This is a genomic window from Anoxybacillus sp. ST4, from assembly GCF_019448545.1.
GTDB lineage: Bacteria > Bacillota > Bacilli > Bacillales > Anoxybacillaceae > Anoxybacillus > Anoxybacillus pushchinoensis.
Genome location: NZ_JAHZOE010000009.1, coordinates 1 through 57,671, shown reverse-complemented (window position 1 = coordinate 57,671; position 57,671 = coordinate 1). Strand labels below are relative to the sequence as shown.

Annotated in this window: 60 protein-coding genes, 2 pseudogenes and 1 riboswitch (1 of these 63 running past the window's edge); of the genes and pseudogenes, 14 read left to right on the top strand and 48 right to left on the bottom strand. The window is 43.5% G+C overall.

Annotated features, from left to right (window positions below; all coding sequences use genetic code 11):
• On the bottom strand, positions 1–847 hold the 5' portion of the coding sequence (locus tag K1I44_RS07970; protein WP_219985831.1) for a Ppx/GppA family phosphatase. 665 nt of this gene lie to the left of the window's left edge; the window shows 847 of its 1,512 coding nt (coding positions 1–847); the start codon lies at positions 845–847; its stop codon lies beyond the left edge, outside the window.
• A gap of 105 nt (positions 848–952) precedes the next feature.
• Here K1I44_RS07970 and K1I44_RS07965 point away from each other — a divergent pair, with 105 nt between their 5' ends.
• Positions 953–1,393 (top strand): YkyB family protein, encoded by a 441-nt coding sequence (locus tag K1I44_RS07965; RefSeq protein WP_003396650.1) that lies wholly within the window; start codon positions 953–955, stop codon positions 1,391–1,393.
• 56 nt (positions 1,394–1,449) lie between these two features.
• Here the strand turns inward: K1I44_RS07965 and K1I44_RS07960 are convergent, their stop codons facing one another.
• The 12 genes from K1I44_RS07960 to K1I44_RS07905 all read right to left on the bottom strand — a co-directional run bounded on the left by K1I44_RS07960 (position 1,450) and on the right by K1I44_RS07905 (position 19,005).
• On the bottom strand, positions 1,450–3,051 hold the full coding sequence (locus tag K1I44_RS07960; RefSeq protein WP_219985830.1) for a putative bifunctional diguanylate cyclase/phosphodiesterase: 1,602 nt from the start codon (positions 3,049–3,051) through the stop codon (positions 1,450–1,452).
• Between the two features lie 92 nt (positions 3,052–3,143).
• A complete protein-coding gene (locus K1I44_RS07955) occupies positions 3,144–4,256 on the bottom strand; it encodes a Ger(x)C family spore germination protein (protein ID WP_219985829.1) in 1,113 nt (370 codons plus the stop codon).
• Positions 4,253–5,353 carry a GerAB/ArcD/ProY family transporter gene (locus tag K1I44_RS07950; protein ID WP_219985828.1) on the bottom strand — a complete coding sequence of 367 codons (1,101 nt, stop codon included), beginning with the start codon at positions 5,351–5,353 and terminating at the stop codon, positions 4,253–4,255. Before K1I44_RS07950 ends, K1I44_RS07955 begins: the two co-directional genes overlap by 4 nt.
• Positions 5,350–6,813 carry a spore germination protein gene (locus tag K1I44_RS07945; protein WP_219985827.1) on the bottom strand — a complete coding sequence of 488 codons (1,464 nt, stop codon included), beginning with the start codon at positions 6,811–6,813 and terminating at the stop codon, positions 5,350–5,352. The genes K1I44_RS07950 and K1I44_RS07945 overlap by 4 nt, the downstream gene beginning before the upstream one ends.
• 81 nt (positions 6,814–6,894) lie before the next feature.
• Positions 6,895–9,786, bottom strand: a complete 2,892-nt coding sequence (locus K1I44_RS07940; RefSeq protein ID WP_219985826.1) for an ATP-binding protein — start codon at positions 9,784–9,786, stop codon at positions 6,895–6,897.
• Complete coding sequence (locus K1I44_RS07935; protein WP_003396658.1) at positions 9,770–10,144, bottom strand: response regulator transcription factor; 375 nt, start codon at positions 10,142–10,144, stop codon at positions 9,770–9,772. The genes K1I44_RS07940 and K1I44_RS07935 overlap by 17 nt, the downstream gene beginning before the upstream one ends.
• Positions 10,144–13,350, bottom strand: a complete 3,207-nt coding sequence (locus K1I44_RS07930) for a hypothetical protein (RefSeq protein WP_219985825.1) — start codon at positions 13,348–13,350, stop codon at positions 10,144–10,146. Before K1I44_RS07930 ends, K1I44_RS07935 begins: the two co-directional genes overlap by 1 nt.
• Positions 13,347–14,732: a glycosyltransferase family 2 protein gene (locus K1I44_RS07925; protein WP_219985824.1), complete on the bottom strand. Its 1,386-nt coding sequence runs from the start codon at positions 14,730–14,732 to the stop codon at positions 13,347–13,349. Before K1I44_RS07925 ends, K1I44_RS07930 begins: the two co-directional genes overlap by 4 nt.
• Positions 14,725–15,762: a HEAT repeat domain-containing protein gene (locus K1I44_RS07920; protein ID WP_075039406.1), complete on the bottom strand. Its 1,038-nt coding sequence runs from the start codon at positions 15,760–15,762 to the stop codon at positions 14,725–14,727. The genes K1I44_RS07925 and K1I44_RS07920 overlap by 8 nt, the downstream gene beginning before the upstream one ends.
• 2 nt (positions 15,763–15,764) lie before the next feature.
• Positions 15,765–17,375, bottom strand: a complete 1,611-nt coding sequence (locus K1I44_RS07915; protein WP_219985823.1) for a diguanylate cyclase — start codon at positions 17,373–17,375, stop codon at positions 15,765–15,767.
• Positions 17,376–17,392: 17 nt separating this feature from the next.
• Positions 17,393–18,298 (bottom strand): chemotaxis protein, encoded by a 906-nt coding sequence (locus K1I44_RS07910; RefSeq protein ID WP_219985822.1) that lies wholly within the window; start codon positions 18,296–18,298, stop codon positions 17,393–17,395.
• Between the two features lie 68 nt (positions 18,299–18,366).
• On the bottom strand, positions 18,367–19,005 hold the full coding sequence (locus K1I44_RS07905; protein WP_219985821.1) for a glycoside hydrolase domain-containing protein: 639 nt from the start codon (positions 19,003–19,005) through the stop codon (positions 18,367–18,369).
• A gap of 146 nt (positions 19,006–19,151) precedes the next feature.
• Here K1I44_RS07905 and K1I44_RS07900 point away from each other — a divergent pair, with 146 nt between their 5' ends.
• Positions 19,152–19,730 carry a TetR/AcrR family transcriptional regulator gene (locus K1I44_RS07900; protein WP_003396666.1) on the top strand — a complete coding sequence of 193 codons (579 nt, stop codon included), beginning with the start codon at positions 19,152–19,154 and terminating at the stop codon, positions 19,728–19,730.
• Here K1I44_RS07900 and K1I44_RS07895 read toward each other — a convergent pair.
• The gene (locus K1I44_RS07895) at positions 19,727–20,983 is read right to left on the bottom strand and encodes an ATP-binding protein (protein WP_219985820.1); all 1,257 of its coding nucleotides are present in this window, start codon (positions 20,981–20,983) and stop codon (positions 19,727–19,729) included. The genes K1I44_RS07900 and K1I44_RS07895 overlap by 4 nt on opposite strands.
• Before the next feature lie 179 nt (positions 20,984–21,162).
• Between K1I44_RS07895 and K1I44_RS07890 the strand changes: the two genes are divergently transcribed.
• The 3 genes from K1I44_RS07890 (at position 21,163) to K1I44_RS07880 (ending at position 22,943) form a co-directional block, all read left to right on the top strand.
• Positions 21,163–21,312: a hypothetical protein gene (locus K1I44_RS07890; protein WP_241762315.1), complete on the top strand. Its 150-nt coding sequence runs from the start codon at positions 21,163–21,165 to the stop codon at positions 21,310–21,312.
• Between the two features lie 132 nt (positions 21,313–21,444).
• A complete protein-coding gene (locus K1I44_RS07885; RefSeq protein WP_219985819.1) occupies positions 21,445–21,678 on the top strand; it encodes an IDEAL domain-containing protein in 234 nt (77 codons plus the stop codon).
• A gap of 116 nt (positions 21,679–21,794) precedes the next feature.
• Entirely contained in the window at positions 21,795–22,943 is a 1,149-nt protein-coding gene (locus K1I44_RS07880; protein WP_255573317.1) for an aminotransferase A, read from the top strand.
• Between the two features lie 10 nt (positions 22,944–22,953).
• Here K1I44_RS07880 and K1I44_RS07875 read toward each other — a convergent pair whose 3' ends face one another.
• The 13 genes and pseudogenes from K1I44_RS07875 to K1I44_RS07820 all read right to left on the bottom strand — a co-directional run bounded on the left by K1I44_RS07875 (position 22,954) and on the right by K1I44_RS07820 (position 37,888).
• Entirely contained in the window at positions 22,954–23,820 is an 867-nt protein-coding gene (locus K1I44_RS07875; protein ID WP_219985818.1) for an NAD(P)-dependent oxidoreductase, read from the bottom strand.
• A gap of 15 nt (positions 23,821–23,835) precedes the next feature.
• Complete coding sequence (locus K1I44_RS07870) at positions 23,836–24,603, bottom strand: SDR family oxidoreductase (protein WP_003396674.1); 768 nt, start codon at positions 24,601–24,603, stop codon at positions 23,836–23,838.
• A gap of 184 nt (positions 24,604–24,787) precedes the next feature.
• A complete protein-coding gene (locus tag K1I44_RS15610; protein ID WP_483297871.1) occupies positions 24,788–25,501 on the bottom strand; it encodes an RNA-guided endonuclease InsQ/TnpB family protein in 714 nt (237 codons plus the stop codon).
• A gap of 32 nt (positions 25,502–25,533) precedes the next feature.
• Positions 25,534–25,971: a helix-turn-helix domain-containing protein gene (locus K1I44_RS15605; protein ID WP_255573316.1), complete on the bottom strand. Its 438-nt coding sequence runs from the start codon at positions 25,969–25,971 to the stop codon at positions 25,534–25,536.
• A gap of 68 nt (positions 25,972–26,039) precedes the next feature.
• Complete coding sequence (locus K1I44_RS07860; RefSeq protein WP_219985817.1) at positions 26,040–27,326, bottom strand: GGDEF domain-containing response regulator; 1,287 nt, start codon at positions 27,324–27,326, stop codon at positions 26,040–26,042.
• Positions 27,323–28,567 (bottom strand): sensor histidine kinase, encoded by a 1,245-nt coding sequence (locus tag K1I44_RS07855; RefSeq protein ID WP_219985816.1) that lies wholly within the window; start codon positions 28,565–28,567, stop codon positions 27,323–27,325. The genes K1I44_RS07860 and K1I44_RS07855 overlap by 4 nt, the downstream gene beginning before the upstream one ends.
• Positions 28,568–28,698: 131 nt before the next feature.
• Positions 28,699–30,678: a methyl-accepting chemotaxis protein gene (locus K1I44_RS07850; RefSeq protein WP_219985815.1), complete on the bottom strand. Its 1,980-nt coding sequence runs from the start codon at positions 30,676–30,678 to the stop codon at positions 28,699–28,701.
• A 141-nt stretch (positions 30,679–30,819) separates the two neighbouring features.
• The gene (gene ptsP / locus K1I44_RS07845) at positions 30,820–32,535 is read right to left on the bottom strand and encodes a phosphoenolpyruvate--protein phosphotransferase (protein ID WP_219985814.1); all 1,716 of its coding nucleotides are present in this window, start codon (positions 32,533–32,535) and stop codon (positions 30,820–30,822) included.
• A complete protein-coding gene (locus K1I44_RS07840; RefSeq protein WP_304511212.1) occupies positions 32,535–32,807 on the bottom strand; it encodes a phosphocarrier protein HPr in 273 nt (90 codons plus the stop codon). Before K1I44_RS07840 ends, ptsP begins: the two co-directional genes overlap by 1 nt.
• Before the next feature lie 83 nt (positions 32,808–32,890).
• Positions 32,891–34,903, bottom strand: coding sequence for a glucose-specific PTS transporter subunit IIBC (gene ptsG, locus K1I44_RS07835; protein ID WP_219985812.1), 2,013 nt, complete (start codon positions 34,901–34,903; stop codon positions 32,891–32,893).
• A 244-nt stretch (positions 34,904–35,147) separates the two neighbouring features.
• On the bottom strand, positions 35,148–35,993 hold the full coding sequence (gene glcT, locus K1I44_RS07830; protein ID WP_003396686.1) for a glucose PTS transporter transcription antiterminator GlcT: 846 nt from the start codon (positions 35,991–35,993) through the stop codon (positions 35,148–35,150).
• A gap of 174 nt (positions 35,994–36,167) precedes the next feature.
• A complete protein-coding gene (locus K1I44_RS07825) occupies positions 36,168–37,343 on the bottom strand; it encodes an RNA-guided endonuclease InsQ/TnpB family protein (RefSeq protein WP_055440275.1) in 1,176 nt (391 codons plus the stop codon).
• Positions 37,336–37,888: pseudogene (locus K1I44_RS07820) on the bottom strand (IS607 family transposase). The gene K1I44_RS07825 and the pseudogene K1I44_RS07820 overlap by 8 nt, the downstream one beginning before the upstream one ends.
• Before the next feature lie 337 nt (positions 37,889–38,225).
• Between K1I44_RS07820 and K1I44_RS07815 the strand changes: the two are divergent.
• On the top strand, positions 38,226–39,029 hold the full coding sequence (locus tag K1I44_RS07815) for an HAD family hydrolase (RefSeq protein WP_003396687.1): 804 nt from the start codon (positions 38,226–38,228) through the stop codon (positions 39,027–39,029).
• Positions 39,030–39,057: 28 nt separating this feature from the next.
• On the opposite strand, the gene K1I44_RS07810 is transcribed toward K1I44_RS07815, so the two are convergent.
• Positions 39,058–40,065, bottom strand: a complete 1,008-nt coding sequence (locus K1I44_RS07810) for a C40 family peptidase (protein ID WP_219985811.1) — start codon at positions 40,063–40,065, stop codon at positions 39,058–39,060.
• 175 nt (positions 40,066–40,240) lie between these two features.
• Between K1I44_RS07810 and K1I44_RS07805 the strand changes: the two genes are divergently transcribed.
• On the top strand, positions 40,241–41,002 hold the full coding sequence (locus K1I44_RS07805) for an alpha/beta fold hydrolase (RefSeq protein ID WP_219985810.1): 762 nt from the start codon (positions 40,241–40,243) through the stop codon (positions 41,000–41,002).
• A gap of 12 nt (positions 41,003–41,014) precedes the next feature.
• On the opposite strand, the gene mnhG is transcribed toward K1I44_RS07805, so the two are convergent.
• Genes mnhG through K1I44_RS07770 form a run of 7 tightly spaced genes read right to left on the bottom strand, consistent with a single transcriptional unit; the run spans position 41,015 to position 46,704 of the window.
• Positions 41,015–41,365 (bottom strand): monovalent cation/H(+) antiporter subunit G, encoded by a 351-nt coding sequence (mnhG, locus tag K1I44_RS07800; RefSeq protein WP_219985809.1) that lies wholly within the window; start codon positions 41,363–41,365, stop codon positions 41,015–41,017.
• Positions 41,346–41,624: a Na(+)/H(+) antiporter subunit F1 gene (locus tag K1I44_RS07795; protein ID WP_003396696.1), complete on the bottom strand. Its 279-nt coding sequence runs from the start codon at positions 41,622–41,624 to the stop codon at positions 41,346–41,348. The genes mnhG and K1I44_RS07795 overlap by 20 nt, the downstream gene beginning before the upstream one ends.
• Positions 41,621–42,097: a Na+/H+ antiporter subunit E gene (locus K1I44_RS07790; RefSeq protein ID WP_003396698.1), complete on the bottom strand. Its 477-nt coding sequence runs from the start codon at positions 42,095–42,097 to the stop codon at positions 41,621–41,623. Before K1I44_RS07790 ends, K1I44_RS07795 begins: the two co-directional genes overlap by 4 nt.
• Positions 42,098–42,103: 6 nt before the next feature.
• Positions 42,104–43,576 carry a Na+/H+ antiporter subunit D gene (locus K1I44_RS07785; protein ID WP_219985808.1) on the bottom strand — a complete coding sequence of 491 codons (1,473 nt, stop codon included), beginning with the start codon at positions 43,574–43,576 and terminating at the stop codon, positions 42,104–42,106.
• Entirely contained in the window at positions 43,569–43,901 is a 333-nt protein-coding gene (locus tag K1I44_RS07780; protein ID WP_219985807.1) for a Na(+)/H(+) antiporter subunit C, read from the bottom strand. The genes K1I44_RS07785 and K1I44_RS07780 overlap by 8 nt, the downstream gene beginning before the upstream one ends.
• Complete coding sequence (locus tag K1I44_RS07775; protein WP_219985806.1) at positions 43,901–44,323, bottom strand: Na(+)/H(+) antiporter subunit B; 423 nt, start codon at positions 44,321–44,323, stop codon at positions 43,901–43,903. Before K1I44_RS07775 ends, K1I44_RS07780 begins: the two co-directional genes overlap by 1 nt.
• Complete coding sequence (locus tag K1I44_RS07770; protein ID WP_219985805.1) at positions 44,320–46,704, bottom strand: Na+/H+ antiporter subunit A; 2,385 nt, start codon at positions 46,702–46,704, stop codon at positions 44,320–44,322. The genes K1I44_RS07775 and K1I44_RS07770 overlap by 4 nt, the downstream gene beginning before the upstream one ends.
• A 112-nt stretch (positions 46,705–46,816) precedes the next feature.
• Here K1I44_RS07770 and K1I44_RS07765 point away from each other — a divergent pair, with 112 nt between their 5' ends.
• Positions 46,817–46,984, top strand: a complete 168-nt coding sequence (locus K1I44_RS07765; protein ID WP_219985804.1) for a hypothetical protein — start codon at positions 46,817–46,819, stop codon at positions 46,982–46,984.
• A gap of 1 nt (position 46,985) precedes the next feature.
• On the opposite strand, the gene K1I44_RS07760 is transcribed toward K1I44_RS07765, so the two are convergent.
• From K1I44_RS07760 to K1I44_RS07740, 5 genes are all read right to left on the bottom strand, one after another.
• Positions 46,986–48,275, bottom strand: coding sequence for a globin-coupled sensor protein (locus tag K1I44_RS07760; RefSeq protein ID WP_219985803.1), 1,290 nt, complete (start codon positions 48,273–48,275; stop codon positions 46,986–46,988).
• 81 nt (positions 48,276–48,356) lie between these two features.
• Positions 48,357–48,500, bottom strand: coding sequence for a YvrJ family protein (locus K1I44_RS07755; RefSeq protein WP_219985802.1), 144 nt, complete (start codon positions 48,498–48,500; stop codon positions 48,357–48,359).
• Positions 48,501–48,570: 70 nt separating this feature from the next.
• Positions 48,571–48,786, bottom strand: coding sequence for a DUF2922 domain-containing protein (locus tag K1I44_RS07750; RefSeq protein WP_219985801.1), 216 nt, complete (start codon positions 48,784–48,786; stop codon positions 48,571–48,573).
• A gap of 12 nt (positions 48,787–48,798) precedes the next feature.
• Positions 48,799–49,002: a DUF1659 domain-containing protein gene (locus K1I44_RS07745; RefSeq protein ID WP_003396714.1), complete on the bottom strand. Its 204-nt coding sequence runs from the start codon at positions 49,000–49,002 to the stop codon at positions 48,799–48,801.
• Positions 49,003–49,059: 57 nt separating this feature from the next.
• A complete protein-coding gene (locus tag K1I44_RS07740; protein WP_003396716.1) occupies positions 49,060–49,368 on the bottom strand; it encodes a winged helix-turn-helix transcriptional regulator in 309 nt (102 codons plus the stop codon).
• Positions 49,369–49,485: 117 nt separating this feature from the next.
• Between K1I44_RS07740 and K1I44_RS07735 the strand changes: the two genes are divergently transcribed.
• The gene (locus K1I44_RS07735) at positions 49,486–50,088 is read left to right on the top strand and encodes a nitroreductase family protein (protein WP_219985800.1); all 603 of its coding nucleotides are present in this window, start codon (positions 49,486–49,488) and stop codon (positions 50,086–50,088) included.
• 19 nt (positions 50,089–50,107) lie between these two features.
• Here the strand turns inward: K1I44_RS07735 and K1I44_RS07730 are convergent, their stop codons facing one another.
• Entirely contained in the window at positions 50,108–51,364 is a 1,257-nt protein-coding gene (locus K1I44_RS07730) for an ATP-binding protein (protein WP_219985799.1), read from the bottom strand.
• Positions 51,365–51,385: 21 nt separating this feature from the next.
• Positions 51,386–51,628, bottom strand: a complete 243-nt coding sequence (locus tag K1I44_RS07725; RefSeq protein ID WP_219985798.1) for a YueH family protein — start codon at positions 51,626–51,628, stop codon at positions 51,386–51,388.
• A gap of 256 nt (positions 51,629–51,884) precedes the next feature.
• Here K1I44_RS07725 and K1I44_RS07720 point away from each other — a divergent pair, with 256 nt between their 5' ends.
• On the top strand, positions 51,885–52,409 hold the full coding sequence (locus K1I44_RS07720; protein ID WP_219985797.1) for a sigma-70 family RNA polymerase sigma factor: 525 nt from the start codon (positions 51,885–51,887) through the stop codon (positions 52,407–52,409).
• Here the strand turns inward: K1I44_RS07720 and K1I44_RS07715 are convergent.
• Entirely contained in the window at positions 52,336–52,530 is a 195-nt protein-coding gene (locus K1I44_RS07715; RefSeq protein WP_235341054.1) for a hypothetical protein, read from the bottom strand. The two genes, K1I44_RS07720 and K1I44_RS07715, sit on opposite strands and share 74 nt — an antisense overlap.
• A gap of 147 nt (positions 52,531–52,677) precedes the next feature.
• Here K1I44_RS07715 and K1I44_RS07710 point away from each other — a divergent pair, with 147 nt between their 5' ends.
• Complete coding sequence (locus tag K1I44_RS07710; protein ID WP_219985796.1) at positions 52,678–53,019, top strand: hypothetical protein; 342 nt, start codon at positions 52,678–52,680, stop codon at positions 53,017–53,019.
• 88 nt (positions 53,020–53,107) lie between these two features.
• Positions 53,108–53,284: a YkvS family protein gene (locus tag K1I44_RS07705; protein WP_021095653.1), complete on the top strand. Its 177-nt coding sequence runs from the start codon at positions 53,108–53,110 to the stop codon at positions 53,282–53,284.
• Positions 53,285–53,299: 15 nt separating this feature from the next.
• On the opposite strand, the gene K1I44_RS07700 is transcribed toward K1I44_RS07705, so the two are convergent.
• The 5 genes from K1I44_RS07700 to queC form a co-directional block, all read right to left on the bottom strand.
• The gene (locus K1I44_RS07700) at positions 53,300–53,989 is read right to left on the bottom strand and encodes an oxidoreductase (protein ID WP_255573313.1); all 690 of its coding nucleotides are present in this window, start codon (positions 53,987–53,989) and stop codon (positions 53,300–53,302) included.
• A gap of 118 nt (positions 53,990–54,107) precedes the next feature.
• A complete protein-coding gene (gene queF, locus K1I44_RS07695; protein WP_075039389.1) occupies positions 54,108–54,599 on the bottom strand; it encodes a preQ(1) synthase in 492 nt (163 codons plus the stop codon).
• A gap of 18 nt (positions 54,600–54,617) precedes the next feature.
• Entirely contained in the window at positions 54,618–55,340 is a 723-nt protein-coding gene (gene queE, locus K1I44_RS07690; protein ID WP_219985794.1) for a 7-carboxy-7-deazaguanine synthase QueE, read from the bottom strand.
• Positions 55,340–55,777 (bottom strand): 6-carboxytetrahydropterin synthase QueD, encoded by a 438-nt coding sequence (queD, locus tag K1I44_RS07685; RefSeq protein ID WP_219985793.1) that lies wholly within the window; start codon positions 55,775–55,777, stop codon positions 55,340–55,342. Before queD ends, queE begins: the two co-directional genes overlap by 1 nt.
• On the bottom strand, positions 55,774–56,439 hold the full coding sequence (gene queC, locus K1I44_RS07680) for a 7-cyano-7-deazaguanine synthase QueC (protein ID WP_003396747.1): 666 nt from the start codon (positions 56,437–56,439) through the stop codon (positions 55,774–55,776). The genes queD and queC overlap by 4 nt, the downstream gene beginning before the upstream one ends.
• Positions 56,440–56,514: 75 nt before the next feature.
• Positions 56,515–56,559, bottom strand: a riboswitch (PreQ1 riboswitch).
• Positions 56,560–56,696: 137 nt separating this feature from the next.
• Here queC and phoU point away from each other — a divergent pair.
• A complete protein-coding gene (phoU, locus tag K1I44_RS07675) occupies positions 56,697–57,356 on the top strand; it encodes a phosphate signaling complex protein PhoU (RefSeq protein WP_043965109.1) in 660 nt (219 codons plus the stop codon).
• Positions 57,357–57,445: 89 nt separating this feature from the next.
• Positions 57,446–57,671, top strand: a pseudogene (locus K1I44_RS07670) (hypothetical protein); the annotation flags it as partial.

Sequence of the window (57,671 nt, the reverse complement as noted above, 5' to 3'; positions counted from 1 at the left end):
TCGTCGCATCGACCGTTTCATATAACGTTTGAAATACTTCAACGGCGGGAATAATTAAATCCGCTCGGTCTTTCGATAACGCCTCCACTTTTTGTAGCTGGTCGAACGTGAGCGAGCGCAAATATTTTTTCACTTGAACGATATGTTCCCGTTTCATTTCGTATTGATGAATGCCTGCAATCGGATAGTTTTGCAGCATTTGATGCACTTGCACGACGTTGCGGGCGCTTCCTCCGATGGCGATGATCGGCAATCGGCGTTGCTTCAACCAAGGCAACGATTGAAATTGCTTATCAATATATGCGCGCAACGTTTGTAGCTCTTCATCGGTCGGAACGTTTCCTGAGACGAAATCGCGCTTTAACGACAACGCTCCAAACGGAAAACTATAATAATCAACAAGTTCGCGGTTGTAAAAATACGTCACTTCCGTACTTCCTCCGCCTACATCGACGGTAATGCCTTCATAAAACGACGTCGATTGAACGACAGCTAAAAAACCGTAGTATGCTTCTTCATATTCGGATAAAATACGCATATGAAAATCCGTTCGTTCGGCGACGATGCGAACGATGTCATCGCGATTGCGCGCTTGACGAATCGTTGCCGTCGCCACACATTTGACATCATGGAGGCGATGAAAGCGCGTCACATCTTGAAACGTCAATAATCCTTCTAAAAGAATATGCAATCCTTCATCCGTAAATAATCCGTCTTCTGTCAAATAGTTGCGCAAGCGAGCCGCGATTTTTACGTTTTCTCGTTCGCGCAATCGTCCGCTTTTGCTTTGTTCGTAAATGACGAGACGCATCGTATTCGAGCCAATATCAATAATGCCGTATTTCAACGTTCGTCCTCCCTCATATAAAAAAATAAATTGAAAATTTTCCAAAAACATAAGTCATCGTGTATAATAAAAGTGTACCAAAATAAAAAAAGGAGTGAAATGCGAATGGAAACTGTTGAATGCACCGTTGAAAATTTATCGGTTGCGCTATTTACCGTCAACCGCCATGCGAAAGCCGCTTTAAATCCTTCGTACTTGTATTTGCTTAAGAAAAAAACGATTGAAAAAATGCTTGCAGAAGGAAAGGCGAAAAAAGTTGGGCTTCATTTTTCCCGAAACCCGAAGTACAGCCAGCAAAAATCAGATGTGCTTGTGGCGATCGGCGCGTATTACTTCCATATACCTCCAACAAAAGAAGACTTCAAGCAGTTGCCTCATCTCGGTGCGTTGGACGACTCTTATCGTAACCCTGTTGCAAAAATGCCGTTGTCTCAAGCAAAACGACTACTGCAAGCATATACGGGCATTTCGCCGGAAGATGTACAACCGAAGCCGAAACGTTACGACCCGTTTCGTACTCACCGGTTCGGGAAAACATTTCGCTAAGGACAAGCTCATCCCATTCTTTCTTACTTTATTATATTACACAAAAGGGCGGCCTCTTAATGAGATCGCCCTTTCTCACGTTGGACTAATTGTTCAAATTGTTCAGCGGAAAGCGGCTTGCTGAAGTAGTAGCCTTGGGCGCGGTCACAGCCTTCTTGCTGTAAAATTGCAAGCTGTTGTTCCGTTTCGACCCCTTCCGCAACAACTTTCATTTGCAAACTATGCGCCACTTGAATGACGGCGCGCACAATCGACAAATCGTACGAATGTTTGACCATATCTTGTATAAATGAACGATCAATTTTAATGATATCAACCGGCAACCTTTTTAAATAGTTCAACGATGAATAGCCTGTCCCAAAATCGTCGACGGCGAGCTGAAGCCCTAAATGTTTGAGCGATTGCAGCTGCGCAAGCACGTCATCCATATGATGCATCGCCATACTTTCAGTAATTTCTAACTTTAAACAAAACGGATCTAACTCGTACATTCGCAACACGTGTTCGATATGCTTGACGAAATCGGCCTGCAAAAATTGTTTAATCGAAATGTTCACACCCATTTGTACGTGCGGCATCCCTTTTTCTCTCCATATTTTGCTTTGTTCACACACTTGCCGCAACACCCAATCGCCAATCGGCTGAATGAGGTTCGTTTCTTCTGCAATCGGAATAAACGTCGCCGGTGAAATCCAGCCGCGCTTCGGATGAAACCAGCGCAACAACGCTTCGACAGCGACAATTTGCCCGGAAGCAATGTCTATAATCGGCTGATAGTGGATCGTAAATTCATCGTTTTTCAACGCTTTTCGAATGCTATGTTGAATGTACAATTTTTCTTCGTTCGTCTTTTTTAGCTCGTTCGTATAAAAACAATATGTATTTCCACCGTTTTCCTTCGCCGTTTCTAACGCTAAATCGGCGAGTGAAACGAGCGTCGGCCAGTCGGTTGCATCATCTGGAAATACGCTTACACCAATGCTTGGTGTCACCGTTAATTCATGTTCAGCTAAGTAAAAGGGTGTAGAGAAGGACTGAATGACGTCGTCTATCGCACGGCGTATGTCATGCCGTTTCGCCGTATAAAAAGCGAGAAAAAATTGGTCGCGATCTTGCCGCGAAATGACGAGATGTTGATGCCGTTGCAGCCGCTCTACCACTTGTTTTAACAATTCATTTCCGCACTCATAGCCAATTAAATCGTTAATAAATTTAAAACGATCTAAATTGAGTGACAATAATGCGAAAGGCTCACGCTCGTTCATTCGCTCCCGAAGCATATGTTGAAACGATTCGTACGACAATGCTCCTGTCAACGAATCGTTATAGTCGTCCGTCGCTAACAAAAAGAAACCGGTCCAAACGATATGCGATTGAAACAAATGAACGTGCACATACGCAGGACGATCGTCAACGACTGTTTTTCCGCGCCATACGTTCGCATCGCGCAATGAAGAGACGATGTCGTCGGTACGCTCAACGAACTGATGAACGTCATAGTAACGACCCGATAGTTGTCGTAACAATGAATCGTCCATGTAAACAATCGTTCCGTCCCGATCGGTAATAAAGAAAAGAGCGTATTGATGAAGATGTTGCCCAACGGTCTCCCATTTTATCAATGGAGGGTGTTGGGACATATACTGCTGTTCGTTCATGTTGTAATCCTCGCTTTTTGTTTTCTTCCTCCTTCTTTTATTAAACCATATGGCATGATGATTGAAAATAATTTTTCATAAAGAAACGGAAATTAGTCAATTGTTCCTGTACGTAAAATCGACACGTGCATATCGACATCTATTTTTGCGTTGTCATATAATTTTTGCCATTGTTTATCCGTCAACTGCAATGCGCGCACCGAGTGGTCGTATATTTGTCCGAAGCCGATCGGATCGGTGTTGTATGCTTTTAGCTTATTTAGTAAGTGCTCTATTTCTTTTTTCATTTGTTTTTCAATCGCCCGCTCAAGAATGTGGACATTCGCTTGCATAATCGGCTTCATTTTTTCGGACATCTCTAAAATTTCTGCTTGCAGCTTGACGGTGACGCGAAAATGCGGAGCTGGCTCTCGGCTAATAAGTTTGATTTTTCGTTTTGTTTTTATCTCATTGATAACGATATTGACTTTTTTTGTCTTTTTATTTATTAATAACGGAGCGACATCATCGCGCGACACTGTAATATTTTTCAACCCTGCGTTATACTGTGATGCTAATATTTTAATATAAAAACTTTCATCAAGCCGTACCGTCCCGACAAATTTGTCGCCGCGAAATAGCGCCACTTTTTCAATAATCGGTTTATCGTCACGCAACGATAAACAAGGTAAAATCGGGTCTTTTCCGACATCGTAATAACTATGAATAAACTCATGTAACGTTGCAGCTAAAAGCGATTCGCTGCGCAAGTTTTTTTCAATTAACCGATATAAATACGTCCCGATGTCTGGAGTATCTTCATGCTTTTTACTTTTCACGATTTGTTTTGCGCTCGGCTCCCCGACGGCTAAATAAACGAGCGAACCGATATTTGCATCACGCTGCAGCGTATCGGTTAACGTAAAAATCCCTTCTTTTTCGGCGAGCTCTTTTCCGTATACGATCACACGAATTTGCCCTGATCCTAAATCGTGGCTCGTTTGCGCTTCTAAATCTTGGCGAAGTCCTTTGCTCGTTTTATTTGCTGCTTCAATCACTTCAGACATAGACGACCCGCTCGTTTGAAACGAAAGCATCACGGACGCCCCTTCATATAACTTCCCTTTTTTATCAAATCCAGTAGCCGTAATGATTCCTTGTCTTTCAAGGACGCGTGGTTGCACACATCCGCTTAATAACATCATACAAACGATCAGCCACTTCATCTCGCGCTCCCCTTTGTCCATGTTTTTATGCGCACAAATACGTACAATATAAACGGATAAACAAAACTAAGCCAAAATCCGTACCACCCGACTTGATCAATAAATTCGTTAATGGTAGCGCGCTGTTGAAATAATATCGCAACGAGAAATGAAAGGAAACCGAACACGAATAACATATATTTTTGCTTTATATGAAAAAGCGCTTTTCCACCGCGCGTCATCGCCCACATAAACATAAGCAAGTTAGGCAAAATGACGAGCAGCCAAAGCGGAATAACGATGTATTCAAACCGTTCAATAAACGGAAATTTGACGATCGTAAACATCGACAACGACGCCCAAATGGTCACATCGAGCTGCTTCGGGCTAAAAAAAGCGATCGCAATGATTGTCACTACCGCTACGAGAAACGTCGTCAACATGACGCCAAGTTGAGCATAACGATGAACGCGCCCTTTTTCTTTCACAAACGGATAAATGACGTACAACACTTCAAATCCGAGCATCGTATACGCCGTTTTTAACACCCCTTTTGCCATTTGTGTCGGCGTCGCTTCAAAAACAGGCTGTAAATGAATCCATTCCGCATATTTAAGCGGCTGAAAGACGACGATGACAATCCAAATGGTCATAAAAAACGTTAAAAAACTAACGCCCGCAACGAGCCGAAATCCCCCACCATATAGGGCGTATACCGTTAAAATAACTAAAATAAGCAATCCACCCCAAAGCGGAAAATCGGGATACATCCACGTTAATGCCATTTCAACGTAACCAAGCAAAATGGACGTATACGCCATTAAAAAGTAGGCAACAACGAGCGCGTTGGCGATCCAGCCGAACACGCGCCCATACACGAACGTATGAAGCGAAAAAATGTTGTCATGTTCCGTTGATGTTAACGTTTTATATATGACGAAAACGACGAGATGAATCCATAATCCGCTCAGCAAAACAGCAATCCATGCATCTTGGCGCGCTTCAACAAAAATGACGCGCTGCACGCCGACGATGCCAAGACCGATTTGTGCAGTATGGATGAGAAAAAACACGAGGTAAGCGTTAATCGACAGCCGTTCGTTTGGCGTTTTCATCATTCATCCAAATCCTTTCGTTTCATCGCTTCACGCCATGAAAAGCGACGGGCGTTTTGCGGACGATTCGTTTTCGGACGCTCGCTATAAAACTTTTGTGGCAAACGAATGAGCGCATATTTCATATCGGCGAAACGAAACGGATAAATGGGCGATACGTACGGGCGCCCAAGCGATGTGAGTTTTAATAAATGAATAAGCAACAGGCTGACGCCGATCAATATACCGACAAGTCCCCAAAGCGCCGCTAATAAAATAATCGGAAAGCGTAAAATACGGATCGTTGCGCCCATCTCATAACTCGGCGCCGTAAATGAGCCGAGCGCACTTAACGCAACAATAATAATGAGCACGTTGCTCGTAAATCCCGCATCGACTGCCGCTTGTCCAAGGACGATACCGCCGACGATACCCATCGTTTGGCCGACTTTTGTCGGCAAGCGCGCTCCTGCTTCGCGCAACAGCTCAATCATAAATTCAAGAAACAACGCTTCAATGACGGGAGGAAATGGGACGCGCGAACGCGATTCGCCAATCGTCAAAAGCAAAGCGGACGGAATGACTTCGTAATGATACGTAATGACAGCAACATAAAGCGGCGATAAAAAAATGGAAGCAAAAATGCCGAGCATGCGAATCGCGCGCAATACAGTGCTCATCGTCCAACGTAAATAAATATCTTCTGTCGTTTCAAAAAAGCTAAAAAACGTCGTCGGACAAATAATGACGGTCGGACTTCGGTCAACGAAAATGCCGATGCGTCCTTTCATTAAACTGTACGCTAGTCGGTCAGGAAGCTCCGTTAATAAATATTGCGGAAAAATCGTGTATGCGTGATCGTCCAATAGTTGAGCTAATACGGAACTGTCGATCACTTCGTCAATGTGAAGCTCAGACAGCCGTTGCTTTACCGTTTGAACGTTTTCTTCATCGGCAATATCTTCGATGTACACGACGCGCACTTCAAGCGAGTTGCGCATCCCGATCGTCATTTTTTCCGTCACTAATTTCGCATCGGTCACATTTTGGCGCAAAATGCGAATGTTTGTATCAATCGACTCCGTAAACGACATTTTCGGCCCGAGGACGAGCGATTCCGTTTCTGCCTTTTCAAGCGAACGTTCTACTTTTTCAGCGATGTTAACGGCAAGTCCGCGCGCTTCTCCTTCGATATATATACATGCCCAACCGTCGCGTATGTAAGACGCCATCTCTTTTTCTGTTTCACATACGCGCACCGCACCGATTGGCAAACAGCGAGCGAGCTGTTTTAACGATACGTCTTCTTGGTCATGAATAAATGCCAACACGTTTTGTTGCAAGTGGTCATGATTAATTAAATTGCTTAAAAATAAGACGTCAACCGTTTTTCCTTTGCATTGGACGCGCCGGCACATCAAATCTGGCGAGTGGGCAAGCTGTTTGGCAACCTCATTAACTCGATTTTTTTTCAAAAACCACATCGTCTTGCCCCCTTTTTCTTCCGCTTCGTTTTTTCCTAGTTTGCAATACATCGCGTTTTTTATGCAAAAAAAGAGGAAACCTTATTTGGCTTCCTCTTGAGAGAGCGGAATAAAAATTTCTCCTTGCCGCTCTTTATTTAATAACATTTGTAAAATCGTTTTCGATAGTTGGCTCGGTTGATATGGCTTTACAAAATAACTATTCGCCCCGAGCGCCAATCCTTTCTCCCGCTCTTCTAATGCGGAAGAAATAATGATTGGGATGTGCGCAAGCTCGTCATTTTCTTTTAGTTGTTTTAACACATCCCATCCGGACGCGTTATGCTCCTCTAACATAATATCTAGCACGACCGCATCCGGCTTTTCTTTTTGAATGAGCTCGATCGCTTCTTTTCCCTCTTTCACATGTTTGACGCGAAATCCGCTATCTTTTAATTCCGCTTCTAATAGCGCCGCTAAATTTTCATCATCTTCAACAATCACGACATGCGCATGCGCTTGTTTGTCATCGTTGTCGCGCTCATCTTCCTCACCAGGCGCCAAAGCGACGAGCGGAAGAGAGACGGTAAACGTGCTTCCTTTTTTCAGCTCTGATGTGACGCTCACTTCCCCTTCGTGCGCTTTCACAATTTCTTTCACGATCGCAAGCCCAAGCCCTGTTCCACCGATGCGGCGGCGGTCGGAATTATCGACGCGATAAAATTTTGTAAATATGTTCGGCAACGCTTCTTCTGGAATGCCTAATCCTTCATCTTTTACGTCGATGCATAGGCGATTGTTTTGTTCATATATGCGCACAGTCACGTTGCCGCCATCTGGGGAATATTTGATGGCGTTGCTAATTAAATTCGTAAACACTTGCGCCAATTTATCGCGGTCGCCGAGCACGATCGTTTTGTCCGTCTCTTTTTGAATGTGAAACGTATGAACGGTCGTATTCACTTTTTGTGTATCAACGACATGTTCAATAATGGAGACGATATCTTCGTATTTTTTATCGTACGTTTGCTTTCCTGACTCCATGCGCTGCACATCTAAAAAGTCGTTAATGAGCGCCGTTAACCGTTTTGCTTCTTGATAAATGGTCGTTAAATATTTCTTTTGTCGCTCTGGCTTCAATTCCTTCGTTAACATCAGTTCCGTAAAGCCGAGCACGCTCGATAGCGGCGTGCGCAATTCGTGGCTGACGGTGCTGACAAATTCGGACTTCATTTGATCGACTTCAAACTGTTTCGTAATGTCGCGGTGGACAAATACCGTCCCTTGTCGTTCCCCATGGCGATATAACGGTTTCGCATATACTTGCATCACTTTCCGCTTTTGTGGCAAATGGTACACAAACGGTTCATGTTCTTCATCGCCGTTAAAAATAATGGCTCGCAAATAGTCACATAACTTTTCTCCTGCATCAGACTGTTCAACTAAGCCGCGCGCCCATTGTTCGTAGCTTGCCCCTTCCAGTTCAGCGATCGTTTCTTTTTGAAACAAGTCGGCCATTTGTTTATTGACGATGACGCTATGGCCGTCGCGGTCAACGAGGTGAATGCCTTCTTGCACCGTATTTAAAATATGTTGTACCATCTCACGCGCTTGCTCCGTCTGTTCGTATAGCTCTGTTTTTTGTAAAGAAATCGATATTTGTCTCGTTAAGCCGACATATTCTTGCACTTCTTCATCTGAAAACGGCCCGCCAAAGCGGCTGAACACTAAAATAGCTTGCACATCGTCTGTATTCGAAAGAACAGGTAAAAAAATGTCGTGCACGTACATCGTCTCTTCATGATATCCTTTTTCCGACGCTGCGACTTCGCGTTTTAACACGAACGGCTTTTTTTGTTCAAACAATCGTTGATGCAATCCGTTGTATACGTACGTTAAAAATTGTTCAACCCCGTATGGCGACAAACCGAACGACGCATACGTTTTTTCATCGTTCATTAACACGATCATGCCGCGGTCAGCTTCCATGATGCGCGCCATATGAAAAACGATGCTTTGTAATACGTCTTGCCGATCGAGCGAATTCGATAAGCTTTGAATAAAGTCGTTATACCGCTTTAATTCCCGTTCGCGCGCTTGCATCGCTTCAAGCGCTTGTTCGAGTTCTGTTTGTTGCAGCTCTAGCTCATCTTGTTGGGCAAGCAATTCTTCGTTATGCGCCATTAACGTTTCCTCTTTATCTTGAATGCTCGCTAACATTTTCCGAAACGCTTGAGCGAGCTTCCCAATTTCATCTTCGCGAGCGGTATGGACGACGTCGTCGTTATGCACTTGCTCATCTTTTGCGATTTTTTCTGCCATGTTGGCGAGAGCACGAAGCGGCGTCCCGATTTTTTTCGTCATGATGCGCGCGATAATGATGAGCAAAAATAACATGAAAAAGACGAATACGATAAACGCCGTTTGGGCCGTTTGCTGCTCGCTACTTAACTGCCGAAAAGCGCTATCTAACTGATCGTTTAAGCTTTGCTTATACGCTCTCATTTGAAATTGAAATTGTTGAATCGACGCGGTGCCACCATTTTCTGATAAGCTTAATACTTTTTGTATATTGCCGTTTTCAAACGCTTCAATCGCTTCAGGAACGAGACGTCCGAAATAATATTGCGCAAATTGGCGCGCCTTCACGATAAATTGCGTATCTTCTTTCGTTGTTGCTGCACTTTCTAACAGATCGAGCGCAGTTTGAGCGTTTTCTTGTTCGCGAAAAATGCTTAACTTAAACTCTTTTCGGCTGAATGCTAAATAGCCGCGCGCATCGGAAAACGCTTGGTTGAACGCCCGTTCAATTTCTTGTGCGTATTTCATTTTCTTTTCGATTTCGTTCTTTTTTTGTTCAAACGACGCCACTAACGAGGATTGATACGTCGAAAGGGCAGTCGCTCCGACAATAAAGACGACTAAAAATGATGAAACTAGTAAAACAAACTGTCTTGCTAAACTTTGCCGAAAATAGTTACGCATCTTCTCCATGTAAAATCGCCTCAATTCGTTCGACTAATTCAAGCGGGCTGTACGGCTTTGCCATAAAGTAGTCAGCGCCGGCCGCCAGCACGCGCTCTTTGTCCGCTTGTTGACTTTTTGCCGATAACATCATAATCTTTACATGTTTTTTATCGGGCATATTGCGCACATGTTGAATAACTTCTAAGCCGGTATATATTGGCATCATATAATCGAGCAAAATTAAGTCGTAATCGTTTTGTTTAATCATTTCAATTGCTTCTTCACCATCGCACGCTTCATCAATATCATGCCCTTCATCTTCGAGCGTATCGACGACAAGCATGCGCAACACTTCTTCATCTTCTGCTAATAAAATTTTCGCCATTATCGTTTCTCCCCTTCTATTCGTTTATATGTCTCTTTCACAATCGTGTACGATCGCTTAAGCCGCTCATGATATGTCGGCTCCTCCCACGCGTCCCACGTGTACGTGTAAAACTTTTTCGCATCTAGCATATGTCCTTCTTTTGCTGGATACGAAAATTCATCTTCATATACGCCGACGCGCATGCCGGCAATCGTTCGACTGCTCGCCAGTCCTTCTTTCCACATATCTCCCATCACTTCATGCATGCTCGGGTCTTTCACATTTAAGAGCGCCCACGGGATGCGAATTTCATATCCATCTTTTTGTTTGCTGACGCTCACGTCCGTTAACGAATTGTACGCTTCATCGTTCGGGTTCGCTGTGCCAAACGTCATAATGCCCGTTTCGTAAAAGTCAAACGGATACGTTTTTCCTTTAATTTGTAACTTTTTATTGAGCGTCAAACGAATCGGATGATATACGCCGTTATTTTTTTTGTTCGCATATGGGAGGCGATCAATCATTTGCAACATATGTCCATAATGATAATAAAATGAATCGTAATAACTATCAATCCATAGTCGTCCTTCTTTTTCACCGCGCAAATGAAGGGCGAAATCGACGCCTTCTGTTCGCACGTTCGGCACATCGAGAATGGTCGATTGTCCTTGATCTCGGATCGTGTCAAACAATATATAAACGTCTTTGTTTTGCTTAACGGTTGTGTCGTAACGAATGTAGACGTACCGCTCGTCGCTTGTCATATAGAGCGCGCGGCCATGTTGTTGAAACGCAGGACGGATGCGGAGAAACTCCCAATCTTCCTTTCTTCCATCTACTTTTATCATCGTCGTTTCATTTTCGGTCGGATCAAAGCTAAGCAAGCCGAATTGTTGCTCGTTCGTTTGGGCATTGGACCAAAACGGACGCCGATCAGGATTGTCGTAGTCCATCGTGTTCCACGTTCGTTTAAACCATTCGTCTTGCCATGTGAAAATAAAGCCCCCTGCCATGCGTTCATGAACGATGTCTTCAAATAGTTTTTTGTTTATGAGCCCTTGTTGTTGTTCGGAATGAAATCCTTGATTCATGCCGTATACGTTGCGATGCGTCATGCCGCGCGACGATGGCACGCCAAATTCGGCGACGACGATCGGCATACGATGCGCTCGTTTCATATCGTGCAAATAGCCGGCATAGTTGTTTTTCTCACCGCGATGATCGATATAATTGACATATTTCGGCTCATAGTTTAAAAAGTCTGGATAATACGGATAAATGTGATACGAAGCAAATAAGCCGCTATGCATCGCTTTTGTCGCATATATGACGTTCGGATTGACCGATACGAAATCTTCTTTTTCTAACGGTTCGCTCGGATGAGTTAACAAATCGGTTGTCACCCAGTTCGTAAAGCTGACTGGCCGTTGCCAGCCGTACGTTTTCGTTTCATAAGCAATCGCTTCATCCATCATGCGCGCCAGCCAAATTTCAAACGGCGACGCTCCTTTCGTGTACACATATTCCCCCTCGTAATCACGTAAACCGGCATGCTTCATATTCGTCGCATGAACGACGGTCGGCTCCCACTCGACACCGAAAATCCAGCCGAGCACATACGAGGAAATGTCGTATGCATATATGCCGCTTGCATGCCCCGGGCGCGGAGCAATCGCTGCTTTCCCATGAACGATATCGATCGTTCGCTTTATTTCTGCGACAAACTCATCTGTATTTTCTTTTGCAAACGCATCGTTTGTACGTAAAAACGTTTCTTCATTTACCCACACCCCGTGAAATAAATATAAAGGCTGATCTGCCATTTCGTTATATTCATAAAACGCTTCGTAAAACGCCGGTGGATGAATCGTGTACACACGAACGGCGTTGGCATGCATCGCGCCAATTTGTTTAAACCATCGGAAATATTGTTCTTTCGTAATCGCTGTTTCCCCCGGGAAATGACCCGGCTTTGCGATCCCCATATTCACTCCTTTTAACAACACATTTTCCCATTTTCCGTTTTTATACACTTGTACATATTGCTCTCCGACCCGACCAGCGAGTTGAATGCCATCGTCTGTTTTGGCGACCGTCCGCTCAACCGTTCGCTTTTCTTTGTCATGTGCATGTGTAAAAATCATTTTCATCATCGGGACGTACGCTTTCCAATAAAACGATGCGGTGCTGTTCGGATCGTGACGTACTGTCCATTTGCGCCATACGTCGATGCCGACCGTTTGATATATGCCCGGCACATCCGGTTGATCCGCATAATCGCCACAAAAGTAATACGCCTCATAGCGCGCATTGCGATGATGAACGATCGCTGGAAACGTCGTCGGCAAACCGATCGCTCGTAATTTGTCTTTTCCGCTTTTTGATAATGAAAGTGTATACGTCGCTAACACTTCGTCATCATATAGCGGCTTGACGATATCAAACCAATACGAATACGGAATCGAACCGCTCACGCCAAGCTCTTTTTCCCCTTTTTTTGTCGGAGTAAAAAGCACACCTCGTTTGCCAATTTCTTTTCCATGTAAAATGATGAGCCGGTCGTATTCATCGACGAGCACGTAGCCAGGTCCAGTAAACGCATATCGTTTATCGTATTGCTTTTCGTAGTTTTCTTTTACCCAAACAGGCACTTCGTCATCTTCAAGCTTCGGGAAATAACGGCCGATCCAGCCCGTCCATTCAACGTTTAATAAGGAGTAAAACGTTTCGCGAACAGATCGTTCCGTTGGGCTTGCGAACGAATTAAATTCGGCAATAAGCGTTTTGTTTCCTTCAAACATCGCATCGTGCAAGCGATTGACTTCTTGCTCTGTCAAACCGCCGTACACTTTTTCCGAGCGTTTCCCTTTCTTTTTTTCGGCCGTGAAATCATGTTCGTATACGCCGTACGTATCCGCCACGTAAATGACGTCGTACGATTGTAGCGATGTCGGCCATGGCCGTTCCTGTTTCGTTTTCGGCACAAAACCGACGTAATCTGTTTTTACATCGTAGCGCGATCCGTTTTGTTTCACATATTTTTGTTGATTTAATAGCCAAACGAGCCCTGCATGTTCGCGATACGTCTCATCGGGGACGGTTTTATTAATAATGAGCACGTCGAACGTTGTTTCTGGCTTCAGCTTCCATAACCAATACGGTGAAGAAATAGCGAGAAACATAAATAGTACGTATACAATGAGCCATCGTTGTCGTTTCATCATTTCGACACACCTTTTCTTTTCATTTCTCCCCAACCTTTTCTTTTTAAAAGCGCATCGACAATGCCTTCACAGCGCCATAATACCGTCAACGGACGATACCATAACGTCTCTGTAAAAGAGTAAAAAAAGAGGCGTACGACGTCTGAAACGCTCGAAAATTTCCGCACCGTCCATTCTTCTAACAATACAGCAGCCATTGAAAAAATCGAGCCGTACAACACGGAGACGAGAAATAGCAAAATGGCAAACTCGATATATACGTCGCCTAACATGAGTGAAATGACGATGAGTACATATCCGATCAGCTCGACGACAGGTCCGAAAAATTCAATGAGTAAAAAATAAGGCATCGAAATAAGCCCGATCGAGCCGTAGCGCGGGTTAAACCACATGCGGCGATGAAGCCAAAGGCTTTCAAGTAGCCCGCGATGCCAACGGCGGCGCTGTTTTCGTAAATCTGTCATCGACTCTGGTGCTTCCGTCCAACAAACCGGATCGGGTACGTACACAATTTTTTTATTCGCGTTCGTTTCTTTCACTAGTCGATGAAGACGGACGACAAGTTCCATATCTTCCCCAACTGTATGTGCATATCCGCCGGCGCGAATGACCCATTGTTTCGAAAACACGCCAAATGCGCCTGAAACGATAAGCAGTAAATTGTGGCGGCTTAGTCCGATGCGCCCCATTAAAAACGCGCGCAAATATTCAATGACTTGCATGACGACGAGCGGTTGACGGGATAGCGCGATGCGCACGACTTCTCCTTTTTCAATGTCGCAGCCGTTGGCGATGCGCACACTTCCACCTGATGCGATCACTTCTTCATCTGAGTCGATAATCGGCTTCATCACTTTTAAAAAGGCGCGCCGTTCAATAACGGAATCGCCATCAATCGAGCAAACGTACGGATAAGATGAAAAATTAATGCCTGCGTTTAACGCATCCGCCTTCCCACCATTTTCTTTATCGATGACGAATAAATGGGAAAACTTTCGCGAGCGATATACTGCTCGGACACGTGCCGTTGGTAGCTGTTGGCGAATGACGCGCTTCATTTCAACAAGGTCAAAATCCCGTTTCAATCGCTCAAGCGTATCGTCTGTTGATCCGTCGTTAATGACGACAATTTCATATTGCGGATACTCGATGCTCAAAAGCGACCGTACTGTTGCGAAAATGCCTACTTCTTCATTGTAGGCAGGCACTAAAATAGAAACCGGTTTCGTATAACTGACATCGAGCATTTCTTCATACGGTTCCCATTCGTCCAATTCGTACATGCGGCGCAATTGAACGAACGAAACAACGAGTAAAAACGTATAAAACAAAATGACCGCCAGCATAAAATAAAAGACGAACATCGCCGCCATTTCAATCATGTTCTCGACCTCTTTCTAACCATTCAAGCGCCATATCGCGCGCATAGCGATCGTCTGATGTTTGCGCAATATGTTCGAGTATGTCCAGTCCGTTCGGCATGCGCAACAACGCTTCTGCCGCTTGCGATCGAACGGAAAATACAGCATCTTTCATTAACAAAACAATATGATCGACCATTTCTTGCCGGCGCGTACGTGCGCACAGTCGTAATGCCATTAAACGCTCTTGCCAAACAGGAGATTGGAAATGAACGCGCAATTGTTCAACGTCGAGTGGATATGCCATTTGTGCTAACGCTTTTAATGCACGAACGCGATATTCGCTTTGTTCATGTCGAAGCAATGTACGTAAAAATGAGACGTGCGGAAATTTTTGCATAATGCCAATCATGTCAACGATCGCATATTGTATTTTTTCATGCCAATCGAAAAAATGATCGACCATTTTCGCAAACGTATCGTCGTCCATGCGCGATAAAATGAGGCGATAATCAAATTGCGTAAATGACTCGTCAACGTTTTTCATATATTCATATACGTGCGGATGTTGAAAAAGCGCAAACATGTTCAATAGTTGGCGCTTTTCCATCGTCGTTACACGTTTTTGTTCGTACATGTTTTCTAATTCGGGCAAAAGGGAGCGAAGCCTAAAATCTTCAATGTAAAAAAGGGCGTTCATTCGTCTGCCGAGCCGGCGATGATACAATTGCTTGCGCAAATAGTCGGCAAAATACGTTTCAGCTAACGATGTCACGCGCGCCTTCACACCGTTGGCGAGCACGCGGATAAAATGGTCGAGCAATTCGATCATCGCGACATATTGCGCAGACGAAGATGGAGCGGGCACTTGTTCATCTCCGTACGCTACATAACGAAGTAACATCGGTTCGTACAATCGTTTGTACGTCTCTACTTCTTTTTTCCAACGCGCGTCTTTTCTTTTTTGCACAATTAAATAAAGGAAGATCGCTAGCAAAATGATCCATAATGTCACGACGATCAAACTAAATAACATAAGTGGATTCGACATCGTTAATTCATCCTTTTTAACATATGACGTATTCTTGCTTCAAGCTCGAGCAGTTTAAACGGTTTCGTCATATAGTCATCCGCTCCAAGTTCAAGCGCGCGCGCAATATCGCTTTCGCTTTTTCGCGCGGTTAACATAATAATTTTGTAGCGCGACGCATCTTTTTTGTTGCGCAATTGCTGGAGCACTTCTAGCCCGTCTAATTTCGGCATGACGCCATCTAAAATGACGAGACACGGCTCTTTTCCTTCATGCCAATCGGATGATATAAATTGCTCTCCATCTTTAAACGTACGCAACTCGAGCGTCACTCGTTCTTTAGCGAACATTTTTTGTACGACATCTGTTACAATGGCACGCACGATCGCATCATCATCGACAATTGCCACTTTTACCGTGCGACGATACGACGTTTCTTGTTGTTTCGCTAAAACGACGCAGTTTCTTCCTGTATTTTTCGCCTCGTACAACGCAGAGTCTGCCAATTCGATCCAATATCCGATCGGTTTAGACGGGTCGTTCACTTCAGCAATGCCTGTCGAAAACGTGCATGAAAACGTCGTTTCACCGCTTTGAAACGGCATGCGTTCAAATTGTTCGCGCAATCGTTCGAACACAAGCAATGCTTCCCCTGCTTCTGTCGCCGGAAGCAACACGACAAATTCTTCTCCACCAAAACGAATCACGATGTCGCGCGCTCGTACGTTCGTTTGTAAAAACTGCGCGAATTGCTTGAGCACAACGTCGCCAATTAAATGGCCGTATTGGTCGTTAACCCGTTTAAAATAGTCAATATCGAGTACCGCCAAACAAAACGGCTCATGCGTGCGATGCCAGTCGCTTTTTAACTGTTCGTACGCTTGTTTTAAATATTTTCGATTATAGACGTGCGTCAATTCATCTAATAAAAGCAGTTCATCAATGAGCTTTTTCCGCTCGAGCTGACGGCGAATGCGCACGATAAATTCGTCGATAGCAAGCGGCTTCGGAATAAAATCGTCCGCGCCCATTTCGTAACTTTTCATGCGCGTCTCTTTTCGATCATCAACGCTCACTATAATCATCGGCACGAATTGTTGTTTTAGTTTTTCTTTTAAAAACGCTAATACTTCAAAGCCGTTTTTCGTTTGCATATGAATGTCGATGACGACGCAATCCGGGCGGACGTCATAAAAAGAAGCGACCGCTTTGATCGGATCAGCGATGGCGACGACATACCATCCGCTTTGTTCGAGCTGTTCTTTGACATACATTAAAAACGACGGGTCATCATCAATGAGTAAAACGGTCGGTTCGTCCCCTTTTTTCGCCCCTTGTTCATTTGATGCCACGTCTCCAATTTGATGTTCGTAACAAAGTTGAAAAAGCGGGGCGAGCCGCTCTTTCACTTCTTTTGCCCCCCATTTTTTTTGTTCATCTTCACCCCATTGTTCCATCAGCTTCCGAGCATAGTCGCCGATATCGTTCATGCCGATCATCGCCGCTGTACCGGCAATGGAATGAAGAAGACGATAGACGTCTTGATGGGCGATTTCTTCAACCATTTCCCATTCTTCTAACCGTTTGCGAATATTTTTCAAAAAGTGTTGGCGATATTTGTTGTAACGATCCATAACAATCCCCTACTGTTTTATAAAATGTATTGATCGATCACTTGAACGAGCTCCGCAATTTCTGGTTTACTCACTTGCGCTGTCGCACCGACACGCTCTCCTTTATGACGAAGGTCATCTGTAATGAGCGAAGAGAAAATGACGACAGGTAAATGTTTTAGTTTGTCATGTTCGCGAATGCGTTTCGTTAAATGATGACCGTCCATTTGCGGCATCTCAATATCGGTAATAACGAGCTGCACTTCGCTTTCAACTGGCTTTCCTTTTTCAACGATCGATTGTAAATAGTGAAGCGCATCTTCCCCATTTTCAAAAAACTCAACGTACACATAGCCCGCTTCAGCAAGCGTATCGTGAAGCAGTTTGCGCAAAAGCGGAGAATCTTCAGCGACGATTAACTTTTTATTCGAGCGGTCGCGTTGACCTAGTTTTTTCACGCGGTCGACGTGAATGCCTGATTGCGGATTAATGTCTACGACGATTTTTTCAAAATCAAGCAATAAAATCATGTTTCCGTTTAATTTCACAACGCCGATAATTTGGCTTTCTAATCCTTGATACATTTGCGACGGTTTTTCGATTTGCTTCCATGATATGCGGTGAATTTGTGTGACGTTATGGACGTGAAACACAACTTTTTGTTGATTAAACTGTGCCACAATATATTTATCTTGCGCTGGGTTTTGCGATGGTCCGAATCCGAGCGCTTTCGCTAAATCGATGAGCGGAAGCACCTCCCCGCGCAATTCGATAATGCCTTCAATGTACGGGTGCGCATGCGGCACTTTCGTCGGCGCGATCGGATGAATAATTTCTTTCACTTTAATGACGTTAATCGCAAAACGATTGTCACCAATTAAAAATTCGACAATTTCTAGTTCATTCGTTCCACTTTCTAACAAAATCCCATTTTTATTTTCCATAAAACAGCCCCCATTACGACATCATTTATTGCTATTTTATCATATTTCTTATGTGCAACGAACAAAATTTAATATAAGTACTCACTCACTTTTCGATTCGCGACGTTCGTGTCGATCGGGCAAAGGTCGGCATCGCGCCCGTATTGCCATATCCAGACGTTTGCGCGGCAGCTCGGGACGTTCGGGCGAAATGTTGGCGCTTTTGCCGCAGATGTCGTTCCTGGACGAGGATAAGAGCTCCATATGATCGTCTGTTGGGCGACGCGCTCATCGTTTTTTATCGCTTCACAATAAGCCTCACTAAACGCACCAATCGTTGGATTGGCATAAATCCCCGGACGATAGCCGCTCGGATAAAACGTATCGACCCATGCGCGAATCCATCCTTCATCGACTCGAAATTCATCTTCAATATTAGCAAAGATAGCGGTATTGTTCGGAATACCTAATCTACGCGCATGGAAAATGGCGTTTCGCGCCGCTATTTTTCCCTTTTCATATTGCGTCGCCTCGCGAAATGCATTGTAAATCGGAGCGATTTTTACCCCTCGCTCACGAATAAAGGCAATTTCTTCTTTCGTCAACCCGTCTGATACGTTCGGAACGGTCGTTACATATCTTCCCCAAAATTGCGGAAAGCCGTATTGTTGCCGCACGCATGTAAATAACGTCTCCGTCACTTTCGCTGCTGAATCGACACCCCACATGCATCATTCCTCCTTTTTTATACTTCCTTCCATATATATGCGAATGATACATGTCTAAACAAAACTTTCAATCTATATAAATATTACTTTATTCCTAGGTAAAAATCACTATAATAAAAATATATAGAGATAATGGGGGATTTTCCATGAAAAGAGAGAGACAAAAAAAGCAAACGAGAATATTGTTGCAACAAACAGCACTTCATCTTTTTCAAAAACAAGGATATGAACAGACGACCGTCTTGCAAATTACAAATGAAGCCGGGGTAGCGAAAGGAACGTTTTTTAATTATTTTCGAACGAAAGAAGAAGTGTTACAAAGCGTATTTTTTTCACATATGGAGCGAATGTGCGAAAAAATAATGAACGACGACAACGATTGGCGCAAAAACATGGATCGCGTATTTAATGAGTTAGCGACGATGCACGAACAGCTCGGACGGGAAGTAGCAAAAGCGGTGCTCCACATTCATACCGGAAAAACGAAAGAGGCGCGTTGGCTCGCTCCGTTGCACGACGTGTTGACGCGCTTATTCGAGGAAGGAAAACGGTGCGGGCATGTGCGGGCGAAACAGTCCGCTTCGACGCTTGCACATATCGCGATGCAATTGTACGTCGGTGCGCTACATTTATGGATGTTTTCATATGTGACTGAGCCGCTCGCTACGTTTATGACGAATGCGTGGAACATGTTTGCCCATTACATAGAAAAAGAAGGGGACTAATCCCCTTCATACAACGGCAATGTAATGGTTACTGTCGTCCCGGCGTGCAATTGACTGTCGTACGTAATCGTCCCACCCATTTGGCGAATGAGCCGCGCTGTAATCATGCTGCCAAGCCCCGTTCCTTTCGATTTTGTCGTATAATACGGCAAGCCAATTTTTTTTAGCTGTTCTTCGCTCATTCCTTTTCCTGTATCGCGAATGGTAATCACGACTTCCTTTTCTTTTTCATCGACCGTTTTATGAATCGTCACGACACCGCCGTATTCAATCGCTTCCATGCCGTTTTTCATGACGTTTAGTAACGCTTGTTTTAAATAATCGGAATCTCCGTACGCATCGCTTTTCCCTTCTGTATAAAGTTGAAACGACACGTTCGACATCGCGCCGAGCGGACTTAATAAATGAACGGACGTATGTAAAATATCATCGACGTTTATTTTTTGCAGTTGAAATTGCGCCGGTTTCGCTAACGTTAAATATTCGGTAATAATTTCGTTCGTGCGGTCTAACTCTTCTAAAATAATCGGCGCAAACTTTTTTACACGTTCGTCTTTCGTCCCTTCGCTTAAAAATTGCACAAAACCGCGCACAGTTGTGAGCGGGTTGCGAATTTCGTGGGCGAACGAGGCGGCCATTTCGCTCACGGTCGCGAGCTTATCAATGTAAATCATGTCGTCAAACTGTTCGTTAAATTGAATGAGCCGCTCAATCACATATACGATAGCGAAAAACATCGCAATGAAACAAGAGAAATAAATGATATAAAACCGCCAAGAAAGCGGAGGAACAGCGTACAAAATCGTTGCGATGTATAAAATAAGGTAAACGAGCACGATCATGAACCCATATAACACTTTTCTTTTCACGTTAAAAAACGATGAGCGAAACAACACGCCAACGATATACGCAAACACGGACACTGTTATGCCCGGATAAGCGAACGGTCCACCAATAATCAAACGGCCAACGACGACCGTCACCGTACATAACAGCCCTGCCGTTTTACCGATATATAACGTCGTCACTAAAATGACGAGCATACGAAAGTCGAAGTTCGTTCCTGCTAGCGGTTGAATCGGATACATCATACATAAAAGAGCAGTCGCTGATGAAACGATGCCGTACACTACTTTTTGCTTCCATGTGAAGTGCATTTTTCTTCGGAATGGAAAAAATAAATTGGCGTTAAAAATAAGCGAAAATAAAATGGCAATATTGACGACGAGCGGTTTAATGACCGAAGTAAACATACGATGCCTCCATCTCTTATGTTCCACATGTATTGTAGCACAAGAAAGAGAGGCGATGTGCCCATTTTTATTTTCAGAAAAAACAAAAAGGTTGACAGCTTTATGAACATGATAGACGTGGACAAGCGGAACGCGTTACAATGATTGTGAAGAAAAACACGAAAAGAGAAGGTGTCGACATGAAAGGGTTAGCCATTCTTTTTGAAGAAGACCATACGGTGACGATCGTTGAAGATGTGGAAAAAGAACGATTAGAAGAAGTAGTAGATGAGCAAATTGAAGCTGTTCTTTGGCACGATGAAGAAATTGACTGGGATTACGGTTATTAATAAATGAAGCTGGCGTTCGTCAGCTTTTATTTTTTGTTTTTATTTTTCAAAATTTTATTTACAATTTACAAAAAACTCTTTATAATGTAGAAAAGGGAGAAGATTATTCTTCTCGCTAAGGGGGAATGAAACATGTATGAAAAATACAATGATATGGCGCTCGTATCGCAGCCGTACGATCTCACCGATTATAAGCAAGCGGCACAATTCATTATCGAACAGGCGTTATTCCGTTACGAAAGAGATCGGCTCATGCGCGACATTGATCAGTCGCTTGAGCAGCGGGATGAAGCGTTGTTTCTTACCCTCTCAGCCCAATACAATGAGCTTCTTCAACGCTATCGTCACTTGGAGGATATGGCATGATCGACTGTGAAACGACAGAACAGCACATAAGGTGAACGTTTTCAGCAAAACACATTGCGAAACGTTCACCTTTTATTGTTTAATAAAGAAAAAACGAAGAAAGGTGAACGATCAAGATGCTTCCGATGAATGAACGTGTACGCCATATTCAACTATCTGGCATTCGGCAATTTTTTAATCTCGTTGCGAACGAGAAAGATATGATTTCTTTAACGATTGGTCAGCCCGACTTTCCGACCCCTGATCATATTAAAGAAGCGACGAAGCGCGCGCTCGATGAACAATTTACATCTTACACGCATAACGCCGGATATTTACCGTTGCGTGAAGCTGCTTGCCGCTTTGTGGAAACGAAATACGGCTTGCATTATCGTGCCAATGAAGTGATTGTTACCGTCGGGGCAAGTCAAGCGCTCGATATTGCCTTCCGCACCATTTTAACGGAAGGATCAGAAGTCATTCTCCCCGCTCCTGTTTATCCGGGATATGAGCCGATTATTCGTTTATGCGGGGCGACACCCGTTTACGTCGACACGCGGCAAACGAGCTTTAAGCTGTTGGCACAACATATCGAACCGTTCATCAATGAACGGACGCGCTGCATCGTATTGCCGTATCCGTCCAATCCGACAGGCATGACGTTATCGGGCGATGAGCTGAAACAAATCGCTGAGCTTGTCAAAGGGAAACCGATTTGGGTCATCTCGGATGAAATTTATAGCGAGCTTGTGTTTACAGGCAAACATGAATCCATTGCGACATGGCTTCCTGATCAGACGATCGTCATTAACGGTGTCAGCAAATCGCATGCGATGACCGGATTTCGCATCGGTTTTTTATTTGCGCGACAATGGATCGTGGAACATATGTTAAAAGTTCATCAATATAACGTTTCATGCGCGACATCTATTTCCCAACAAGCCGCGCTTGGAGCGTTAACGGTCGGAATGAACGATGCGCACGAGATGAAAGTGCAATATATCGAACGGATGGAATATGTGTACGAGCGACTTCGCACAATTGGCTTTGACGTTGAAAAGCCGAACGGGGCGTTTTACATGTTCCCGTCCATTGCTAAGTTTCATCATTCGTCATTTGATTTTGCGTTACAGCTTGCGAAAGAAGCAAAAGTCGCCGTCGTGCCCGGAAGCGCATTTTCTACATATGGCGAAGGATATATTCGCATTTCATATGCTTGTTCGATCGATACGTTACAAGAAGGGCTTGACCGCATCGAAGCGCATATAAAAAAAGGTGCTCGTTAACAGCACCTTTTTACCATTCTTTATACCATTTGTATAACGCTTGTGTGCCGCTAAGCTCCTCGCCGCGCGCCGCAAGCGATTCATACAATCGTTTCGCAAGCTTTAAGCCCGGAAGCGACAACCCGAGCGTTTCTGCTTCCGCAAGGGCAATGCCCATATCTTTAATGAAATGTTTCACGTAAAAGCCGGGGGCAAAATCGCCAGCGAGCATGCGCGGGGCAAGATGAGATAGCGACCAACTCGATGCGGCTCCTTGTGAAATGCTTTGCAGTACGCGCTCTGGATCTAATCCTGCTTTTTCAGCATAAACGAGCGCTTCACAAACGCCGATCATATTCGTCGCAATCGCAATTTGATTGCACATTTTCGTATGTTGCCCTGCCCCCGCTTTCCCTTGCCAAACGATATTTTTTCCTACGTGCGAAAATAACGGCATACACGCAGAAAAAGCTTCCATATCCCCGCCGACCATGATCGATAACGTGCCGTCGCGCGCGCCGATATCGCCGCCTGACACAGGCGCATCAAGCGCATATACGCCTTTTTCTTTTGCCGCTTCGTAAATGCGAATCGCAAGCGAAGGTTTTGACGTCGTAAAGTCAATGACGTACGCTCCGCGCTTCGCATGGGCAATAATACCATCTTCATCAAAATATACACGTTCGACATCAGGCGGTTCACCGACCATCGTCATGATGACATCGGCCGCTTGTGCGACGTCTTTTACCGTCTCTTTCCATACTGCCCCTTCCGCTAATAGCTCTTCCGCTTTTTCCTTTGTGCGCGTATATACAACGAGCGAATAGCCAGCGCGAAGCAAGTTTCTTGCCATGCTTTTCCCCATCACACCAAGTCCGATAAACCCGATCGTTTGCATCGTTCTCTCCCCATTCTAAATCGCTTTCACCATGCCGCCATCAACTAAAAGCGATTGTCCGGTCATGTACGTATTTTCATCTGATAATAAAAAGGCGACGACGTTCGCAAATTCTTCTGGCGTACCGTAACGTCCGAGCGGAATGGTCGCTTTCACGCGCGCTTCCATTTCTTCTTTGCGAATGCCGAGTTTTTTTGCATGTTGTTCATCTAAATAGGCGACGCGTTCCGTTGCGATGCGCCCAGGAGCAACGGTATTGATTAAAATGCCGTACGGGGCAAGCTCTTGCGCGAGCGTTTTTGTCAAACCGACAACGCCAAGCCGAAACGTATTCGATAAAAGTAAACCCGGAATCGGCTCTTTAATGGACGATGAAGCAATGTTAATAATTTTTCCTTTCGTCTTTTTTAAATGTGGCAGCGCAGCGCGAATGAGCCGGACATAGCTGAGTAAATTTAACTGAAACGCGTGTTGCCAATCGTCATCTGTTAACGTCGCGAGCGTTCCCGTCGGAGGACCGCCAGCGTTATTGACTAATACATGAATGTCGCCAAATGTCTCCACCGTTTTTTCGACGAGTTGTTCAATCATCGCGTTGTTCGTCACGTCCGTTACGACGTATGCCGCTTTCCCTTTTCCTAATGCATTTAGCTGTTCAGCTACCGCATGCAACGCTTGTTCATTGCGGCTCGCTAACATCACGTTAACCCCTTGTGAAACGAGTTTTGTCGCAATCGCTTTCCCAAGACCTTGGCTTGATGCCGCAACAATGGCCGTCTTCATTTCATCCCCGTTACAGAAAACTTATAAGGCTTTATAAGATAGTGAAAAAATCTTATAAAGACCTTTGTTTCTTTCCTTGTTCATCGCGCCCGATTTCGCCAAAGCTACTCTCGTTTGATATGGCGCTCCGAAGGCTTAAACTCCCCACTAACGAATGGGTACATATCAATAACCGCTTTACGTGCTAGGCTATTGATTTGCCATAATTTTTTAGGTTTATACTTGCGTTTACATCCCTGTCTATTTTATTTCCACATTCATCGCATATAAACGTTCTTTCTGATAAAGAAAGTTTATCTTTTACAGCACCACAATGACTGCAAGTTTTAGACGAAGGGAAGAATCGATCTGCAAGTATAAACTTGATCCCATTCCAAGCACACTTATATTCCATTTGCCTTTTAAACTCGTGAAATGTTTGTTCTTGTATAGCTTTCGATAACTTTCTGTTCTTTAACATTCCATGAGTATGTAAGCTCTCCATCACAACATACTCCGGCTTGGTTTTCACCAAAGATGCAGTGATTTGATGAATATAATCGTGCCTGATATGCTTAAGCCTTCGATATGTCTTTAGAACAAGGAATTCCAATTTTTTTATATTGTTTGTTTTTCTGTAACGGAATTCACCTCCTTCCGTTTTTATTTTATTTTTCTCATATTTTTTCGCTAGTTTACGTTGTAGTCTTTTAAGTCTTTTTTCTAGCTTCTTCACTTTTTTTGATTTGTTTATATTGCTAAACTTCTGTCCATTGCTAACGACGGCTAAATCTTTTACCCCTAAATCTACGCCTATGCCGTCAGTATATTTTTGGTTTTTGTTTTCAACTTCTTCAACCCCAATAGTAATCCACCAATTTATTCCGTCAAACGTGATTCTTGGGTTGAAGTATTTTATATTGCTTCCTGTTGGTATTCTGTCTTTTTCAGCTAACTTAACATAATTAATTTTTGCTTATTCTTTTTCTTCGAAGTCGTTAACTTTTCCAATTTTACATGCGTTTTTGTGATTTTTATTTTTTCCGTATCTTGATAAAAACTTGGTTTACTTCTCTTTTTTGACTTAAATTTTGGAAACCCTGTCCTACCTTCGAAGAAGTTTTTATACGCTTGGCAAGCATCTTTAATCGCTTGTTTTGTTATATTGTTTGAGTAATGGTTAAGCCAAGCATATTCTTTTTGCTTTTTTAACTGTGTCAACGTTTTCCTTAACTCATTATCGTTTAAAAACGTTCCGCCATTTTTGTAGTTGTCTTGTTGTGTAGCCAACGTCCAATTATATGCCCACCGGGATACGCCTGCACACTGAAATAACTTTGTTCTTTGCTTATTGTTTGGCAAAAGCATGACCTTATAAGTCTTTATCATCTTTCACCAACTCCTGAATCGTTTTGTAAGTTGTATATAGAGTTTTGCTAAATTTTATAAATTTTATTTTAACTGTTTCCAACCTCCCCTCGATATATACATTCGCTAACGATGACGCGATTCCTTCCTCCTCGCTTCGCTTCATATAGCGCTTCGTCTGCCCGTTTAACCATTTGCTCTTTCGTCATTCCTTGTTCGTATTCGCACACGCCAAAGCTGCACGTAATATGCCCAACTTTCGGAAAATGAACCGTTTCTACGAGACGGCGAAGCGATTCCGCTAAACGATACGCCCCTACTCGCGATGTCGCCGGCGCTAAAATAATGAATTCCTCCCCGCCCCAGCGCGCGAAAATGTCACAATCGCGCAAACGGTTTGAAATCGCTTCACACATGCGCATTAAAACGATGTCGCCAACGTCGTGGCCGTACGTATCGTTCACTTTTTTAAAGTGATCAATATCAAATAAAATAATAGAAAACGGCTGTTTATATCGTTTCGCCCGGCGAATTTCACGCGTAAAAAACTCATCGAACTTCAATCGGTTAAACGTTTTCGTTAACGGATCTTTCGTCGCTAAAAATTCGTTCCGTTTGCTTTCTTCTTCGAGCGCCGTAATATCCGTAAAGACGATTAAATACGACTCCGATTCATCAGGAAACGACGTCGCCTTTAATAAAAACACATGCTCTTCGCCGTCTTTGCACATCATTTTTACTTTAAAAAACGGAATGGTGCGATCGATGAGGGGACGAAGCCATCGCTTTTCCCCTTTCACATAAAAATAGCCAGGCTCGGTGACAAAATAGTCGCATACGTGTGCCCGACCAGCCCGAAGCTGTTCGATTCGTTCCTGTCCGAAAAAACGTTGAAACGATAAATTGCAATCGAGTAAACGTTCGGCATTTAAAATGCATATTAAATTTTCTTGGAAGTCAATGATCGTGCGCGTATATTGTTTTTGTTTTTGTAACTCGCGCTCAAGTTGGCGTTGATAAATGGAATGTTGTAGCGATTGTAAAAACTTTTCATGGTCGATCGGTTTTAAAATAAAATGGTTGACGCCGTACTCAATGGCGCGAATGAAAAAGTCGTTATCATCATAAGCGGTCGTAATAATAATTTGCACATGTTCATCGCTTTCACGAATGCGGCGAATGAGCTCTAACCCGTTAAGCACAGGCATTTTAATGTCCGTAATAACAATATCAGGCTGAAATTCGGTAAAGTATTCGAATGCTTCTTGACCGTTTTTTGCTACTTTCACATCGCGAATGCGCCGCTTTAATAAGCGCATTAACATCTCGCGCGCCCCTGGCTCATCTTCGACGTACAGCACTTTAATATTTGTCATAAACCCCTTCCCCCTTCACTGCGCGGCATGCGAATCGTAAACGTTGCTCCTTTTTTAGATGATGAAACGAGCAATTCTCCTCCCATTTTCGTCACAATCATGTTTGACATATATAATCCGAGACCCGTTCCGTCTTTTTTCGTTGTGACGTACGGTTCGAATATGCGCGAAACGATCGTTTCATCGATGCCGCCTGCGTTATCTTTCACTTGAATGTAAATGAATGAGTCGTCCGCATACGTGCGAAGGCAAATGATTCGCCGTTCGACATCGCGCTCGGCAAACTGCTCGCACGCATTCGTCAATAAATTAATGAGCACTTGGCTCATTTCGTTCGGAAATCCGTACATGTGCGCTCGCGTGCGGTTTTGAACGTGAAGTTGTACGTTGTAATGGTCTAAGCTTGCGGAAATAATTTTTAACGCTTGCCGAATGGCTTGAATGGGACGAAAATGAATCGCTTCTTTATGCGGCTTAAAAAAGTTGCGAAAATCGTTAATTGTGCGCGACATATGTTGAATTTGAATAAAACATTTTCGAATGGACGTGCGCAAATACGATTCGTTTAACTCTCCGTACGCATATGCTTCTTGTATATCTTGTAACAGTAAACCGAGCACGTTCAACGGTTGGCGCCATTGATGCGCGATGTTTCTGAACATTTCCCCCATCGTCGCGTAGCGCGACTGCTCGATTAACATAAAATCTTTTTCGCGGTTTTTTCGCACTTCTTCTTCCACTTTTCGTTGCAACGTCGCATTCATTCGTTCCATTTCGAGTTTGAGCTGTTGAAGTTCTTTTACCGTCTGTTCCCGTTTAATCGACTCGCCAACCGTGCGAGCAAGCGCAAAAAAAATGGCGCGTTCATGTGCGGAAAACACCCGTCTTCGTTCGCAGTCAACAACGCTTAAAAACCCCCATCGTTCATCGTGAATAAAAATGGGGGCAATCATAAACGATTGAATCGCATGTTGTTCGAAAACGGTGCGCACATCCCCTTGTAATTCATCTGTATGCCCAACGAACACATTTCCATCATATAAATGGGCTAAACATCGAGCAGCTTCCGCTTGAAGTATGATTTCGTCGCGTGACAGAAGATGTAAAGAGGGTGTTTGTACGTAATCGGTGCGTCGTAATGTATACGTTTCATTTGACGTATGTAAGCGAAAAATCGCAACGCGCGTCGCGTGAAGTGCAATGCGCAAACTTTCTAGCGCCGCCATAAGCGAGCCATCCATATCCCTCTCCTCCAAAAAAACAAACAAATATAGGTCTTTCATCCTAAATTTATCGTAATGATTATATAAACAAAAATCAAGGAAAAAAATTGTTACTGAAATGTAAAAAAAGCTAGGCATTATACCTAGCTTTATACACGAAAGCGATGAATCAATTGCTGCAACGTGCGGCTCATGTCGTTTAACCGCTCTGCTGCTTCTGTGACAGTGCTTAACGCTTTTAACTGTTCTTCCGATGATGCGGACACTTCTTCTGCCGATGCAGCCGATTGTTCTGAAATTGCTGCTAAGTTTTGTAACGCTGCAACAATTTGTTCTTTATTTTCATTGACGTCATGAATTTGTGTAAAAATATGTTCGATCGCTGACGTTAACTGTTCCATCATTGTTGCAATATGCATGAACGACTCGGCCGTTTCGTTGACCGCTTGTTGTTGCTGGTCGTTCATTTGTTTCGTATGGTCAACCGCTTCGGTCGCAAGAGAAGCTTGTTGTTGAATCGACGTAATCGTTTGACGAATTTGTTCTGTCGCTTGTGCCGATTGCTCCGCGAGTTTCCGCACTTCTTCTGCGACGACCGCAAATCCTTTTCCGTGCTCACCTGCGCGCGCCGCTTCGATCGAAGCGTTTAACGCTAAAAGGTTCGTTTGAGCAGAAATGTCTGTAATCGTTTGAATGATGGCGCCAATTTGTTTCATTTTTTCCCCTAAATCAGCGATCACTGTTTCAACAGAGCGCAATTCATTTTGCGATTCCGCTGATTTCGCTTGAAGTACATTTAACTTTTCAATGCCCATATAACTTGCGTCTTTCGTTTCGTCGGAAAGCTGCTTCACCCGTTCTGCCGATTGCGTCACCGCACCCATTTTTTCAGATAAGTCGTTCATACGGTCGTTCATCGCATCTAAATTGCTCGCCTGCTCTGATACGCCTTTTGCAATATCGGTCACCGCCGTCGTCACTTGTTCGCTCGTCGCCATCGTTTCTTCAGACACCGCGCTTAAATGATCGGCCGCAGCGCCAAGTTCCGTAACGGAACGATCCACTTCGCCAATAAGCGAACGCATATGAGATACCATGTCGTTAAAGTGGCTCGTGAGCTGGGCAATTTCGTCGTTTCCTTTCGGCTCAACGCGCACCGTTAAATCGCCGGTCGCCACTTGTTGCACACGCTCATTGAGCTGAATAATTGGTTTGACGATCGAACGCGATACGGCATAAATAAGAAGCGAAGCAACCATTGTCGCGATGACAACAATCGTCCATGATGTTTTTCCGATTGTTGTTAACGTCGCTAATAAATCTTTTTCTTTATATACGACACCGACTTTCCAGTTCAACTTTGGAATCGTCGCAAAATATAGCAATCGTTTTTCGCCATCTTGCTCGTATTCATAAGCTCCTTGTTCTTTTGCAAACATCGTTTTTACAACCGGATGGTCAGACATATCTTTTCCTTTAAACTGTGGATGAACGATCGCCAATTTATTTTGGTCAAACAAGACAGGATAGCCGTTGTAGCCGACTCGGAACTGTTCAACCGTCTCTGCAAGCGTATTCAATGAAACGTCCAAGCCGATCACGCCGATCACTTGACCGTTTTCAACGATCGCTTTAGCGATCGTGACGATGTAGTCGTTCGTTACCGCATCGACGTATGACTCAGTCCAAATAACTTTATCAGGTGTTGCTACGGCCGCTTTATACCACGGACGCGTCGTCGGGTCAAAATCTGGCGGCAAATCGACAGCTGGCGTCGTATACATCTTGCCGTTTGCCGTACCGATGTAAGCTAATTGTACTTTTTTATGAATGTTTAAAAACGTCGCGAATTGTTGGTCGATATCTTGCCAAAGTTGTGCATCTTCCGTTTTTGTAAACGTCTTAAAACCTTTCGTTTCACTAAATTGTTTTAGCGCATCTTCTTGGCTAGCGAAGCTATGTTCAATATCGTCAACAAGCCCTGTCACAAGCTCCTCAGCGCGCACTTTTGCATCTTTTTTCATAACAGACGCCATTTGTACATAATTGACCGTCTGTGAAGCGATAAGTGCAACAATTAATAATAAAGCCATTAAGCCCGTTAATTTCATCGTTAATGACCGAAACAATGTAGACCCCCCTTAGTTATGTCGAATGTTGTCGAAAAATTAATAAAGTTGTAGTTTCATTATAAAAGGTTTACGATATGATGTCTATGACCGTTTTGTACTGATTTTTTTCCACAAAAAAAGAACCGGGGCGTCCGGTTCTTATTGTTGGAACGTTTCTTTCACGAAACGAACGACTTCTTCTGCAGTCGCAAGCGATAAAATGTGATCTTTCACTCGCTCCGCTTCTTGTTTAGAAAGCTTTTTTAATTGCGAGCGGACGCGTAAAATCGATGTCGCACTCATGCTAAATTCGTCTAAGCCGAACGCTAATAAAATCGGCACAGCAAGCTCTTCGCCCGCCATTTCACCGCACATGCCAACCCACTTTCCTTCTTTATGCGCCGCTTCAATAACGTTATAAATGAGGCGCAAAATGGCAGGGTTGTACGGTTGATATAAATACGATACGCGCTCGTTCATGCGGTCAGCCGCCATCGTATATTGGATTAAGTCGTTCGTTCCGATGCTAAAGAAGTCTACTTCTTTTGCAAATTGATCCGCCAATACAGCGGCTGCTGGAATTTCGACCATCATGCCGACTTCGATATGATCGGATACTGCAACACCTTCAGCGACAAGCTTTTCTTTTTCTTCTAAAAGAACAGCTTTCGCTTGACGGAACTCGTCTAACGTCGCGATCATCGGGAACATCACTTTTAAGTTGCCATATACGCTTGCGCGCAACAACGCGCGAAGTTGTGTGCGAAACATTTCTTGCATATTTAAGCAAAGACGAACCGCACGGAAACCTAAAAACGGGTTCATTTCTTTTGGAAGGTCTAAATACGGCAATTCTTTGTCGCCGCCAATGTCTAGCGTGCGAACGACGACCGGTTTTCCTTCCATTTTTTCTAGCACCGTTTTGTATGCTTCAAACTGTTCTTCTTCTGTCGGCAATTCGTTGCGTCCCATGTATAAAAATTCGGTACGGTATAAGCCGATGCCTTCTGCCCCGTTCGCGAGTACACCATCGACATCGTTTGGCGTCCCGATATTGGCAGCAAGCTCAACGTGGTGACCGTCTTCCGTCGTCGTTTGTTCATGAACGAGCTTTGCCCATTCTGCTTTTTGGGCAGCGAATGCGGCACGTTTTTGTTCATATTGTGCGATCGTCTCTTCTGTCGGGTTGATGATCACTTCGCCGTCAAGCCCGTCAATAATGACGACATCGCCGTTTTGAATGGCCGCTGTCGCTTCTTTCGTTCCGACGACAGCCGGAATTTCCATCGAGCGTGCCATAATGGCAGAGTGAGACGTCCGTCCACCAATGTCGGTTGTAAAACCTTTCACATATTTTCGATTTAATTGAGCCGTATCCGACGGCGTTAAATCTTCAGCTACAATGATGACTTCTTCTGTAATCATGCTTGGGTTTGAAATCGTAACGCCTAATAAATGAGCGAGGACGCGTTTTGTGACGTCGCGAATGTCCGCTGCACGCTCTTTCATATATTCGTTATCCATCGCTTCAAACATCGCGATGAACATCGATGCGACGTCATGAAGTGCAAATTCTGCATTCACGCGTTCTTGTTCAATTTTTTGTTCGACCGCTTGCACGAGCTCTGGGTCGCTTAGTACGAGCAAATGGGCGGAGAAAATGGCCGCTTTATCTTCGCCGAGCTCTTTTAATGCATGCGCTTGAATCGCTTCAAGTTCTTCTTTCGATTTAGCGAGCGCTTGTTGAAAGCGGCGAACGTGTTCAGCTGGGTTTTCAATCGTTTGTTTTTCAACTGTTAAATCTGGATGTTCTAAACGGTACGCCTTCGCAATGGCAATGCCATTCGATGCAGCAATCCCTTGCAATCGTTTCATTATTCAGCTAATCCTTCTTTTGCTAGCGTTTCTGTTAATGCGTTCATCGCGTCTGCTGCATCGCTACCTTCAGCTGAAACAGTAATTTGCGCACCTTGTGGAATGCCTAAAGACATGACACCCATGATCGATTTTAAGTTGACTTTTTTGCCGTTGTACTCTAATTGAATGTCGCTATCGAATTTGCTCGCTGTTTGCACTAACATCGTTGCTGGACGGGCATGAATACCAGATTCTGCTGTTACTTTAAACGTTTTTTCCATCTTGCTCATCTCCTCACTTTATATTTTGAAAACATAGAGGGCGAAAACCCTCTATGTTTTTTTACCGAAAAATGACGCATTTTGCAAGCAAATTATTTTTGAACGACGACGACGTCTTCGCCTTTTGTTACTGTTCCTTGTTTCGCGATATTTACCGTTTCTCCTGCTTGCAAGTTCGTGAAAATAATTGGCGTCACAACAGATGGTGCATGTTGTTTCACATATGCAAGATCTACTTTCAAAATCGGCTGTCCTTTTTTCACTTCTGTTCCTTCTGATACGAGCGCTTCAAATCCTTGACCGTTTAATTTTACTGTATCAATGCCGAAGTGGATAAGCACTTCACGACCTGTTTTTGATTGAATGCCGATCGCATGTTTTGTCGGGAAGACGTTAACGATCGTTCCATCGACTGGCGATACGACTGTCCCTTCTGTTGGCTCAACCGCAAATCCGTCACCCATCATTTTCGTTGAAAATACTTGATCTGGCACTTCGGAAAGCGGCAAAACTTTTCCTGTTAATGGAGATGCGACTTGTTCTGTTTCTCCTGTCGCTTGTACAGATGGTTTCGCTTTTTCTACCGCTTTTGTCGGCACGCGACCTTCCATAATATCTTTAATTTGTGTTTTCAATATATCTGATTTTGGTCCGAAAATGGCTTGAATGTTGTTTCCAACTTCTAATACGCCAGCTGCCCCGAGCGCTTTTAGACGATCTTTATCGACGTGTTGAATATCGTTTACTGAAACGCGTAAACGTGTGATGCACGCATCTAAATGAGCGACATTTTCTTTTCCGCCAAGCGCAGCTAAAATTTCGTGCGGGAGTTCGCCTGCATCCGCTGTCGCTGTTGTGTCTGTCGTTTCTTTTTCACGACCTGGCGTCGCTAAATCCCATTTGCGAATCGCAAAGCGGAAGCCGAAGTAGTAAATGACCGCAAACACTAAACCGACCGGAATGACGAGCCACCATGCTGTACGTCCTGGCAACACACCGAATAATAAGTAGTCGATAACCCCGCCAGAGAACGTCATACCGATTTTGACGTTTAAGATGTGCATGAGCATGAACGATAATCCAGCGAAAATTGTATGGATCGCAAATAATGCTGGCGCAACGAATAAGAATGAAAATTCAATCGGTTCTGTAATTCCTGTTAAAAATGATGTTAATGCTGCAGATGCCATAATACCGGCAACGACTTTTTTGTTTTCTGGACGCGCTTCATGGTAAATGGCAAGCGCAGCTGCTGGTAAACCGAACATCATGAACGGGAATTTTCCTGTCATAAACGTACCTGCTGTTAATTCAGCACCGTCTTTAATTTGTTCGAAGAAAATACGTTGGTCACCGCGCACAAGCTCGCCTGCTTTGTTGACGTATTGACCGAACTCAAACCAGAACGGTGAGTAGAAAATGTGGTGTAAACCGAACGGAATTAATGCGCGCTCGATGACACCGAAAATGAATGCCGCTAACGTACGGTTTGCATCGATCATGTTGTGCGAGAAGGCGTTTAAGCCGTGTTGGACAGGCGGCCATAACCATGTCATCGCAATACCGAGAATTAATGCCGATGCAGCTGTTACAATCGGAACGAAACGTTTTCCTGCAAAGAAACCTAAGTAAGATGGCAATTCGATGTTAAAGTATTTGTTGTACATGTACGCTGCTAAAATACCGACGATAATCCCGCCGAATACCCCTGTTTGCAACGTCGGAATACCTAATACGTTTGCAAACGATGGATCTGTGCCGATTTGATCTGATGTCACGCCTAAAATGACGCTCATCGTGACGTTCATCACTAAGTAGCCGATGATGGCTGCTAAACCAGCAACCCCTTCACCACCAGCTAATCCGACGGCTACCCCTACCGCAAATAAAAGCGGCAAGTTGGCAAACACAATACCACCCGATTGCTCCATCACTTTCGCAACCATTTCGACCCAGCCTGTTTCTAACGCTGGAATTTTTTCAATTAATGCTGGGTTTTGCAATGCGTTACCGAACGCAAGCAAAATACCTGCTGCCGGCAAAATCGCAACGGGAAGCATAAGCGCTTTACCGACTTTTTGTAACGTACCAAACGCTTTTTTCATATAAAACCCTCCTTCATCTTGTTAACGTTTGCAACAAACGGCATGTTCATGCATGAAAAGTAGATGAAGTAAAACATTAGACGTCTAACAAATGTAAGCATTTGCAAATAAGAGAAAATAAAAAGGCATGAGCAAAGAATGACAGAAAAAGGGTAATATGTAACGAATATTTCGTTACACCACTTTTCTTGCCTTCTTTACTCATGCCTGATCGAATCAGTAACACGTAAAGATAAGTGCCCATTTATTCACTTTTTCCAGTTAACCGCTGCAAATGCAACGTTAAATACACGGCTTCTGCTTCATCTACCGGAAGCTGCAACGTTTGCTGCATAATTTTTATGAGCTTCCACGACAAATTATAGCATAGTGGGTACGTCTCTTTCAATATATTCGACAATTTTTTTGGCTCTTCAATTTTTTCGCCTTTTTTCACCCGTTCAATCGCATAGCGCAAGTGGCGGACAAACCGTAAATAATGGATGCTTTCACGGTCGATGCGAATGTTGAGCTGCTCTTCGACGATCGAAACTAATCGAGAAATAAGCTGCGAATGTTGATTCACTTCCGATAGTTGATGATTCGTTAGCGCACTATGAATGTGTAAAGCAATAAAGCCGATTTCCCCTTCCGGAAGCTCGATGTGCAACCGTTCATTCAACATGTTAACGACTTCTGCTGCCACATCGTATTCAAGCGGATATAAGCTTTTCGTTTCAACTAAAAACGGATTTTTTATATCCATTCCTTGTTCTAATCGCTTGATTGCGAACAAAATATGATCTGTTAACGCCACGTGAATATGTTCGTTTAACGAGCTGTTCGTCCGCGTTCGAATGTGGTGAATGATATCGTTCATTAAGCCGATAAATTCTTCATCGACATGCGGCAACAATTTTTTATATTGTTCTTGTTCACGCTCATTTTTTAAAATGAACCATTTTTCTACACCTTTTTGTTCAATGACATCCCCTTTTTTCTTGCCAAATCCAATTCCTTTTCCGATTAATACGACTTCATCATACGTTGGATGCGAGGCAATGAGCACGTTGTTGTTTAACACTTTTTCAATGCGAAACGATTGTTCCACGTCTAGTTCGCCGTTACAGAAAACTTACAAAACTTTATAAATAATCTATTAATTATTTATAAAGTTTACGTTTCCTTCCTTGTTCATCACGCCCGATTTCGCCGAAGCTACTCTCGTTTGCTTGGCGCTCCGAAGGCTTTACTTCCCCACTAACGTATGGGTACATGTGGTGATTCACTTGGCATATTGTTTCAAGTTGATGCTAGCGTTGAGATCACGGTCGATTTCTAGCCCACACACTTCGCAACGGTACGTCCGTTCCGATAAAGAAAAGTGGCTTTTCACATGACCGCAACGGCTACACCTTTTGCTTGACGGATAAAAACGATCTGCCACGATCAACTTGATGCCATGCCATGCACATTTGTACGTCATTTGGCGCTTGAACGCGTGGAATGTTTGTTGTTGGATTGCTTTCGATAGCTTGCGATTTTTTAACATGCCACTTGTGTTCAAATCCTCCATCACGACATACGCTGGCTTGGCTTTCACCAACGTTGTTGTGATGTGATGGGTATAGTTAAGTTGTATATTTTTTAGCCTTCGGCGTTTTTTTAAAACAAGGAACTCAATTTTCTTGATGTTTTCCGTTTTTCTGTAACGGAATTCCCCCCTTTCTGTTTTTGTTTTATTCATTTCGTACTTTCGTGATAGTTGTCTTTGCATGCGCTTCATTTGTTTTTCAAGCCTTTTCACTTTCGGTGTTTGGTTGATGTTTGCAAACGTCATGCCATTGCTGATGGTAGCTAACGATTTTACCCCTAAATCAATGCCGATGCCTTCGCTGTACGTTTCATGTTTTCCTTCCGCTTCCTCTACACCGACCGTTAAAAACCAATGTAGTCCGTCAAACACGATTCGTGGATTGACGTATGTCACATGTGTTCCATGCGGAATGCGACCTCTTTCTGCAAGGCGGATCCAATTGAATGTCTGTTTATTTTTCTTTTTGGAAGGCGTCAGTTTTTCTAGTTTTACATGCGTGTCGGTGATTTTGATTTTGGATGTATCTTGATAAAAACTTGGTCGAGTTCGCTTTTTTGTTTTAAACTTTGGACACTTCGCCCGTCCTGTAAAAAAGTTTTTGTAGGCTTGACACGCATCTTTGATCGCTTGTTTTGTGATGTTGTTGGAATATTGATTGAGCCAACTATACTCTTTTGCCTGTTTGAGCTGCGTTAATCTTTTTCTTAATTCACCATCACTTAAAAATTTGCCACCTTGTTTATGATTTTCTTGTTGTTGCGCCAATGCAAAATTGTACGCCCATCTGGCAACACCCGCACACTCAAATAATTTTGTTTTTTGTTTGTTATTCGGAAGCAGCATAACCTTATATGTTTTAATCATTTTCAGTTAGCTCCTTAACCATTCTCTTGGCTTTGTTGGCTCTTTTGCCTTGAAGTTTGCAACTAAATACTGTTATTATTTGGACTAAATCTTCTACAAGTTCTTGTTCTTCAGTTTTTTCTGTGTTATCAATTATTTTAATATTAGTACCATATTTTTACAAATATTTTCTGTTAATTCAAATCCAAATCTAACAAGTCTATCCTTTATATAGCACTACTATCTTTTCAACTTCACCATCTGTAATCATATCAACAAGGTTTATTTAAACCATTTTTATTATAATTAATTCCACTTCCAATATCAGTTATTATTTCAAATTTGTATCCTTTTGCTATCATATATTCTTTGACATATTTTATTTGTCTTTCTAAATCATCTTTTTGTTTTTGACTTGAAACTCTACAATATCCAATTACTTTTTTAATTAAAGGCTTTTTGTTTATACCGAGAAAATGATTAAGTTGTTCTTCTGAATAATACCTAAATCCAGACGGAGCAACATAAGCTGGTTTTAATCTATTGCTCTTATCCCAATTTCTCAAGGTTTATTCAGTTCTGCCTATTAGTTTAGCAAACTCGCCTATACTATAATACTTCATCATCACCTCTCTATATACAATAATGCCATACTTTTTTTTACAATTTGTATATAGAGTTTTACAATTTTTTATAAAAACATTTTAACAGCACTTGGCCCCTTTAAAAACGTTTACATTACTTTCAATGTTACGAAACGAACAAAGCTACGTCAATGGAAATGCGATGTTTTTTGTCAAGACAGCTATGAATGTTTTTTGACAAAAAGGCGTTTCAGTTGCACAAATGCATGTATTCGATTAAACTTTTGTTCATCATAAAAATGGAAGGAGCTTGCCAAACATGATTCGACTCATTGTTACCGATTTAGACGGTACGCTGCTCGGTTACGATCGCCGCGTCAAAGCGGAAGATCGTGAAGCAGTCGTGCGCGCGATTACAAACGGCATCGACTTTGCTGTCGCTTCTGGGCGAATGGACAATGAAATTTTAGAAGTGGTGAAAGAAATCGGCCATGACGCTCATCGCATTAGCCAAAACGGCGCCTTTGTGTACACGAACGACCATCGTCTCCTTCATCGTAGCGCGTTTGACCCAGCCGTTGCGCGCGCCATTTACGAACAAGCGCGCACGCTCGAAGCAATCGTGCTCGTCTGCGATGAACATACAAGCTTTGTCGAAACGAAAACGGAACAAATGGAGCATATGCGATCGCGGCTATTTTTTGATATTGTTGAAAAGAAACAGATGCTCGATGCGATCGGCCATGACCTTTCCCCATCAAAAATTACCGTCATTGCTGAAGAAGACGTCGTCAATCGCTTTCAGTCGTTCGTTCATAAACAATGGGATCGATATGTCGATACGTTTATTTCCGAACCTCGTTGTTTAGACATTATGCCAAAACAAATTAGCAAAGGGGAAGCGCTTCGCTTGCTTATGAATCATTTGCAACTGAAAAGAGAGGAAGTCGCTTGCTTTGGCGACTCGTTTAACGATATCCCAATGTTTCGCCTGACCCCACATAGTTTCGTCATGTCACATGCGCACGAGCAAGTGAAAAACGAAGCAAACTACGTCGTCTCTTCCGTCCATGAAGCGATTGAAACGGTGCTAACGATAAACGAAAAGATGCCTCAAACGTAAGAGGCATCTTCAAACACGTCACTTTCAATTAAAAAAGACGAACAGCTTTGACCGCACGCGGCGCCCAATACGGCTTCATGTTTGCGAACGCCACGCCTGTGCTTGTAGCAGCGTGCAATAACGTTTCGCTATTTACAACGATAGATACATGGTTAATAATTCCATCACCATCTGTATCAAAAAAGATTAAATCACCTTTGCGCACGCTCGCAAGCGGCACTTCTGTTCCAACCATCGCTTGTTCGCGCGATGTGCGCGGCAATGTTATACCGTTTTCGCTATATACGCGATACGTAAACGACGAGCAATCAAAAACGTCTGTGCGCGTCGTTGGCGCTCCGAACAAATATGCTGCTCCGATATATTTTTTTCCTGTTTCAATGATTGCATTCGCCCGTTCTTCCCATGAAAGCGGTACGTTAATCGTTTGGCCAACGCGAATAAAGTTCACGTTTGTAATCGTTGGATTTAGTGCGAGTAAATCGTTTACCGTCACGTTAAATTTTTGCGCAATCGTTGACAACGTATCGCCAGGTTGGACAATATACGATTTACTTGCGCTATTTGTCGGCGCTGTTGGTTGTGTCACAGGTGTCGGCGATATGAGCTGGTTTGTTGTTGTATTTGTTGTTGGCACTGTTAACGTTTGTCCAACGTAAATACGGTTCACGTCTGTAATCGACGGGTTCAGTTCGAGAAGGCGTGTAACCGTCGTGTTATATTGGCGTGCGATCGTCGATAACGTATCGCCTCGCTGAATCGTATATGTTGTTGTTTGTGTCGTTGGCGCTGTCGGTTGTGTCACAGGTGCCGTTGGTTGCGCATTCGCATCAGGCACTTGCAATACTTGTCCAACATAAATGATGTCTGTCGGTAATTGGTTTAACGTTTTTAATTCATTGACCGATGTGCGGAACGTTTGGGCAATTTTCCATAACGAATCGCCCGACTTAACTGTATATTGTGCCGCATCAACCGCTTTTTCCCCTAAAAATAACGTCGATAATACCGCTCCAGCTACAATCGTCTTTTTCATCGTGCCAAACTCCTTTTTTCATTTTTTGAAGCGCTTCCTTGCTCATATCATAACATGAAACTATTAATCTATTAACCGTATATTTTCAAACTATTCTTCCATTAAATTGAAATAAGCATAAATGATCGGCCTTTTTTCGCATACTATACGTATGAAAATGAAAGGAAGATGTGAGATGCCTTATACATTTGTCGAACATTCCGTTCCTTTGTACTATGAGGTTAACGGAAGCGGAACGCCGCTCGTATTCGTTCATCCTCCCGGCATGGGAAGCGTAACGTTTCATCGTCAACGCGAACTTGCCTCTTTATTTGAAGTCGTGACGTACGATTTAAGAGGAAACGGAAAAAGCGGAAAAGGAAACAAACCGATTACAATGGACGTATTAGCAAGCGATTTACACGAGTTGTTCAACCATCTCGAACTGAAAGAAGCGATCGTCTGTGGTTATTCTAATGGCGGTTCGATCGCCCAACATTTTGCGTTGCAATATCCGCATCAAGTGAAGGCGCTCGTACTGATCGGGGGCTTTTCTGAAGTATGCACGCCGCTACTATATGGCGAATTTTTATTAGGAATATATGGGGTGAAATGGCATGGAATGTCGCTTTTAGCAAACGTGCTCGGAACATCTCATGGCAAGACGAAAGAAGAACAACGAATGATTTCTGAATACGTTCGGTTAAGCGACAGAAAGCGATTGTATGAAATGTACGTCGCAGGTCTTCATTACCGTTCTACCGACCGCTTGCACGAGCTTCGTTGCCCGATTTTACTCATATACGGGGCGCGCGATTATTACATGCATGCGTATGGGCGTATATTCAAACAACATGCTCACGATGTTCGTATCGTGTACGTGGGCGGGGCAAGACATCAAATTCCGACGAAACATGATGCAGAGCTCAACACGATCATCCGCTCATATTTTGCATAAAAAAGCTGACGGTTATTTTCCGCCAGCTTTTTCTTTTAAATCATCACGAACCGTTCCTTCCCAGCGCGGCACGTTTGTGTAATACGCAGCGCGGCTAATGAGATGAGCCGCAACAGGAGATGTCATAAAAATAAACACGATGCCAAGTAAAAGACGTGAGTTAAAATGGTGATTTTCGATAAAAAAATGTAAAAAAGCACCAATTAAAATACACATGATGCCAAGCGTCGTGCTTTTGCTGATGGCGTGGCTGCGCGTATATACATCGGGCAAACGAATCGCGCCGAGCGCAGACAATAGCGTAAGCAACGCGCCGAGCAAAACAAGCGCTACGACAAGCACATTAGCGATCGCGATCACCACGTTCGATGACAACCCCTTTCTCTAAAAACTTCGCAAACGCGACCGTACCGACAAACGCTAAAATACCGATGAGCAAAATGACGTCTAAAAACGCGCTCGTATTTAACAGCATGGAGACGATGGCTACCATTCCAGCAAGCGTAATGCCCATCGCATCGAGCGCAATAATGCGATCTGCTGTGCTCGGACCTTTGACAACGCGATATAAAAAGCCGATCATCGCGAGCGAAAGAATGACGAGAGCTACGTTCCAAATCATTTGCTCACCTCCATAATCGTTTTTTCGAACGATTGCTTAATGCTTTGAATCGCTTCATGCACATCTGGACTATTTAAGGCGTGAATATACAACGTGCTGCCATCATCAGATACATCTAAAACGAGCGTACCTGGCGTGAGCGTAATGAGCATCGCTAACACCGTAATTTCCCATTCCTTTTTCAACTCTGTCGGCAAAGCAAAAATGGCAGGTTGAATGTTTAACGAGCGCTTCATGACTACTTTTGACACAGCGATGTTTGATAAAACGAGCTCTTTAAGAAAAATAAAAAGCAGCTTCATGATGACAAACACCGGAACGAGATAAAAGCGCGAGTGGAAAAATCGGCGCAACATAAAAACGATCAGCAACCCGATGACGTACCCGATAATAAACGACGCTCCGTTAAATGAAACGGTTAAAAACATCCAGACGAACGCTAAACAGACGTTTAATAAAATTTGAAATGCCATCGCTTTCTACTCCTTTAACACCGCTTGAATGTACATATTCGGATCCGCTAACACGTTAACCGCGTCGACGACAAACGGACGGATAAATTCAATTCCAACTCCATATGCAATAGATAAAACGAGAAGCAACAATACAGGAACGAATCGTCCATCGAGCGGCTTTCTTTCAAATCCTTTTTCCTCACCCCAAAAGCCGTTCATAAATATTTTCATGACCGAATACAACACGAGCAAGCTGGACAATAAGATGACAATTGCCTCGAAAAGCAAACCAGCATGAAAACTTGCTTTCACAATTAATAACTTCCCGATAAATCCGCTAAGCGGCGGAATGCCCGCAAGCGACAATGCAACGATAAAAAATGACCACCCAAGCAGCGGATACGACGACATTAACCCCGAAAATGAACGAATGTTATTTGAACTAGTGATGGAAAAAACAATACCGACTAGTAAAAATAATGTTGCTTTCATGACCATATCTTGCAACATGTAAAAAATCGTTCCTTCTAAACTTTCTGGCGTCATTATCGCTACCCCAAAAATCATAACGCCGACTGCAGCGATAATATTGTAAATGACGATATAGCGCATATCGTTATATGCAACTGCTCCAATGACACCGATGACGATCGTGCCGAGCGCAAGCCAAGCGAGCAACGTATGCGTGTAGCCGACATCACTCGTAAATAAAAGCGTAAACGTGCGCAAAATCGAGTACACACCAACCTTTGTCAACAAACCTCCAAACAAGGCTAATATCGGGGTAGGCGGGGCGTAATAGGCTGCTGGAAGCCAAAAATATAGCGGAAAAATCGCTCCCTTTAAACCAAATACGATAATAAACAATACCGCAATAACCGTTAAAATAGGCGACATTCCTATTTCGCTTATACGCTCCGCTAAATGCGCCATATTTAACGTACCTGTTACTCCATATAAATACGCGACTCCAACGACAAATAGCGCCGAAGAAATAACGTTCACAAGCGTATATTTAATCGCTTCACGCAGCTGTATTTTCGTGCCTCCGAGCACAAACAGCACGTAAGACGACATAAGCATCACTTCAAAAAAGACGAACAAGTTGAACAAATCACCTGTCGTAAACGCCCCATTCACACCGACGATTAAAAATTGAAAAAATGAATAGTAATAAAACGTCTCTCTCTTATGCCCAATCGCATAAAACGAATATAGTAAACAAGCGAGCGCGATGATGCTCGTCGTCAATACGAGCAAAGCGGACAGCGAATCAGACACGAGCGTAATACCGAATGGAGCTGGCCAATTGCCAAGATTCAACGTTTGAATACCGTCTATATGCACACGGTACAACAACACGCCGCTTGCAACAATTAAACTACATGTCGATATGAAAGAAATCATCCGTTGCCAAAGCACGTGCTTCGGAAAGAAAATAAGAGTAATGGCTGTGACAAGCGGAATAACAATCGGTAAAAGCAGGAGGTTATTCATCTCCCTTCATCCCTTCTATATGATCTGTTCCAATTTCTTGGTACGAACGGTACGCCAACACTAAGAAAAACGCTGTTACTCCAAAACTGATGACGATTGCCGTTAAAATGAGTGCTTGCGGCAACGGATCGACGTATCGTGCCGCCTTCTCCCCTAAAAGCGGAGGCGCTCCAACTTTTAAACCACCCATCGTTAACAATAAAAGATGGGCACCATGACTGAGCAAACCCGTCCCGATAATAATACGGAGCAAACTTTTGCTGAGCAACAAGTATGTCGCAGCGGTAAATAAACAACCGATGACGACAATCATAACCAGTTCCATTAGTCACTCTCCCCTATCGTTTCGATAATAATCATCGTCACGCCAATAACGACAAAGTAAACTCCTAAATCAAACAGCACAGCTGTATGAAGAGAAGTATAATCAAGCAACGGCAAATGAACGTATTCGAACGCATGCGTTAAAAATGGGCGGCCGAGAAACATGCTCATGACTCCTGTCCCAACTGCAAACAATAGTCCGATTGCGACTAGCCATTTATAATTGATCGGAATCATTTTACGAACCGTTTCAATATCGAAAGCAAGAAGTAATAACACGATCGCACCAGCAGTCATCAATCCCCCAATAAATCCACCGCCCGGATAATAGTGCCCAGCAAAAAACAGTCGGACGGAAAATAAAACGATGATTGGTACGACGACAGCTGTGATTGTTCGCAAAATGACATCATTTCGCCTCATTTTTCATCCTCCTTCGCTAGCCGCAATTTCACCATTGCGTAAATACCTAGAGCAGCAATCGCTAACACACATATTTCAAACAACGTATCAAAGCCACGGAAATCAACTAAAATGACGTTAACCATATTTTTCCCGGCCGCTTTTTCATACGTATTGTCCACATAATATTGTGAAATCGAATCGAAATGCTTTCCTGCGTAAGCTAAAAAGGCAATGACGCTGACCGTCACTCCGACCGCAATGGAAATGAGTGCATGCCCTAAATGAAAGCGCACGCTCTCACGCTTTTTGCTAAACTTCGGCAAGTGATAAAAACAAAGTAAAAAGAGCGCAACGGAAATCGTTTCGATCACAAGCTGCGTCAACGCTAAATCAGGCGCGCGAAACAGAACGAAAAACAGCGCAACCCCATAACCGACTGCCCCTAGTGAAACGATCGCTGTTAAACGCGATTTAGCAACAACTATTGTCACTGTTGCAACGACCATAGCAACTGCCAATACGATTTCATACACTCGCACAGACGCCAAATGACTTAAATCGATATGCCATTGTTTTTTCAAACCGACCGTAAACAGAAGCAAAGCAACACTCGCCGTAAAAATGTACACTAAATACGTGCGCATCGAGCCGGTCATGATGCGCGACATGAGCGACTGTGATCCCCTTTCCATCCAAATGAACGATTGGTCATAAACGAAATTTAAAGACATGCGTTCGGAGAAGCGATTATATAGTCCGCTCCATTTCGAAAACGTGCGATACAGCAGCATTCCGAGCAATAACACTCCAATCGTCATAAAAAGCTCAGGGGTAAAACCGTGCCAATGCGAAATGTATATATCGATTTGTTCGTTTGGTGCAAACAATCCGTACAATACCGCATATACCGCTGGTCCTAACACAGAGTGAGATAACACGTTCGGCACAATGCCAATGACTACAACGAGCGACGCTAACACGATCGGTGCAACGAGCATGCCAAGCGGCGCTTCATGCGCTTCTTTTTCTAATAAATGTGGCTTGTACGTTCCAAAAAATGTTCGACTCAATAACAATACGCTGTATAAAAACGTAAAAATGCTCGCTACCCAAGCAACAACGGGTAAAATAACGGCCCATGCTTGTACGTCTTTTGCACGCAACATGGCGGTAAAAAACATTTCTTTACTTAAAAAGCCGTTAAATGGTGGCAAGCCTGCCATCGAAAGCGAGCCGATCAATGCGATTGTAAACGTGATCGGCATGATCGTCATTAATCCGCCAAGCCGTCGAATGTCACGCGTACCCGTTTCATGATCGACGATGCCGACAACCATAAATAAACTACCTTTAAACGTCGCGTGGTTAAACAAATGAAAAATCGCTGCTAACACCGCAACCATAAATACGTTTTCTTCCATCCAATCGTAATGAAACGCAAGCGCTCCGACGCCTAAAAGCGACGTAAGAAGCCCGAGCTGACTGACGGTCGAATACGCTAAAATTGCTTTTAAATCGGTTTGTTTCGATGCTAAAAACGATGCCCAAAATAACGTTACAAGCCCGACGAGCGCAACTGTCCAAACCCAAAGAGAAGATACGGCAAAAATAGGTGTCAAGCGCGCAATTAAATAAATGCCTGCTTTCACCATTGTCGCTGAATGCAAATATGCACTAACAGGCGTTGGTGCTTCCATCGCGTCAGGTAACCAAATATAAAATGGAAATTGGGCTGACTTCGTAAAAGCACCAAACAAAATAAGGAAAAGTGCAGGAATAAAGAGGGCATGTTCTGTTAACGAGACTTGCATGAGCTCACGAACGCTATACGTCCCACCTGCGATGGCAAGGGCAACAAATCCCCCGAGCATAAGCAATCCACCAAACATTGTAATAAACATCGATTTTTGCGCCCCGTAGCGCGAACGATCACGTTTATACCAATAAGCGATGAGCAAAAACGACGAAATGGACGTCAACTCCCAAAAGACGTATAACGCAATGAGGTGATCGGATAACACGACCCCAAGCATCGCGCCCATAAATAAAAGCAAGTAGACGTAAAAGTTGCCAAGCTGTTCTTTTCCTTTTTGTAAGTAGTAAATGGAATACAGTACAACGAGCGAACCGATTCCGGTAATCAATAGGGCAAACAACAAACTTAATCCATCGACATATGCGTCGAACGAAATGTCGAGCGACGGAATCCAAGGCATCGTTGCTCGAACAACTTCATATTTGCGCACTTCGTCCATGTAAGACAAAAAATAAATGAATAGCGCGATAGGGAGTGGAAGAACAAACCATCCGACATGAAGCGAACGAACAAATTTGTATAAAAGCGGAACAAGTATCGCCATCAAAAATGGCGCCAACATCGTCATATGTAATGTTGACATAAAAAAATCAACCTCCTTCTGACATAGCAATCCTCTTTTTTGTACGAGTCATATGTATAAAAAGTTTCATTTTTTTTCACAATAAATGATAAAAAAAGAAAGGAGTAACGCGATGATTCTTTTCCTTATGTTGACCATCATGATCGATAACTATGAAACAGTGGAGAAAAAAATTGAGCCTTCCATTTACGCGACGGTAAACGAAAGACATTATGAGCCGTTTCAACCGAGACAATACATTCGTAAAATCGAAAAGCATGAGGAAAAAACAAAAAAGTAAATTATAATTCACTCGCTAGTCCTTCTAGCTCGTCTGCTGACGCGGAGACGTGCGCGATCGCTTCATGAATGTCGCCCACCGCTTGTACGCACGCTTTCATTTCATCGTCAATGCGAACACTATATTGACAAATTTGTTCGAGCGCAGCAGCAAACTCATCGAAAAACGAGTCAATCATTTTTATTCGATTTGCACTGTCGGTCATCGAACGTGACGTTTCATGTAGTGATTGTGCCATCGTAGCGAGATGGTATTGAATGTCACTTAATACGCGCGAAACGTCAGCGACGGATTGTTTCGTTTGCGTCGCAAGTTTGCGCACTTCATCAGCGACGACCGCAAACCCTTTCCCGTGCTCCCCTGCCCGCGCCGCTTCAATGGACGCGTTGAGCGAGAGCATATTCGTTTGATCCGCAATGGATGTGACGAGTGAAGCAATATGTTCGATTTCATGCATCGCTTCCTGAAGCTTGTCCATATTCGCTTCAATTTGTTTCATTTTTTCGTCCATGTGCAACATGTTTTCCACTTGTGTTTGGAGCCGCTGCTTGCCTGTCGTTGACTTTTCCGCGTTCGCAAGCGCCACAGCAGACGCTTCTTGCGCCGCTTTAGAAATGTCGGCTGCTTGCGCGTTCAGCGACGCGACGGAAGCGCTTACTTCTTCAGACAAACGACTGAGCTGTTGCAGCGACAATTTCACTTGCTCTTTCATTTGCTGCTTTAACGCTTCCATTTGCATCCGAAGCGCTTCACTTTCTCGTTCGTATTGTTCAAGCACGAGCTGTTGTTCAACGTTTAACATTTTTGCGATTGACTTCATAACCGCCCTTACATACGATGGACGTTCAAAATGTTCACCGACCACTTCCCACATTTCCTCAAGCAAATGTTGAAACGAAGCGATATACCATTTCGGCTCTAAGCCGATGCGGACGTGTGCTTGAGCAACGCGACGCCTTTTTTCAATAAACGCTTCATCGATCGTTCCGCTAAACATTTCTTTTACGTGCACCGTTAACGTTTGCTTCAATCGATCAATCGAGCTATGTTGTTGAATAATCGAAAGCAAATGGCTTTCTTTTTGAAGCGCACCGTAAAACGCGTCAACGATGCGCGCAATGTTTGCTTCGATGTATGGCTGAACATAGCGTAAAATCGCGACATCTTTTGTCGTCATGCCAATGAGCGCAAGCTGGCGTTGCACCGTTGTATCATGGAGACGAATCGGTTCTTCTTTCATTTGTAAAATCGCTTCAAGTTGGTCGTTGCGCTGTTGTTTTCGTTTAAACAATGGATGATCCCCCTTAACTCACATAAAGCACTTGTTTATGTATTTATGTTAACAAATTGCAAATAAAAAGAAAACACCCATTTAGCTAGGTGTTTTCCATTGCTCGCCTAACGTACGAATCGAGTCGATGACGGCATCTAATTTGCCTTCAATCCGATGCAGCAAATAAAACGTCACCGCAATCGGAAAACCGACATCGGAAAGAATCGACAAATACGCTTCCATCTTCTCTCCTTCCTTCCTGTTTTAACTTATATACAACAAGGTGCCCCGATTACGGGACACCTTGCACCGTTTAAGCAAACGTCCATTGTGTCACAGTTGTGTCAATGAGGCGCGCTCCCTTTTTCGCAATCAAGTCGCCTCCGCTCGATGGAAAGACGTTTGCGGCAATAATGACGTCCATCACGTTAGCAATTTCCGCTTGCGTCACATGTTCACGCGGTTCGTCAATCGTCAAACGAACGGTCTTTCCTTCCTCATTTACAAACTGCAATTCGAGCGTTTTCACTTCTTATCCCCCCTATTCGCCTAATACGTGCACATCGGTGCGATATACGTGAACGAGCGGAGCGCTTTGCAAAGAGGCAAGCGCTTGAGCGACAGAGACGAGCGAGCTTTCCGTTGCGTTCGGTTTAATGACGTACGTTTTATTTTTATACATCGGCTTGCCCGTTTCCGTCACCCCGACTTCAAACGTTAACCGAAGTTGTGAACGTTGAATCACGCCTCTCCCCTCCTTTCACCTATTACTATCGCAACGACGGCCGCAAAAGGTTAGGGACTACACCCATTTTTCTGCCCACGTTTGGACAGCTTCCATTACGATATGCAAATCTTTCCCTTTTTCTGTTAGTTCATATTCAATGCGGACAGGTTTTTCTGGGTATACGTGGCGAACGACAATTTGTTCTTCTTCCAATTCTTTTAGTCGTTCCGTCAACATTTTTTGACTAATGTCGGGAATGCTTTCTGCTAAATCTTTAAAACGAAGCGGACCGCGAAATAAGACGTGAATAATAAGTCCGTTCCATCGCTTCCCAAGCAGTTGAAATGCCGCTTCAATTTTCGGACAAACGTGCGAATGTTCCATCGATTCATCACCTTTATGCATAAAGTTTGACAAACAAAATGTAACTAAATTAATATAACATCTGTAACTAACAAAAAGTAAGAAACATTATTTTGGTTTACAACAAGGAGGATATATATGCTTTCAGTTATTGAACAACGAAAATCGGTTCGTCAATATGACCCGAACGCCTCAATTTCAAAAGAACAATTAACGGAGCTTTTACAGGCGGCAGGGAAAGCCCCGTCCGCTTGGAATTTGCAACATTGGCATTTCGTCGTCATCTTCGGAAAAGAAGCGCAACAAAAACTGCTTCCGATCGCCTACAAACAACGACAAATCGTTGATGCATCAGCTGTCGTTGCGGTGCTCGGGGACTTACAAGCTCATCAAAAAACAGATGCGGTGTACGATCCGCTCGTTGCAGAAGGAAAGATGACGAAAGACATTAAAGAAACGCTCGCTAAACAAATTGAAAGCGCCTATACGAATGCGCAATATGCCCGCGACGCCGCCTTCACAAACGCGTCGTTAGCTGCCATGCAATTCATGTTGGCAGCGAAAGCGGAAGGCTTTGATACGTGCGCCATCGGCGGCTTCGACACGAAAGCGTTCATGGACGCTTTCAACATTCCAAGCCGGTACGTCCCTGTTATGCTTATTACGGTTGGAAAAGCGGCCGCTCCTGCCCATTCGTCGTACCGTTTACCGATTGATGAGCTCACGACATGGATACAATGATGATAAAAATGACCCGTTGTTACGACGGGTCATTTTTATGAAGCGGCAACACGATATGAACCTTCGTTCCTTTGCCGACTTTGCTTTCGATGTGCATCGTTCCTTTATGTTCATGAACGATTTTCATGCTCGTCGTTAAGCCGAGACCCATGCCTTTTTCTTTTAACGTATAAAACGGTTCCCCGATATGTTTCAACCGTTCTTGTTCAATGCCTTTTCCTGTATCTTCAATAACAAGATGGACGCGATCGTCTTCGTCTCCCGTTGCGATCGTAAGCACTCCCCCTTTCGGCATCGCTTCGAGTGCGTTTTTTACCACGTTGACGACGACTTGAATGAGCTCATTTTTATCGCCGTACACGATCGCTGTCGTGCGCGGTCCGTATTTGATTTGCACGTTTTGCAAAATCGCCTCGTACGTAAACAGCTCGATGACGTAATCGATGACATCGTTTAAATGAAGTGGTTTATACGCTTTCATTTGCGGCTTAGCGAGCACGAGAAGTTGGGTGACGATTTGATTCACGCGCTCAATTTCGTCTAACATAATTTGCACGAACCGCTCATCTACTTGTTTCGTTTCTTTCATCATTTGTAAAAAGCCTTTAATCGATGTGAGCGGGTTGCGAATTTCGTGGGCGATGCCTGCCGCCAATTCGCCGATGACCGATAGTTTTTCTTTCTTCAATAACAGCTGCTCCGCCACTTTTTGTTGCGTAATGTCGCGCCCGATGACGACAAGCCCTTTTCGTTTTCCGTTTTCGTAAAATAGCGGCACTTTAATGACGTCAAACGTTTTCACTTCACCGTTTGGCATTGAAAACGATTCTTCCGCACGCGTCACCGTTTTCGCCCGCCACGCTTCTTCGTCCGAATCGATGCAATAAAGTAACGCTTCGCGAAAATGAGGGGTATATTCCGCCAGTTCGGCATCTGTTTTTCCTTTATAATTGACATGCTCGAGCCCGTATAGCTTCAACCCAAATTCGTTCACTCTTAGCCAGCGTCCTTGTCCATCTTTAAACGATACGAAATCAGGCATCGCATGAATGAGCGTCAACAATTCTTGCTCCCTTTCGCTCATTTGCTTTAACGCGCGATGTTTTTTTAAGGCGATATACATAAATACCGCCGATAGCACGACAAAAAGCGAGCCTTTGATCGTTTGTACGTGCGGTGCAATATGTTGTGGAATAGGCAATTTGTCTACATACAAGTCGGTCAATATGATCCAAGCGAAACTAACAATAACATAGAGGAAAACGGCGTATTTCATTTGACAACGAGACCTTTCTTTTTACATTTCCCGCATCCATTGGGCGAGCTTCATGGCAAGCGGTGAAATATATTGTTCTTCTAATACGTTCGCAAGCGATTGTTGTAAACGTGATTCAATGTTGGCCAAATCGGCATAAGTCACTTGCACAGACCATTCCAAATACGGAATCGCAACAACGATATATTGCTCTTTTTTATTTTCATAAATGTACACGTTTTGTTGTGACGATCGTTCATCAATCGTTGCTTTTCTAATTTTCATCTCTCACTCATGCCTTTCCATTTTTTATTATCATATCACAAAATTTTTCCATTGTTCAAAACATTTTTTAGTAAACGCTCCATTTTCCCGCCGTTTTCCGCCCCATTTTCCCCATTTCCTTAAGGAATATAATGTATATGCATACATGTCAACCGTTCGTTCGGACTATTTTTCGATTCGCGCTAAGCGAGCCGCTTTGATAAGCTAAATGTACCGCGGAATCATCGAGAGCGCGCTTTCGGGAAAGGAAGCACACATGTCATTTGAAACGGTCGTGGAGCAATATCGCCCGCTCATTTCCTATATGATTCGCAAGTTGCATATTCGCCGTCATGTCGATGAATATATGCAAATCGGTTTAATCGCGCTTTGGGAAGCATATGAGCGATACGACGAAACGAAAGGGTCCTTTTGTACGTTCGCATTTAAAATGATTCGCTGGCGCATCGTATCACAACTGCGCAAAGAAACGAAAAACACATATGTTCCGTTGCCAGAAGAATATGTGCTAAAAGAAGATGTCGATTTTTTTGCCAACATCGTATGGGAAGATGCGCTGCAATATTTAACGCCGCGCGAGCGCATATGGCTTATTCGTCATGTGATCGAAGGAAAAACGTTAAAACAAATTGCCGACGAAGAAGGCGTAAGTATAAATGCCGTAAAACAATGGCGCCTGTCCGCCGTCAAAAAGCTTAAACGATACGTTAACTGCGCGGCTCATCCATATAGTAGTACACGACATCGCCGCCACGCTGGGCGACGCCGCGAAAATGTTTAAAATCTTCTTGCTGGACGAGCACATGACGAAACGTTAAAAAATGTTCTTTTTTTACAAGCACATGCGGAATGTCGCGTGTGCGCAATTGTTGAAGAAGTTGCTTCGCTTCTTGTTCAGTCACGTTCATCCCTCCCTCTTTGTTTTAACGCGCTGAACGATACATGTCAATACAATGTGTGAATGCCTAATTTTGTTATATTGACACACGTCTATAAAAAATGCACATACAATGTTGGTGGATTCTAAATGAAAGAAAGGAAGATGAACGATGAATGACTGGAATATGTATGAAGATTTCCGATTAGATCAACAAATGATGCCGATGCCACAGACGATGCCACAAATGATGCCGCAACAAATGCAGCCAATGCCGATGCCACAAATGATGCCGCAACAAATGCAACCGATGCCGGTGCCACAAATGATTCCACAACAAATGCCGCAAATGATGCCGAGCGATTGTGGCTGTGGCATGCCGATGGGACCGATGTGGCCAGGAATGCCACAAATGCAGCCAATGCCGATGCCACAAATGATGCCGCAACACATGATGCCAGGCGGTTGCGGGGCACCGATGTGGCCGTACATGCCGTATGGGCCACATCGTTAAAAATAGTTGAAAATGCCCTTTACGAACGAGGAAAAATCATGCAAAATAGAAAAAAGGTTTAAAAATTCAAAAGTAAAGGGGATTTTCAATGAAAAAAGCGCAAATTGGCGATGTCATTGAATTTAAAAATGGGTTGCGGGGAATCGTTGAAAAAGTAAACGAAAATTCAGTTATTGTCGACTTAACGTACATGGATAACTACAAAGAACTCGACTTACAAGAACGAACAGTCGTCAACCATAAAAACTACAAAATTGTAGAGTAACGAAAAGAGGGCTGCTTATTGTTGATGAGACAGCCCTCTTTGTTGTTCACATTGACCTTTCATTTCGCTACATTCGTAAATGTATACTCCTTGTTTTTCTGAAAGCGCAGCATAATACATTGCTTCCGCCACTTGTTTTGCAGCGATCGGTTTATATTTTTCCCATTTGCCAACGAACGCAAACGAAAAACCGTGAGAAAGCCATTCCGCTGTTTTTTCACCGAGGCGAAACTCTTGTCGCTCTCCTGTTAATAACGATGGGCGAAAAATGTGTAACGAGCGAATCGTAAGCCGCTGCAACGCTTCTTCCGTTTCTCCTTTGACGCGATTGTAAAAAAACATCGAATGCGGATCCGCCCCGATCGCAGAAACGAATAAAAACGTTTTGACGTGGCATTTTTCCGCTAGTTTTGCCGCTCGCAACGTATATTCGTAATCGACTTTAATAAATTGTTGTTTTGTTTTTGCTTTTTTCATCGTCGTCCCTAAACAACTAAATACATCGTCGACATGAAAATATTGTTCGTATTGTTCGATGTTGTCAAAATCAACGACAACTTGTTGTAATTTTTCATGCTCGCACGCCAGTTGCTTTCGAACAAACACCGTCACCCGTTCATAATGCTCTGAGCGAAGCAATCGTTGGAGAAGCTCGCCTCCGACTAACCCGCTTGCTCCGATCACAAGAGCTGTTCTTTGTCTCAAATGAAGACCCCCCAAACAAAAAAAGGTTCGTAACAATTTGTCATTATATACCCGTTTGCGAAAAAAAACTAGCTATTCTTTTATGAATTTTTTAAGGCTGACTTATCAGCCAGCCTTCTTAGCGATTATCCACTTTTTCCGGATATAAATCGTGGTTTAATAAGCGATATTCCGCCATTTTTTCATATTTCGTTCCCGGGCGACCCCAGTTGCAATACGGGTCAATGGAGATGCCGCCGCGCGGCGTAAATTTGCCCCACACTTCAATATAGCGTGGCTCCATGACGCGAATTAAGTCGTTCATAATAATATTGACGCAATCTTCATGGAAATCACCATGATTGCGGAAGCTAAATAAATATAACTTGAGCGACTTACTTTCAACACATTTTTTATCAGGAATGTAACTAATGTAAATTGTAGCAAAATCTGGTTGATTTGTTTTAGGGCATAAGCTCGTGAACTCCGGACAGTTAAATTTTACAAAATAGTCGCGATCAGGATGTTTGTTATCAAACACTTCAAGAATGTCTGGGCTGTATTCGAATACATATTTCGTCCCTTGGTTTCCAAGAAGCGTGACTCCTTGTAGTTCTTCATCTTTTCTCATCGCTTTCTCCTCCTTTAGTTATACGCCGCGGCGATTGCCCCACAATAACGTATGCAGTTGCGGCAATACACAAACGTCGTTCATATGTTTAGACTGTGTGACTTGTTCAACGAGCCATTCAAGCTTTTGTAATAGGTTTAGGCGAAGGGTCACATCGTCTACTTCATGTAGATGATCGTTGCCTACTTGCACGTAAAACGGAACGGACGGATAACGTTGATGCACATACGTCGCATAAGAAAAATCTTGATCGTTAAACACGACGACTTTTAAGCTCACCCGTCCGCGATGCGTAGCTAAACGATCCATAATCATATCAAGCGTCGCAAAGTTTGTTTCCATGTTTGAACTTGGCGGCTTTGGTGAAATCGTTAAATCGTCGATATCGTCAAACGAATCGTGCCATACGCTTCCTTGCGTTTCTAATCCAATGCGCACCCCTTTTTCTTTCAAATGGGCAACGAGCGCCGAAAGCCCTTTAAGCAGCGCAGGATTGCCGCCTGAAATCGTCACATGGTTAAAACGGTCCCCGCCAAGTTGTTTCAGTTGTTGCCAAATATGTTCGGGCGTCATTTGTTTGATTTCATCTTTTGCTGAACCGTCCCACGTAAACGACGAATCGCACCAACGGCAACGATAGTCGCATCCTGCCGTGCGGACAAACATCGTTTTCTGTCCGATGACCATTCCTTCGCCTTGAATCGTCGGACCGAAAATTTCAATGACCGGAATGCGCTCCATTATTGTTTCCCTGCTTTCGGACGATATACGACATAGCTTGTCGGGGACTCCCGCACAAACACTTGAACGCATGTCGGTTTATTCGGCAACGTATCTAAATGTTCTTGAACGATTTCCGCAATTTTTCGCGCTACCACTTCTGTCGTTGGAAAATGTTCAGCGTCTGTATCGCTAAATACGTCTTTATGGTCGTTCATCACCGTATGATCAAAACGGTTGTGCACAAGCTTTTTTAACTGTTGAAAGTTAATCAAAAAGCCCGAATCATCCAGCTCGTCACCTGCAACAGTAATGTTTATAAAATACGTATGTCCGTGCATGTTCGCACATTGCCCGGCCGCTTCATGCGGAATAAAGTGCGCCGCAGCAATTTGCATATCTTTATTTAATTCATAGCGAAACGGGTGTATCACTTGCGGATAAATTTGTTGGATCATTGCGCATATGCTCCTTTCTTTTCATTCATATATTGTTCAAAACCTCGCTTGCGCAACACGCACGCCGGGCATTCGCCGCAGCCGTCTGCGATGATGCCGTTGTAGCACGTGAGCGTTTTCGTGCGCACAAATTCAAGCGCTCCCAACTCATCGGCAAGCTTCCACGTTTCCGCTTTATTGAGCCACATGAGCGGCGTATGAATGACAAATTCGTAATCCATTGCTAAATTGAGCGTCACGTTTAACGATTTAATAAATACATCGCGACAATCTGGATAGCCGCTAAAATCTGTTTCGCATACCCCTGTGACGAGATGGCGTGCCCCTTTTTGTTTGGCAAGCACGGCTGCAAATGATAAAAACAATAAATTGCGTCCATCAACGAACGTCGATGGCAGCTCTCCTTCTTTTTGTTCAATCGCGATGTCGCTTCTCGTTAACGCGTTTGGCGCTAGTTGATGTAATAGCGACATATCAAGCACCGTATGTGGCACTTCCAGCTGCTTTGCGATCGATGCGGCAACGTCAATTTCAAGCCGGTGGCGTTGATTGTAATCGAACGTTACAGCTTCGACTTCAGCGAAATGCTTTTTCGCCCAAAATAAACAAGTCGTGCTATCTTGGCCGCCGCTAAACACGACGACTGCTTTTTCTTTTTTCATCTTTCGCTCCCCTTTCTAACATCGTGAGAAGAAAGAGCGTTCTAAAACAAAAAAGCTATCCCCCTACGGACATAGCGATCCCTAGTTTTTTTATAGAGGGTGTTCTAGAACCTCTCCTGCGCTATGCGCAGAATTCTTCTTCAATTGTACGCCTAACAATATACCATAAAACATATATTCATTCTATAAAAAAATTATGCTTTATTTGTGAACTGTTTTCAGGATATAATAACAACAAAAAAGTTAGGTGATTCAACATGACAAAACGTTCAACTTTTGATGCGGCGCTTCAACAACTGCGCGAAAAATTAATGACGATGGTATCCGCTTCCCAACAAGCGCTACACGAATCGATTGAAGCGTTACAAACGCAAAATATTACAAAAGCAGATGAAATTATCGAAAACGATAAAAAAATTAACGAACTCGAGCGCGAAATTAACGAACTGGCAATTATGACGATTTTAAAACAACAACCAGTCGCATCTGATTTACGTCGGTTAATTGTTGCGCTGAAAATTTCGTCTGATGTCGAGCGCATTGGTGACATTGCGGTCAATATCGCAAAATCGGTCAAATTTATCGGCACAGAACCGCATGTGAAACCAATCGTCCACATTCCTGAAATGGCGGCGATCGTCAACGAAATGTTAGATCATGCGCTTCATGCGTTCCATAACGATGACGTTGAGGAAGCGAAACGCATTGCGCTTGAAGACGATCGAGTAGACGAATTACAAGGGAAAATTATTCAAGAACTAATTGACTTAATGAGCGAAAAGCCAGAGTTTACAAACCAAATTACACAATTGTCGTTCATCACGCGCAACTTAGAGCGCGCTGGCGACCATGTGACAAATATCGCTGAAAATATTTTATATAGCGTCAAAGGAATTCGCATTGATTTAAACTATTAAACATTCGGGTGCCTCCCATTGGGGGCATCCTTTTTTTGTCGATTTCTTTTTCATGTGATGATATAATTTTTTCGGGGAGGTGAGTAAACATGGATGATATGCTCAAACGTATTTTCGATGAGCTCGCATTGTTGCGTGAACGCATGGCTACAAAAGATGACATCGCAAGCATTGAGCAACGCATGGCTACAAAAGATGACATCGCTGCCATGGACAAGCGAATCGAGCACATCGAACAAACGATGGCCACGAAAGATGACATCATTAGCATTGAGCAACGTATGGCCACAAAAGATGACATCGCTGCCATGGACA

Bases quoted from the DNA above. Each gene is read 5' to 3' on its own strand.
- K1I44_RS07795 (WP_003396696.1), bottom strand. From the start codon at position 41,624: ATGATTTGGAACGTAGCTCTCGTCATTCTTTCGCTCGCGATGATCGGC.
- K1I44_RS07825 (WP_055440275.1), bottom strand. From the start codon at position 37,343: ATGATTAAAACATATAAGGTTATGCTGCTTCCGAATAACAAACAAAAA.
- K1I44_RS07790 (WP_003396698.1), bottom strand. From the start codon at position 42,097: ATGGCATTTCAAATTTTATTAAACGTCTGTTTAGCGTTCGTCTGGATG.
- K1I44_RS07965 (WP_003396650.1), top strand. From the start codon at position 953: ATGGAAACTGTTGAATGCACCGTTGAAAATTTATCGGTTGCGCTATTT.
- K1I44_RS07895 (WP_219985820.1), bottom strand. From the start codon at position 20,983: ATGTTTACTTCGGTCATTAAACCGCTCGTCGTCAATATTGCCATTTTA.
- K1I44_RS07725 (WP_219985798.1), bottom strand. From the start codon at position 51,628: ATGAAAATTAGAAAAGCAACGATTGATGAACGATCGTCACAACAAAAC.
- K1I44_RS07935 (WP_003396658.1), bottom strand. From the start codon at position 10,144: ATGGCGAAAATTTTATTAGCAGAAGATGAAGAAGTGTTGCGCATGCTT.
- K1I44_RS07880 (WP_255573317.1), top strand. From the start codon at position 21,795: ATGCTTCCGATGAATGAACGTGTACGCCATATTCAACTATCTGGCATT.
- K1I44_RS07735 (WP_219985800.1), top strand. From the start codon at position 49,486: ATGCTTTCAGTTATTGAACAACGAAAATCGGTTCGTCAATATGACCCG.
- K1I44_RS15605 (WP_255573316.1), bottom strand. From the start codon at position 25,971: ATGATAAAGACTTATAAGGTCATGCTTTTGCCAAACAATAAGCAAAGA.
- K1I44_RS07860 (WP_219985817.1), bottom strand. From the start codon at position 27,326: ATGACAAATATTAAAGTGCTGTACGTCGAAGATGAGCCAGGGGCGCGC.
- K1I44_RS07755 (WP_219985802.1), bottom strand. From the start codon at position 48,500: ATGGAAGCGTATTTGTCGATTCTTTCCGATGTCGGTTTTCCGATTGCG.
- queD (WP_219985793.1), bottom strand. From the start codon at position 55,777: ATGATCCAACAAATTTATCCGCAAGTGATACACCCGTTTCGCTATGAA.
- K1I44_RS07720 (WP_219985797.1), top strand. From the start codon at position 51,885: ATGTCATTTGAAACGGTCGTGGAGCAATATCGCCCGCTCATTTCCTAT.
- K1I44_RS07940 (WP_219985826.1), bottom strand. From the start codon at position 9,786: ATGGAGAAGATGCGTAACTATTTTCGGCAAAGTTTAGCAAGACAGTTT.
- ptsP (WP_219985814.1), bottom strand. From the start codon at position 32,535: ATGAAACGATTGCAAGGGATTGCTGCATCGAATGGCATTGCCATTGCG.
- K1I44_RS07875 (WP_219985818.1), bottom strand. From the start codon at position 23,820: ATGCAAACGATCGGGTTTATCGGACTTGGTGTGATGGGGAAAAGCATG.
- K1I44_RS07780 (WP_219985807.1), bottom strand. From the start codon at position 43,901: ATGGAACTGGTTATGATTGTCGTCATCGGTTGTTTATTTACCGCTGCG.
- phoU (WP_043965109.1), top strand. From the start codon at position 56,697: ATGACAAAACGTTCAACTTTTGATGCGGCGCTTCAACAACTGCGCGAA.
- K1I44_RS07920 (WP_075039406.1), bottom strand. From the start codon at position 15,762: ATGTCGAATCCACTTATGTTATTTAGTTTGATCGTCGTGACATTATGG.
- K1I44_RS07840 (WP_304511212.1), bottom strand. From the start codon at position 32,807: ATGAGCAAGATGGAAAAAACGTTTAAAGTAACAGCAGAATCTGGTATT.
- K1I44_RS07870 (WP_003396674.1), bottom strand. From the start codon at position 24,603: ATGAAGACGGCCATTGTTGCGGCATCAAGCCAAGGTCTTGGGAAAGCG.
- K1I44_RS07765 (WP_219985804.1), top strand. From the start codon at position 46,817: ATGATTCTTTTCCTTATGTTGACCATCATGATCGATAACTATGAAACA.
- K1I44_RS07910 (WP_219985822.1), bottom strand. From the start codon at position 18,298: ATGGAAAATAAAAATGGGATTTTGTTAGAAAGTGGAACGAATGAACTA.
- K1I44_RS07885 (WP_219985819.1), top strand. From the start codon at position 21,445: ATGTATGAAAAATACAATGATATGGCGCTCGTATCGCAGCCGTACGAT.
- K1I44_RS07775 (WP_219985806.1), bottom strand. From the start codon at position 44,323: ATGAGGCGAAATGATGTCATTTTGCGAACAATCACAGCTGTCGTCGTA.
- ptsG (WP_219985812.1), bottom strand. From the start codon at position 34,903: ATGAAAAAAGCGTTTGGTACGTTACAAAAAGTCGGTAAAGCGCTTATG.
- K1I44_RS07740 (WP_003396716.1), bottom strand. From the start codon at position 49,368: ATGGAACATTCGCACGTTTGTCCGAAAATTGAAGCGGCATTTCAACTG.
- K1I44_RS07785 (WP_219985808.1), bottom strand. From the start codon at position 43,576: ATGAATAACCTCCTGCTTTTACCGATTGTTATTCCGCTTGTCACAGCC.
- K1I44_RS07730 (WP_219985799.1), bottom strand. From the start codon at position 51,364: ATGAAATACGCCGTTTTCCTCTATGTTATTGTTAGTTTCGCTTGGATC.
- queF (WP_075039389.1), bottom strand. From the start codon at position 54,599: ATGAGAAAAGATGAAGAACTACAAGGAGTCACGCTTCTTGGAAACCAA.
- queC (WP_003396747.1), bottom strand. From the start codon at position 56,439: ATGAAAAAAGAAAAAGCAGTCGTCGTGTTTAGCGGCGGCCAAGATAGC.
- K1I44_RS07815 (WP_003396687.1), top strand. From the start codon at position 38,226: ATGATTCGACTCATTGTTACCGATTTAGACGGTACGCTGCTCGGTTAC.
- K1I44_RS07925 (WP_219985824.1), bottom strand. From the start codon at position 14,732: ATGATTGAAATGGCGGCGATGTTCGTCTTTTATTTTATGCTGGCGGTC.
- K1I44_RS07950 (WP_219985828.1), bottom strand. From the start codon at position 5,353: ATGATGAAAACGCCAAACGAACGGCTGTCGATTAACGCTTACCTCGTG.
- K1I44_RS07915 (WP_219985823.1), bottom strand. From the start codon at position 17,375: ATGGATCGTTACAACAAATATCGCCAACACTTTTTGAAAAATATTCGC.
- K1I44_RS07890 (WP_241762315.1), top strand. From the start codon at position 21,163: ATGAAAGGGTTAGCCATTCTTTTTGAAGAAGACCATACGGTGACGATC.
- K1I44_RS07955 (WP_219985829.1), bottom strand. From the start codon at position 4,256: ATGAAGTGGCTGATCGTTTGTATGATGTTATTAAGCGGATGTGTGCAA.
- K1I44_RS07770 (WP_219985805.1), bottom strand. From the start codon at position 46,704: ATGTCAACATTACATATGACGATGTTGGCGCCATTTTTGATGGCGATA.
- K1I44_RS07710 (WP_219985796.1), top strand. From the start codon at position 52,678: ATGAATGACTGGAATATGTATGAAGATTTCCGATTAGATCAACAAATG.
- K1I44_RS07705 (WP_021095653.1), top strand. From the start codon at position 53,108: ATGAAAAAAGCGCAAATTGGCGATGTCATTGAATTTAAAAATGGGTTG.
- K1I44_RS07945 (WP_219985827.1), bottom strand. From the start codon at position 6,813: ATGTGGTTTTTGAAAAAAAATCGAGTTAATGAGGTTGCCAAACAGCTT.
- queE (WP_219985794.1), bottom strand. From the start codon at position 55,340: ATGGAGCGCATTCCGGTCATTGAAATTTTCGGTCCGACGATTCAAGGC.
- K1I44_RS07960 (WP_219985830.1), bottom strand. From the start codon at position 3,051: ATGAACGAACAGCAGTATATGTCCCAACACCCTCCATTGATAAAATGG.
- K1I44_RS07905 (WP_219985821.1), bottom strand. From the start codon at position 19,005: ATGTGGGGTGTCGATTCAGCAGCGAAAGTGACGGAGACGTTATTTACA.
- K1I44_RS07805 (WP_219985810.1), top strand. From the start codon at position 40,241: ATGCCTTATACATTTGTCGAACATTCCGTTCCTTTGTACTATGAGGTT.
- K1I44_RS07810 (WP_219985811.1), bottom strand. From the start codon at position 40,065: ATGAAAAAGACGATTGTAGCTGGAGCGGTATTATCGACGTTATTTTTA.
- K1I44_RS07930 (WP_219985825.1), bottom strand. From the start codon at position 13,350: ATGATGAAACGACAACGATGGCTCATTGTATACGTACTATTTATGTTT.
- K1I44_RS07855 (WP_219985816.1), bottom strand. From the start codon at position 28,567: ATGGATGGCTCGCTTATGGCGGCGCTAGAAAGTTTGCGCATTGCACTT.
- K1I44_RS07900 (WP_003396666.1), top strand. From the start codon at position 19,152: ATGAAAAGAGAGAGACAAAAAAAGCAAACGAGAATATTGTTGCAACAA.